46 protein-coding genes and 1 pseudogene (2 of these 47 cut by a window edge) are annotated in these 57,671 nt (G+C 71.0%); 17 read left to right on the forward strand and 30 right to left on the reverse strand.

The window, feature by feature from the left end; all coding sequences use genetic code 11:
- On the reverse strand, positions 1 to 1,743 hold the 5' portion of the coding sequence (locus ACIOGX_RS17820) for an IucA/IucC family protein (RefSeq protein WP_401914142.1). The gene continues 171 nt to the left of window position 1, outside the view; the window shows 1,743 of its 1,914 coding nt (coding positions 1-1,743); it begins with the start codon at positions 1,741 to 1,743; its stop codon lies beyond the left edge, outside the window.
- A 37-nt stretch (positions 1,744 to 1,780) separates the two neighbouring features.
- Complete coding sequence (locus ACIOGX_RS17825; RefSeq protein ID WP_356511891.1) at positions 1,781 to 3,139, reverse strand: diaminobutyrate--2-oxoglutarate transaminase family protein; 1,359 nt, start codon at positions 3,137 to 3,139, stop codon at positions 1,781 to 1,783.
- Between the two features lie 338 nt (positions 3,140 to 3,477).
- Between ACIOGX_RS17825 and ACIOGX_RS17830 the strand changes: the two genes are divergently transcribed.
- Positions 3,478 to 4,704, forward strand: a complete 1,227-nt coding sequence (locus tag ACIOGX_RS17830; RefSeq protein WP_401767409.1) for a trypsin-like serine peptidase — start codon at positions 3,478 to 3,480, stop codon at positions 4,702 to 4,704.
- Positions 4,705 to 4,945: 241 nt separating this feature from the next.
- Here ACIOGX_RS17830 and hflX read toward each other — a convergent pair whose 3' ends face one another.
- From hflX to miaA, 6 genes are all read right to left on the reverse strand, one after another.
- Positions 4,946 to 6,436, reverse strand: coding sequence for a GTPase HflX (hflX, locus tag ACIOGX_RS17835; RefSeq protein ID WP_356511895.1), 1,491 nt, complete (start codon positions 6,434 to 6,436; stop codon positions 4,946 to 4,948).
- 124 nt (positions 6,437 to 6,560) lie between these two features.
- Positions 6,561 to 8,120 carry a M1 family metallopeptidase gene (locus tag ACIOGX_RS17840; RefSeq protein ID WP_401914147.1) on the reverse strand — a complete coding sequence of 520 codons (1,560 nt, stop codon included), beginning with the start codon at positions 8,118 to 8,120 and terminating at the stop codon, positions 6,561 to 6,563.
- 152 nt (positions 8,121 to 8,272) lie between these two features.
- A complete protein-coding gene (locus tag ACIOGX_RS17845) occupies positions 8,273 to 10,423 on the reverse strand; it encodes a RelA/SpoT family protein (RefSeq protein ID WP_401914150.1) in 2,151 nt (716 codons plus the stop codon).
- A 118-nt stretch (positions 10,424 to 10,541) separates the two neighbouring features.
- Positions 10,542 to 11,513, reverse strand: a complete 972-nt coding sequence (gene dapF, locus ACIOGX_RS17850) for a diaminopimelate epimerase (RefSeq protein WP_401914153.1) — start codon at positions 11,511 to 11,513, stop codon at positions 10,542 to 10,544.
- A gap of 34 nt (positions 11,514 to 11,547) precedes the next feature.
- Entirely contained in the window at positions 11,548 to 11,985 is a 438-nt protein-coding gene (locus ACIOGX_RS17855; RefSeq protein ID WP_356511903.1) for a hypothetical protein, read from the reverse strand.
- 125 nt (positions 11,986 to 12,110) lie between these two features.
- Entirely contained in the window at positions 12,111 to 13,049 is a 939-nt protein-coding gene (gene miaA / locus ACIOGX_RS17860; RefSeq protein WP_356511904.1) for a tRNA (adenosine(37)-N6)-dimethylallyltransferase MiaA, read from the reverse strand.
- Positions 13,050 to 13,327: 278 nt separating this feature from the next.
- Here miaA and ACIOGX_RS17865 point away from each other — a divergent pair, with 278 nt between their 5' ends.
- Both ACIOGX_RS17865 and ACIOGX_RS17870 read left to right on the forward strand, forming a co-directional pair.
- A complete protein-coding gene (locus ACIOGX_RS17865; RefSeq protein ID WP_356511906.1) occupies positions 13,328 to 13,501 on the forward strand; it encodes a gliding motility protein in 174 nt (57 codons plus the stop codon).
- Positions 13,502 to 13,541: 40 nt separating this feature from the next.
- The gene (locus tag ACIOGX_RS17870; RefSeq protein ID WP_401914157.1) at positions 13,542 to 13,787 is read left to right on the forward strand and encodes an antitoxin; all 246 of its coding nucleotides are present in this window, start codon (positions 13,542 to 13,544) and stop codon (positions 13,785 to 13,787) included.
- A gap of 205 nt (positions 13,788 to 13,992) precedes the next feature.
- On the opposite strand, the gene ACIOGX_RS17875 is transcribed toward ACIOGX_RS17870, so the two are convergent.
- Together ACIOGX_RS17875 and miaB are read right to left on the reverse strand one after the other, a co-directional pair.
- Positions 13,993 to 14,727 (reverse strand): hypothetical protein, encoded by a 735-nt coding sequence (locus tag ACIOGX_RS17875; RefSeq protein ID WP_401914159.1) that lies wholly within the window; start codon positions 14,725 to 14,727, stop codon positions 13,993 to 13,995.
- Positions 14,728 to 14,801: 74 nt separating this feature from the next.
- The gene (gene miaB, locus ACIOGX_RS17880; protein ID WP_401914162.1) at positions 14,802 to 16,289 is read right to left on the reverse strand and encodes a tRNA (N6-isopentenyl adenosine(37)-C2)-methylthiotransferase MiaB; all 1,488 of its coding nucleotides are present in this window, start codon (positions 16,287 to 16,289) and stop codon (positions 14,802 to 14,804) included.
- A gap of 118 nt (positions 16,290 to 16,407) precedes the next feature.
- Between miaB and ACIOGX_RS17885 the strand changes: the two genes are divergently transcribed.
- On the forward strand, positions 16,408 to 17,409 hold the full coding sequence (locus ACIOGX_RS17885) for a TAXI family TRAP transporter solute-binding subunit (RefSeq protein WP_401914165.1): 1,002 nt from the start codon (positions 16,408 to 16,410) through the stop codon (positions 17,407 to 17,409).
- A 153-nt stretch (positions 17,410 to 17,562) separates the two neighbouring features.
- Here the strand turns inward: ACIOGX_RS17885 and ACIOGX_RS17890 are convergent, their stop codons facing one another.
- Together ACIOGX_RS17890 and ACIOGX_RS17895 are read right to left on the reverse strand one after the other, a co-directional pair.
- The gene (locus tag ACIOGX_RS17890) at positions 17,563 to 18,954 is read right to left on the reverse strand and encodes a sensor histidine kinase (protein WP_383967503.1); all 1,392 of its coding nucleotides are present in this window, start codon (positions 18,952 to 18,954) and stop codon (positions 17,563 to 17,565) included.
- A gap of 6 nt (positions 18,955 to 18,960) precedes the next feature.
- Complete coding sequence (locus ACIOGX_RS17895) at positions 18,961 to 19,674, reverse strand: response regulator transcription factor (protein WP_356511916.1); 714 nt, start codon at positions 19,672 to 19,674, stop codon at positions 18,961 to 18,963.
- A 296-nt stretch (positions 19,675 to 19,970) separates the two neighbouring features.
- Here ACIOGX_RS17895 and ACIOGX_RS17900 point away from each other — a divergent pair, with 296 nt between their 5' ends.
- From ACIOGX_RS17900 to ACIOGX_RS17935, 8 genes are all read left to right on the forward strand, one after another.
- Positions 19,971 to 20,756 (forward strand): amino acid ABC transporter ATP-binding protein, encoded by a 786-nt coding sequence (locus tag ACIOGX_RS17900; protein ID WP_129773642.1) that lies wholly within the window; start codon positions 19,971 to 19,973, stop codon positions 20,754 to 20,756.
- A 151-nt stretch (positions 20,757 to 20,907) separates the two neighbouring features.
- Complete coding sequence (locus ACIOGX_RS17905) at positions 20,908 to 21,741, forward strand: glutamate ABC transporter substrate-binding protein (RefSeq protein WP_129773643.1); 834 nt, start codon at positions 20,908 to 20,910, stop codon at positions 21,739 to 21,741.
- Positions 21,742 to 21,815: 74 nt separating this feature from the next.
- Positions 21,816 to 22,490, forward strand: coding sequence for an amino acid ABC transporter permease (locus ACIOGX_RS17910; RefSeq protein WP_356511920.1), 675 nt, complete (start codon positions 21,816 to 21,818; stop codon positions 22,488 to 22,490).
- Positions 22,487 to 23,392, forward strand: a complete 906-nt coding sequence (locus ACIOGX_RS17915; RefSeq protein ID WP_356511922.1) for an amino acid ABC transporter permease — start codon at positions 22,487 to 22,489, stop codon at positions 23,390 to 23,392. Before ACIOGX_RS17910 ends, ACIOGX_RS17915 begins: the two co-directional genes overlap by 4 nt.
- Before the next feature lie 153 nt (positions 23,393 to 23,545).
- On the forward strand, positions 23,546 to 25,138 hold the full coding sequence (locus ACIOGX_RS17920; protein ID WP_356511924.1) for an FAD-dependent monooxygenase: 1,593 nt from the start codon (positions 23,546 to 23,548) through the stop codon (positions 25,136 to 25,138).
- A 69-nt stretch (positions 25,139 to 25,207) separates the two neighbouring features.
- Positions 25,208 to 25,279, forward strand: coding sequence for a putative leader peptide (locus tag ACIOGX_RS17925; protein ID WP_310851512.1), 72 nt, complete (start codon positions 25,208 to 25,210; stop codon positions 25,277 to 25,279).
- Between the two features lie 75 nt (positions 25,280 to 25,354).
- Positions 25,355 to 25,954: a cysteine dioxygenase gene (locus ACIOGX_RS17930; RefSeq protein ID WP_356511925.1), complete on the forward strand. Its 600-nt coding sequence runs from the start codon at positions 25,355 to 25,357 to the stop codon at positions 25,952 to 25,954.
- 14 nt (positions 25,955 to 25,968) lie between these two features.
- The gene (locus tag ACIOGX_RS17935; protein WP_401914267.1) at positions 25,969 to 26,433 is read left to right on the forward strand and encodes a rhodanese-like domain-containing protein; all 465 of its coding nucleotides are present in this window, start codon (positions 25,969 to 25,971) and stop codon (positions 26,431 to 26,433) included.
- A gap of 187 nt (positions 26,434 to 26,620) precedes the next feature.
- Here the strand turns inward: ACIOGX_RS17935 and recX are convergent.
- The 3 genes and pseudogenes from recX to ACIOGX_RS17950 all read right to left on the reverse strand — a co-directional run.
- Positions 26,621 to 27,295, reverse strand: a pseudogene (gene recX / locus ACIOGX_RS17940) (recombination regulator RecX); the annotation flags it as partial.
- Positions 27,211 to 28,338: a recombinase RecA gene (recA, locus tag ACIOGX_RS17945; protein WP_401914170.1), complete on the reverse strand. Its 1,128-nt coding sequence runs from the start codon at positions 28,336 to 28,338 to the stop codon at positions 27,211 to 27,213. The gene recA and the pseudogene recX, both read right to left, overlap by 85 nt.
- Before the next feature lie 499 nt (positions 28,339 to 28,837).
- Positions 28,838 to 29,845 (reverse strand): NAD(P)/FAD-dependent oxidoreductase, encoded by a 1,008-nt coding sequence (locus ACIOGX_RS17950; protein ID WP_401914173.1) that lies wholly within the window; start codon positions 29,843 to 29,845, stop codon positions 28,838 to 28,840.
- A gap of 220 nt (positions 29,846 to 30,065) precedes the next feature.
- Between ACIOGX_RS17950 and ACIOGX_RS17955 the strand changes: the two genes are divergently transcribed.
- Together ACIOGX_RS17955 and ACIOGX_RS17960 are read left to right on the forward strand one after the other, a co-directional pair.
- Complete coding sequence (locus tag ACIOGX_RS17955; RefSeq protein ID WP_356511931.1) at positions 30,066 to 30,434, forward strand: VOC family protein; 369 nt, start codon at positions 30,066 to 30,068, stop codon at positions 30,432 to 30,434.
- Positions 30,435 to 30,835: 401 nt separating this feature from the next.
- Positions 30,836 to 32,626, forward strand: coding sequence for an FG-GAP repeat domain-containing protein (locus tag ACIOGX_RS17960; RefSeq protein ID WP_401914176.1), 1,791 nt, complete (start codon positions 30,836 to 30,838; stop codon positions 32,624 to 32,626).
- Between the two features lie 121 nt (positions 32,627 to 32,747).
- Here ACIOGX_RS17960 and ACIOGX_RS17965 read toward each other — a convergent pair whose 3' ends face one another.
- Positions 32,748 to 33,932, reverse strand: a complete 1,185-nt coding sequence (locus tag ACIOGX_RS17965; RefSeq protein ID WP_401914179.1) for an AI-2E family transporter — start codon at positions 33,930 to 33,932, stop codon at positions 32,748 to 32,750.
- A 325-nt stretch (positions 33,933 to 34,257) separates the two neighbouring features.
- Entirely contained in the window at positions 34,258 to 34,452 is a 195-nt protein-coding gene (locus ACIOGX_RS17970; RefSeq protein ID WP_356511936.1) for a DUF3046 domain-containing protein, read from the reverse strand.
- Positions 34,453 to 34,532: 80 nt separating this feature from the next.
- Between ACIOGX_RS17970 and ACIOGX_RS17975 the strand changes: the two genes are divergently transcribed.
- Positions 34,533 to 35,573 carry a hypothetical protein gene (locus ACIOGX_RS17975; protein WP_401914181.1) on the forward strand — a complete coding sequence of 347 codons (1,041 nt, stop codon included), beginning with the start codon at positions 34,533 to 34,535 and terminating at the stop codon, positions 35,571 to 35,573.
- A gap of 70 nt (positions 35,574 to 35,643) precedes the next feature.
- Here the strand turns inward: ACIOGX_RS17975 and ACIOGX_RS17980 are convergent, their stop codons facing one another.
- The 3 genes from ACIOGX_RS17980 to ACIOGX_RS17990 all read right to left on the reverse strand — a co-directional run bounded on the left by ACIOGX_RS17980 (position 35,644) and on the right by ACIOGX_RS17990 (position 37,657).
- Positions 35,644 to 35,952 (reverse strand): AzlD domain-containing protein, encoded by a 309-nt coding sequence (locus tag ACIOGX_RS17980; RefSeq protein WP_356511940.1) that lies wholly within the window; start codon positions 35,950 to 35,952, stop codon positions 35,644 to 35,646.
- A complete protein-coding gene (locus tag ACIOGX_RS17985; protein WP_356511984.1) occupies positions 35,949 to 36,620 on the reverse strand; it encodes an AzlC family ABC transporter permease in 672 nt (223 codons plus the stop codon). The genes ACIOGX_RS17980 and ACIOGX_RS17985 overlap by 4 nt, the downstream gene beginning before the upstream one ends.
- 203 nt (positions 36,621 to 36,823) lie before the next feature.
- Positions 36,824 to 37,657 (reverse strand): AraC family transcriptional regulator, encoded by an 834-nt coding sequence (locus ACIOGX_RS17990; protein ID WP_401914184.1) that lies wholly within the window; start codon positions 37,655 to 37,657, stop codon positions 36,824 to 36,826.
- Positions 37,658 to 37,738: 81 nt separating this feature from the next.
- Here ACIOGX_RS17990 and ACIOGX_RS17995 point away from each other — a divergent pair, with 81 nt between their 5' ends.
- Positions 37,739 to 42,385 carry an ATP-dependent helicase gene (locus ACIOGX_RS17995; RefSeq protein WP_356511944.1) on the forward strand — a complete coding sequence of 1,549 codons (4,647 nt, stop codon included), beginning with the start codon at positions 37,739 to 37,741 and terminating at the stop codon, positions 42,383 to 42,385.
- 18 nt (positions 42,386 to 42,403) lie between these two features.
- The gene (locus ACIOGX_RS18000) at positions 42,404 to 43,162 is read left to right on the forward strand and encodes an Fpg/Nei family DNA glycosylase (protein WP_401914187.1); all 759 of its coding nucleotides are present in this window, start codon (positions 42,404 to 42,406) and stop codon (positions 43,160 to 43,162) included.
- 143 nt (positions 43,163 to 43,305) lie between these two features.
- Here ACIOGX_RS18000 and ACIOGX_RS18005 read toward each other — a convergent pair whose 3' ends face one another.
- The 10 genes from ACIOGX_RS18005 to ACIOGX_RS18050 all read right to left on the reverse strand — a co-directional run.
- On the reverse strand, positions 43,306 to 43,494 hold the full coding sequence (locus tag ACIOGX_RS18005; RefSeq protein ID WP_129773659.1) for a hypothetical protein: 189 nt from the start codon (positions 43,492 to 43,494) through the stop codon (positions 43,306 to 43,308).
- Positions 43,495 to 43,660: 166 nt separating this feature from the next.
- Positions 43,661 to 44,131, reverse strand: coding sequence for a DNA starvation/stationary phase protection protein (locus ACIOGX_RS18010; protein WP_356511948.1), 471 nt, complete (start codon positions 44,129 to 44,131; stop codon positions 43,661 to 43,663).
- Positions 44,132 to 44,301: 170 nt separating this feature from the next.
- Entirely contained in the window at positions 44,302 to 44,685 is a 384-nt protein-coding gene (locus tag ACIOGX_RS18015; RefSeq protein ID WP_030350081.1) for a helix-turn-helix domain-containing protein, read from the reverse strand.
- A 109-nt stretch (positions 44,686 to 44,794) separates the two neighbouring features.
- Complete coding sequence (locus tag ACIOGX_RS18020; protein ID WP_401914270.1) at positions 44,795 to 45,316, reverse strand: CinA family protein; 522 nt, start codon at positions 45,314 to 45,316, stop codon at positions 44,795 to 44,797.
- 74 nt (positions 45,317 to 45,390) lie between these two features.
- Positions 45,391 to 46,083, reverse strand: a complete 693-nt coding sequence (pgsA, locus tag ACIOGX_RS18025; protein WP_129773661.1) for a CDP-diacylglycerol--glycerol-3-phosphate 3-phosphatidyltransferase — start codon at positions 46,081 to 46,083, stop codon at positions 45,391 to 45,393.
- A complete protein-coding gene (gene rimO, locus ACIOGX_RS18030; RefSeq protein ID WP_356511951.1) occupies positions 46,080 to 47,591 on the reverse strand; it encodes a 30S ribosomal protein S12 methylthiotransferase RimO in 1,512 nt (503 codons plus the stop codon). The genes pgsA and rimO overlap by 4 nt, the downstream gene beginning before the upstream one ends.
- Positions 47,592 to 47,640: 49 nt before the next feature.
- Entirely contained in the window at positions 47,641 to 48,411 is a 771-nt protein-coding gene (locus ACIOGX_RS18035) for a RodZ domain-containing protein (protein ID WP_356511988.1), read from the reverse strand.
- Positions 48,412 to 48,799: 388 nt separating this feature from the next.
- Positions 48,800 to 51,631 carry a DNA translocase FtsK gene (locus ACIOGX_RS18040; RefSeq protein ID WP_401767447.1) on the reverse strand — a complete coding sequence of 944 codons (2,832 nt, stop codon included), beginning with the start codon at positions 51,629 to 51,631 and terminating at the stop codon, positions 48,800 to 48,802.
- Between the two features lie 102 nt (positions 51,632 to 51,733).
- Positions 51,734 to 52,402, reverse strand: a complete 669-nt coding sequence (locus tag ACIOGX_RS18045) for a two-component system response regulator (protein ID WP_030350075.1) — start codon at positions 52,400 to 52,402, stop codon at positions 51,734 to 51,736.
- A 277-nt stretch (positions 52,403 to 52,679) separates the two neighbouring features.
- Positions 52,680 to 57,671 carry the 3' portion of a HAMP domain-containing protein gene (locus tag ACIOGX_RS18050; RefSeq protein WP_401914194.1) on the reverse strand. The gene runs 567 nt beyond the window's last position, so only the last 4,992 of its 5,559 coding nucleotides appear in the window; the start codon falls outside the window, past its right edge; its stop codon occupies positions 52,680 to 52,682.

Below are 57,671 nucleotides of genomic sequence, written 5' to 3' on the forward strand. Positions count from 1 at the left end.
GAACTGGCGGAAGGCGGCGATCAGTACGCGTTCGTCGGCCAGGCCCTGGGCGCCGAACGCGCCGATCAGACCGAAGACGTTGTTGATGCCGAGGTAGTAGGCGAAACGCTCGTCGGTGACATCGTCGGAGACGAAGGTGTCGCTGGCGGCGCCGATGCCGGGCAGCCGGCGTTCCAGTGAGCCACGGTGGGACTCGCGGAAGTAGTAGCCCTGGTTGTCGCGGTAACGCCCGCCGACGGGCCAGCCCTCGGTGTCGAGGAGGACCAGGGTGTTCTGCTGGTGTGCCTCCAGGGCGATGCCGGCCGTACCGTCCAGCCAGAGCACCGGGCGTACGACCTGGTCCAGGTAGCGCAGGAACCACTCGGCGGCCACGGCCCCGCCGGAACGGCCGGTGCGGGCGGCGAGCGTGGAGACGATCCCGGCCAGCCGCGACCGCATACCGGCACGCCCCGGGCAGGGGCGCGCGGCGGTGAGTCCGGCGATGCAGACGGCGTCGTCCGCCGAGGTGAACGGATTGTGGCGCAGCATGACGTCGAGTCCGGTCACGGCTTCGCCGTCCTCGGTGTCGACGGCGAGCCAGGCGGGGTCCCGGACGATGTCGAAACCGGGATGGGCGGCCTGCCACTCCTTGGCGAGTCCGCTGCGCAGCAGCCGCTGGACCTCGACACCGCGGTGCAGTTCCTTGCGGAGGTTCTCGCGGCGGGAGTTGGTGATGCGTACCCCGAGGGAGAGCTTGAGCATGGCGGGGGCGCCGGGCCGGTAGACGGTACGGATCGAGGAGGTGGGGTGCCAGGGTGCGCCGTGGGGGCCCAGGTCATGGAGGAGACCGGCGTCGAGGAGGCGGGCCACGGCGGGGCGGTGCCTCACCTCACGCGCCTGCCAGGGATGGAGCGGCAGGGCGACGGAGTGTTCGGGAAGAGTGACATCGCCGAGGAGGCGTGCCGTGAGCTTCTCGGCGGGCAGGACGCGGCCCTGCTCGGTCCAGGCGGAGTCGGTGGCGAGTACGGACCGGTCGACGGCCATCCAGTGCAGCGGGAACGAGCCGCGCGACTCCGGGGAGTAGAGCCGGGCCTCGGCCTCGGAGAGCCCTTCCCGGCTCTTGGGCGTGGGATGCAGGGGGTGGCCGAGGAGGAGCGACTGCTCGGCGGTGAGGAACAGGTCGGCGTCGGGAGCGGCTTCGGGGCGGCGGCGCCGCTCGGCGAGGAAGTCGGCCGTGTGGAGAAGGGAGTTGGCGACCCTGCCGACCAGCTCCCCGCCCTGGTAGCGGCCCGACTCCCGGCCGAGGAGGGCGGCGACGGTGACGGCCTCGGCGGCCGGGGCGTCCCGGGGGGCGCTCTCCAGGTACGGCATCCCGAAGCGGTGCCAGCCCGTCACCGACCAGTACCGGACGGGGACGAGCAGCGCGGTGCCGCTGGCGTGGAGGGGGATCCGGAGGACATGGTCCTCGGGGCGTGGCAGATCGTTCTCCCTGACCCAGCAGCGCAGCAGATTCTCGACGGCCGCCGCGTCGGCGGCCTTCAGCGGGTCGGGGTGGTCGAGCTGGTCGGCCACCGGGACTCCGGCGAACGTGTCGGCGCCGCCGGCGAGTTGGCCGTCGAAGCCGCCCGTCGGCTGCCGTGGCACCGTCGTCGGCTCGACGGTGCCGGAGGCGCGGGACGCGTCCTGCACCCGGTCGTGTTCTCCGGGGTGGACGGTGGGGCGGCCGGCGGCCTCGGGCACATCAGGTGCGGGGGTGGAGTTCACGGCGGGGGCTTCCTTGTGAGGGTGTCCGGGGGCAGTTCTAGGGGCCGGTTTCTTTCCGGCGGAGTGCGGCGCGCTCGGCGGCGGCCAGGGCGTCGGCGAAGCGGTCGAGGACCGCGACGGCCTGCTCGTCGGTGAGCGTGAGGGGCGGGAGCAGCCGTACGACGGCGGCCTGGCGTCCGCCCAGTTCCACGATGAGGCCGCGGCTCAGACACTCCCGCTGGACGGCTGTGGCGAGGGCCGGATCCGGCGGGGCCGGGTCACCGGCTTCCGGGACGACGAGTTCCACACCGATCATGAGACCACGGCCCCGCACGTCTCCGATACAGGAATGGCTGGCGGCCAGACCCTGGAGCTGCCCCAGCATGCGCGCGCCGAGGATCGCGGCGCGGTCGGCGAGGTGGTTCTCCCGTACGTAGGCGAGGGTGGCCGCGCCCGCCGCCATCGCGAGCTGGTTGCCGCGGAAGGTGCCCGCGTGGGCGCCGGGCGGCCAGCAGTCGAGATCCGAGTGGTAGACGATCACGGCCAGCGGAAGGGAACCGCCGATGGCCTTGGACATCACCATCACATCGGGGGTGATCCCGCTGTGCTCCACGGCCCAGAAGGTGCCGGTCCTGCCGACCCCGGTCTGCACCTCGTCGGCGATGAGCGGGATGGACCGGCCGGCGGTGATCTCGCGCATCCTGCGCAGCCAGCTGTCGGGGGCGGGGATCACCCCGCCCTCGCCCTGCACCGGTTCGAGGATCATTCCGGCGGGGGCGGGCAGGCCGCCCTTGGGGTCGTCGAGGAGGTTCTCGGTCCAGCGCGCGGCGAGTTCGGCACCGCGCTCCCCGCCGATGCCGAACGGGCAGCGGTACTCGTACGGATACGGCAGCCGGGTCACCCGTACGTCCTCGGCTCCCCCCGAGGCGGCGAGGGCTCCGGCCGTCATCCCGTGGTAGGCGCCGGTGAAGGCGAGGAGTCCGGTGCGGCCGGTGGCGGTACGGACGAGCTTGAGCGCGGCCTCGACGGCGTCGGTGCCCGCGGGGCCGCAGAACTGCACCCGGGCGTTCTCGGCGAACCGCGGTGGCAGGGTGGCGAACAGCTCTGTGGTGAAAGCGTCCTTGACGGGTGTGGCCAGATCGAGGACATGGAGCGGGGCCCCGGAGTCGAGGACCTTCCTGATCGCTTCGAGCACGACCGGATGGTTGTGTCCGAGGGCGAGTGTGCCCGCGCCGGAGAGGCAGTCCAGGTACCGCCGCCCGTCGGCGCCTTCGATGGTCAGTCCTCGCGCGCGCACGGGCACGATGGGCAGGGACCTCGCATAGGTGCGGGCCGCCGATTCCCGTAAGGACTGCCGCCGGAGAATGCCCTCATGGGCGACGGTCGGTGCCGCTGGAGGGGGTTCGGTCACGGCCACGGCTGTCGGTCCTCCCGTTGTCACACTTCATGTCACAGTCAGTCAGTTGCGGTTGTTCGTCGGTCGGTTGTCAGTCAGTACGGCGCTCACCCGCCGAATGTTCGACGGTGGACACCGACATGAGACGGGGCGCCGTCCCGTACGTACAAACGACGGGAAGTGCCAGGGATCACGGGCAGCCGAAAGATCCTTGGGACGCGGAACCGCTGCCCTGCCGCACGCCGTCCCCATCGGCACCGGCATAGTGGGGGGCCGTCGTCCCGGCTCCGGCACCGCGACCGGGGCGCGCCCTACGTTTCACCGTTCCGAATTGTCCGAAGTCCCAGGGGGATCACGCCATGCGACCCATTCGCGCCACGCTCGCCGCACGCCGTGGAAGGAGCCCACGGCGCAGAAACTCCCCCGTCCTCGCCTCGGCGGCGATGGCCGCGGCACTCGCGCTGACGGCCACGGCCTGCGGGCCGGAGGAGGACAACGCCACCGGTCAGGCGAGCGACGCCGCCACCGCCTCGTCCGACGGCAAGATCCAGATACCCGACGAGCTCAAGGACCGGCTCAAGGAGCGCGGGTTCGATATGGACAAGTGGAGGAACGGCGAGTGGAAGAACTGGGACAAGGACACCTGGCTGCGTGAGGCCAAGGACTACATCAACCCGATCATCGAGGGCCTCTGGGACCCGGACCGGATGCGGGACGCGGAGAAGCCGCCGGAGAAGGCCGTCGAGGAGCAGGACATCTCCGGCGACGCGGGCGTGACCGACCCGACTCCGGATCCGGTCACCGCGCAGGCCGTGAACGCGCCTTACCGCGAGAACGCCGCCGAGGCGGGCAAGTTGTTCTTCGACGGCCCCGAGGGGTCGATGGTCTGCTCCGCGACGGTGGTCGAGGACCCGGCCCACCCCGGCAAGTCCAACCTGGTGTGGACCGCGGGCCACTGCGTGCACGCGGGCAAGACCGGCGGCTGGTACCGCAACCTCGCCTTCGTCCCGTCGTACAACAACGACGGTCTGTCGACGGCCGATCTGGAGACGGCCCCCAAGGAGCGGATCGCTCCGGAGGGCGTGTGGTGGGCCGACTGGGCACAGACCTCCGAGCAGTGGATCTCGCAGGGCGCCTCGAGCGGCGGCCAGGGTGCTCCGTACGACTTCGCGGTCATCCATGTCACTCCGGAGAAGGGCGGCACCGGCAAGTCCCTGGAGGAGACGGTCGGTTCGGCACTGCCCGTGGAGTTCAACGCTCCGGCCACCCCGCAGATCGACGCCATGACGGCGACCGGCTATCCGGCGGCGCCGCCGTTCGACGGCCAGAAGCTCTTCCAGTGCCAGGACAAGCCGGGCCGGCTGTCGCTGACGGCCGACGACCCGACGATGTACCGGGTCGGCTGCACCATGACCGGTGGCTCGTCCGGTGGCGGCTGGGTCGCGAACGGCGCGGACGGCACGCCGGCCCTGGTGTCCAACACCTCCATCGGTCCGGTCACGGCGGGCTGGCTCGCCGGGCCGCGTCTCGGTGATGTCGCCAAGGGCGTCTACGACGGGGTCAGCGAGAAGTTCGCCGGTCGGTGACGCGCGGGCCCGCGGGCCCGTCCAGGGCCCCGCGGTGACAAGGCCATCGGGGCGATCGGTGCCATCGGCCCGGTCGCCCCGGGGCGGTCGCTCGGGGCGGTCGCTTCCGGCCGGTCGCCTCGGGCCGGTCGGCGGATCCGGGTCTCGGCGCGGGCGCCGAGGACATCTGCACGGCACGAAGGCCCGCCCCCTTCTCACGGAGGGGGCGGGCCTTCGTCCTGTTACGGGCCGCGGCCTGCGGTCAGCCGGCCACCGGCACATACGGAGCGAGCGCGGCGGCCAGCTCGTCATGGACACGCGCCTTGAGCACCGTGCCCTCCGGGGCGTGTTCCTCGGAAAGCACCTCGCCCTCGGCATGGACCCGGGAGACCAACGAGCCCTCGGTGTACGGGAGAAGCACCTCGACCTCGACCTCGGGCCGGGGCAGCTCCTCGTCGATGAGCGCGAGCAGCTCGCCGATCCCCTGGCCGGTACGCGCCGAGACGGCGATCGCGTACCGCTCCGCGCGCAGCAGCCGCTGAAGCACCAGCGGATCGGCCGCGTCGGCCTTGTTGATCACCACGATCTCGCGTACGTTCACCGCGCCCACATCGCGGATCACCTCACGCACGGCGGCCAGTTGCTCCTCCGGCGCGGGGTGCGAACCGTCCACCACATGCACGATCAGATCGGAGTCACCGACCTCTTCCATCGTGGAGCGGAACGCCTCGACGAGGTGGTGCGGCAGATGCCGGACGAATCCGACCGTGTCGGCCAGGGTGTAGATCCGGCCGCTCGGGGTCTCGGCCCGGCGCACGGTCGGGTCGAGGGTGGCGAACAGCGCGTTCTCCACCAGCACGCCCGCGCCGGTGAGCCGGTTGAGCAGTGAGGACTTGCCCGCGTTGGTGTATCCGGCGATCGCGACCGACGGCACCTTGTTGCGCCGCCGCTCCTGCCGCTTGATCTCGCGGCCGGTCTTCATGGCCGCGATCTCCCGGCGCATCTTCGCCATCTTCTCGCGGATACGCCGCCGGTCCGTCTCGATCTTGGTCTCACCGGGACCGCGGGTGGCCATGCCGCCACCACCGCCGCCACCCATCTGACGGGACAGCGACTGACCCCAGCCGCGCAGCCGCGGCAGCATGTACTGCATCTGTGCCAGCGCGACCTGGGCCTTGCCCTCACGGGACTTGGCGTGCTGGGCGAAGATGTCCAGGATCAGGGCCGTACGGTCGACGACCTTGACCTTGACGACGTCTTCGAGATGGATCAGCTGGCCGGGGCTCAGCTCACCGTCGCAGACAACGGTGTCGGCGCCGCTCTCCAGCACGATGTCCCGCAGCTCCTGGGCCTTGCCCGAGCCGATGTACGTGGCCGGATCGGGCTTGTCACGGCGCTGGATCACACCGTCGAGCACGAGCGCGCCCGCCGTCTCGGCGAGCGCCGCCAGCTCCGCGAGCGAGTTCTCGGCGTCCTGCACGGTCCCCGAGGTCCATACGCCGACCAGCACCACGCGCTCCAGGCGCAGCTGCCGGTACTCGACCTCGGTGACGTCTTCCAGCTCGGTGGAGAGGCCCACCACACGCCGTAGCGCCGCGCGCTCGGAGCGGTCGAACTGCTCGCCGTCCCGCTCTCCGTCGATCTCTTGGCTCCAGGCGACGTCCTCTTCCATCAGGGCATCGGCCCGAAGGCTTTCCGTGCGGGGGTCCGCGAAACGCTGTACGTCCTGGGAAGGGGAGGAAGAGGAGGTCATTGGATCCTTACGTCGAAGAGAAATCCGGTACGTCAGTCACAACGCGTGACGATGGGAAATGATTCCCGGCCGCGTCGCCGACCATTCGATGGTGACACGGTTCCGCCCGGCCGTCACTCGGGTTTCACGCTCTGTTCCCGTCCGACGTCCCAGCGCTGTCCGATGTCCCGGTGCCGTGGGGTGCCCCGGTGCCGTGAGGCGTCCGGTCCGGTGCGGCGTGCCGATTCCGCGGGGCGTTCTGGTTGCCGGCCGGTGCCTCGGAGCGCCAGTCGGGGTGGCCGGGCATCGGCGGAGTCTTCTGCCGGTACAGCCACGCCGTGAAGAACGCGGACAGATCACGCCCCGCGACGGACGACGCCAGCTCGGTGAAGTCCGCCGTCGTCGCCGTCCCGTCCCGGTGGATCCGTACCCAGTCCCGTTCCAGGCGCGCGAAGGCCTGCTCGCCGATCTCGTTCCGCAGCGCGTAGAGCACCAGCGCGCTTCCGTCGTACATCACCGGCCGGAACAGGCTGATCGGCTGCCCCTCGACCGGAGGCTTCGGGCTGGCCGGCGGGCCGCCCGCCGCCCGCCAGCCGTTGGACTGCCGGTACGCCTCCCGCATCCGGGTCTCCATCGACTCCCCGGCGTGCTCCTGCGCGTAGCGCATCTCGTACCAGGTGGCGTGTCCCTCGTTCAGCCAGAGGTCGGACCACCTGCGCGGGGAGACGCTGTCGCCGAACCACTGGTGTGCCAGCTCATGAACCATGACGGAGTCGACGTACCACTCCGGGTATCCGGGCTGGGTGAACAGGGAGCGCTCGAAGAGCGAGAGTGTCTGTGTCTCCAGCTCGAAGCCGGTGTCGGCGCCCACGACCAGGACGCCGTAGTTCTCGAAGGGGTACGGCCCGACCTGCCGCTCCATCCAGCCGATCTGGTCCGGTGTCTTCTTGAGCCAGGGCTCCAGCTTCTGGCGGTCCTTGGTCGGCACCACGTCCCGTACGGGCAGTCCGCCGGGCCCCTGGCGGCGCACCACGGTCGAGTCGCCGATGGAGACCTGGGCCAGTTCGGTGGCCATGGGGTGGTGGGTGCGGTAGGTCCAGGTGGTGATCGCGCCCGCGCGTGCCCTGCCCTCCAGCACGCCGTTGGCCACGGCGGTCAGCCGCTCGGGCGCGGTGATCCGGAAGGTGAAGTAGGCCTTGTCGGCGGGGTGGTCGTTGCCGGGGAAGACGCGGTGGGCGGCGTCGGCCTGGTTGGTCATCGCCAGTCCGTCGCCGGTCCGTACCCAGCCGCCGCGGTTGCCCGTGGGGTCGCTGGTGTGGCTGACGGTGATGCGCATCCGCGCGCCGTCCTCGACCGGCGTGGCGGGGGTGATCACCAGGTCCTCGCCGGCCGTGGCGAAGCGCGCCGCCGCGCCGTTCACCTGGACCGAGCGGACCTTTCCGTGGGTGAAGTCGAGGTTGATCCGTTCCAGCCGCTGGGTCGCCTGTGCGTCGATCTTGGTGATGGCGTCCAGCGGCTTGCGGTTGTCGCCGCCGTAGGTGAAGTCGAGGTCGTAGGCGACCACGTCGTAGCCGGGGTTGCCGAGCCGTGGGAAGAGCGGATCGCCGATGCCGAGCGGCTCGGGGGCGGGCAGGGTCGCGGCGACGAGGGAGACCGAGGCGGCGGCCAGCAGGGCGGCGCGCAGTCGGCGGTTGGTGAGGAGCATGCCCCACGGCTACCAGCGCCTCCCTGGCGCACCGCGGCGGCGCGCTCCGTACCCACCCGAAAGGGGCAGGTCAGAGCGCGGGCACGGGCCGGATGCCGATCGGCGCGCGGTTGACGAACACCGTCGCGGTCGACCGACGCCCGGCGGAGCGATCAGGCCGTCGCCGGATGCTGGGCGCGGCTGACGTCGTACACCCCCGGTACGTCGCGCATCGCCCGCATCAGACCCGGCAGCCCCGCCGCGTCCGGCAGCTCCAGCGTGTACGTGTGCCGTACGCGCTGTTCGCTGGGCGGTTCCACGGTGGCCGCGACGATCGCGGCGCCCGCCGTGGCGATGGCTTCCGTGAGATCGGCGAGCAGCCGCGGACGCCCGAAGGACTCGGCGTACAGCGTGACCCGGCACTCCGGCGCGTCTCCCCAGCTCACCGCGACGGGCGCGCGGTCGAGGGCCCGCATCCGTTCCACCGCCCGGCACTCCTGCCGGTGGACGGTGACGACGCCGCCGCGGATCGCGAAGCCGGTGACGGCGTCGGGTGGTACGGGCGTGCAGCAGCCCGCCAGCCGGACCGTCGCGCCCGGCAGGTCCACCACGGCGTTGGCGACGTCCCGCCGCCCCGTGCTGACGGCGAGGGCGGCGCGGGGCGTGGCGGCGGGGAGTCCCACCGTTTCCGGGTGCGCCGCGAGCCATCCCGTGATCGCGATCCGGGCGGCGGCGGTACGGGCGTGGCTCAGCCACTCCGGGGAGGGCCCCGAGACGGCGTCGCCGTCGAGCAGCAGCTGGACCGTGTCGCCGTCGTTCAGGACCGTGCTGAGCGTCGCCAGCCGGCCGTTGACGCGCGCCCCGATACAGCCGTGCGCGGCCTCGCCGTACTGCGCGTACGCGGCGTCCACGCAGGTCGCCCCGGCCGGGAGTCCGAGCATGCCGCCCGCGGCGCGGAAGACGGTGATCTCCCGGTCCTGGGCGAGGTCCGCGCGGAGCGTCGTCCAGAAGGTGTCCGGGTCGGGCGCCGCCTGCTGCCACTCCAGGAGCCGGGAGAGCCAGCCGGGCCTGGTCGGATCGGCGCGCTCGCCGTCCTGCGGCTCCCCGCCGGACTCCTGCGCCGTACCGGCCGGGGCAGCGGTCCCGGGGGCGGATCCCGGACCGTCCGACGCTCCCCCGCTCTCCACGGACGCGTACGGATTGCCGAGGGCGACGACCCCGGCCTCGGCGACCTTGTGCATCTGGTGCGTACGGATGAGGACTTCGGCGACCGCTCCGTCGGGCCCCGCCACCGCGGTGTGCAGCGACTGGTACAGGTTGAACTTGGGCGCGGCGATGAAGTCCTTGAACTCGGAGATGACCGGTGTGAAACAGGTGTGCAGCTCGCCCAGGACCGCGTAACAGTCGGCGTCCTCGCCGACGAGCACCAGCAGCCGGCCGAAGTCCGTGCCGCGCAGCTCGCCGCGTTTCAGCCCGGACCGGTGTACGGAGACGAAGTGCCGCGGCCGCACGAGGACTTCGGCGGCGATGTCCGCCTCGCGCAGCACCCTCCTGACGTCCTCGGAGATCGCCGCGAGAGCGTCCCCCGCGGTGGCGTTGTCGGCGATCAGGGCACGGGTGTGCGCGTACTCCTCGGGATGGAGGATCGCGAAGACCAGGTCCTCCAGCTCGGTCTTGAGGGCCTGCACACCGAGGCGTTCGGCGAGCGGGATGAGGACGTCCCGGGTGACCTTGGCGATGCGGGCCTGTTTCTCGGGGCGCATCACACCGAGGGTCCGCATGTTGTGCAGCCGGTCCGCGAGCTTGATCGACATCACTCGGACATCGTTGCCAGTGGCCACGAGCATCTTGCGGAAGGTCTCGGGCTCGGCGGCGGCGCCGTAGTCGACCTTCTCCAGTTTGGTGACCCCGTCGACCAGATAGCAGACCTCTTCACCGAACTCCGCACGCACCTGATCGAGCGTCACTTCGGTGTCCTCCACGGTGTCGTGGAGGAGAGAGGCCGTCAAGGTCGTGGTCTCGGCGCCCAGTTCGGCGAGGATCAGGGTCACGGCCAGCGGATGCGTGATGTACGGCTCGCCGCTCTTGCGGAACTGTCCGCGGTGCGAGGCCTCGGCGAGGACATACGCCTTGTGCAGCACGCCGAGGTCGGCGTCCGGATGGTGGGCGCGATGGGCGTCAGCGACATGGCCCATGGCGTCGGGCAGCCTGCCCCTGGAGGTGGGGCCGAGTAACGCGGCGCGGCCGATTCTGCGCAGGTCGATCCGGGGAAGGCCGCGTCTGCGACTGATCTGGGCACCAGGGTTGGTGGCCTCTGCACTCATGGGGCACCTCCGGCAGCTTCGACCGGCGGTGAAGAGCAAGGGCGCCCTCCGGGCCGGTGCTTGATGCTACCGAGCCCACCACGTGGACCAGTCCCGCTCCCGCCCGGCGTGAAACGGATCACCCATTCGAGCGAGCTTCAGGGCGAGTTGCGAAGGCCGTTTCGAGCCAGACCGGATCGACGTACCCCTCCGCGACGATGACGGCGGGTCCGGTCATCTCGATCTCGCCGTCCGGGTGCTCCGTGATGACGAGCCGTCCGCCGGGCAGATCCACGGTGTAGGTGACGGGGGCGCCGGTGACCGCGGGGTCGGTGCCGTCCCTGCGGGCCGCGGCGACGGCCACGGCGCAGGCGCCCGTACCGCACGAGCGGGTCTCGCCCGAGCCGCGCTCGTGGACCCGCATGGCGACATGGCGGGGACCGCGGTCGACGACGAATTCGACGTTCACCCCGTCCGGGTAGACGGACGCGGGGCTGACCGGCGGCTCGGAGAACAGATCCCCGGCGTGCGCCAGCTCCTCCACGAAGGCGACCGCGTGCGGATTGCCCATGTTGACGTTCCGCGCGGGCCACTCCCGGCCGCCCACGGCCACGGTCACCCCGTCGTCGGGGAGCACGGCACGCCCCATACGGACCGTGATGCCGCCGTCCTCGGCCCCTGTCGCGCTGTCCGTGCTCGTGGCGCTCGCGCCGCCCGTGGCGCTCTTGGCGAGATGCGCCCACTTCACGCCACCGCGCGTGGCCACCGCCAGATCGCCCGCCGTCACATGGCCGGCACGCTGGAGATAGCGGGCGAAGACCCGCACGCCGTTGCCGCACATCTCGGCGACGGACCCGTCGGCGTTGCGGTAGTCCATGAACCACTCCGCCTCACCGGCCATGGCGCGCGCCTCGGGGTGTGCGGCGGACCGTACGACATGCAGCAGCCCGTCGCCGCCGATGCCGGCCCGGCGGTCGCACAGGGCGGCGACGACGTGGGGAGGCAGGTCGATGGCGTTGTCCGGGTCGGGGACGATCACGAAGTCGTTCTCGGTCCCGTGTCCCTTGAGGAAGGCGACCGGCGCGGTCGGGGAAGTGCTCACGGGATCCATCGTACGAGCAGGGTCCGACATCACGACCGCGCGGTCAGCGCAGCCGGGCGACCCGCCAGACGGCGAGGGCGACGAGGGCCGCGGCCACGGAGACGTACAGGGCGATGACCCGCCAGTCGGGGCGCTCGCCGGAGGCGCGGGTCGGCAGGCCCGGCCAGGTGTGGCCGACCCTGCGGGCGGCCATCATGGCCCAGCCCGCCGCGCAGCAGCTGATCAGCAGCCCCAGCATGGCGACGACCGCGCCGCCGTCCCCGGTGCCGAAGGCGAGGGGGAAGGCGAACATCAGCGAGCCGATCGCGGCGAGCCCCACGATCGGGGCGAGCTGCCAGATCCGCAGCCGGCGCTGGGGACGCAGCTCGACCTCGACCTCCGGGGTCGTGGTCTCTTCCTCGGGCCCGTCCGGGCTCAGCCCGGGAGAGGCTTCCGGAATGTCCGGTGCCGTGGGTTCTCTGTCGCGAGGGCCGGCCTCCATCGCCACGCGCCCTCCCCAATCGGACTTCACTGGTCGATCGATGCCCGATGGTCGATCGATGCTCGATGATGGCACGCCCGGAGGTACCGCAAGGGCGCACGGAGCGTCCCGATGCCATCACGTGATCAGGCTGTGACCGCTCGTTCGACCAACGCCAGCGCCCGGCGCGGCAGTTCCTCCCTGTGCTCCGATCCGCCGCCCAGCCAGTGGACCCGCGCGTCGCGGCGGAACCAGGAGTCCTGGCGGCGCGCGAAGCGTTTGGTGGCGCGCACGGTCTCGGCGCGCGCCTCGTCGTCGGTGCACTCCCCCGCGAGCGCCGCGAGCACCTGCTGGTAGCCGAGCGCGCGCGAGGCGGTACGCCCTTCGCGCAGGCCCCGGCCCTCCAGGCCCCGTACCTCGTCCACCAGCCCCGCGTCCCACATCCGGTCCACGCGCTGCGTGATCCGCGCGTCCAGCTCGGGGCGGGCGACATCGACGCCGATCTGGACGGTGTCGTAGACCGAGTCATGGCCCGGCAGATTGGCGGTGAACGGCTTGCCGGTGATCTCGATCACCTCCAGCGCCCGGACGATACGGCGGCCGTTGCTGGGCAGGATCGCGCGGCCCGCCTGGGGATCGGCGGCGGACAGCCGGGCGTGCAGGGCGCCCGATCCGCGCAGGGTCAGCTCGCTCTCCAGCCGGGAGCGCACCTCGGGGTCGGTGCCGGGGAAGTCGAGGGCGTCGATGGCACCGCGTACGTACAGCCCGGAGCCGCCCACCAGGACGGGGGTACGGCCCGCGGCGAGCAGCCGGTCGATCTCCGCCCGCGCGCGCCGCTGGTACTCGGCGACGCTGGCGGTCTCGGTGACCTCCCAGATGTCCAGGAGGTGGTGCGGGATGCCGGCGCGCTCGTCCGCCGTCAGCTTGGCGGTCCCGATATCCATCCCCCGGTAGAGCTGCATGGAGTCGGCGTTGACGACCTCACCGTCGAGTTGCCGGGCGAGATGAACGCCCAGATCGGACTTGCCGGCCGCGGTGGGACCGACGACGGCGATGACCCGCGGTGGGGTAGCTGCGCTTCTCACCGCCCCAGTCTCGCAAACACACAGGCCGCTCCCCGAACGAGTTACGTGACGGCACACGGTCGGCTTCGTTGCCTGTTGCGAGGTTCCGGCCGCCGGTTTTCTGGCCGGTGCCCCTGGGCGGCGCAATGGGACGCTCCGGGCGGCGCGGAATTTCGCCCCCACGAGTAACGTATGGAGAAGATATGGGTGTTTTTTCACGGTTTCGCCGGAAGTCGGTAGCCGCGTCCAAGGCGTCAACCGCAGAGGCACCGGCCACCACTCCGACGGCCGATTCCGCCGTGGACAGCGCTGTCGTGGCGGCGGAGGCGGAATCCGGGGAGACCGGAGCGGCGACGGCCGAGCCTGCGGAGAGCGCCGGGCCCGAGACGACGGCGGAGGGCGTGGAGATCCCGAAGCAGCAGTCGGCGGAGGCCGCGGCGGACAATGAGGCCGGGAAGAGCACCCGCAAGTAGGCTGCAAGTAGGCTGTTGTCTCTCCGAGGGAAGGTGGCCCATGAGCTTCCTGGATTCATTGAAGGCCAAGATCGGCCCGGCCAAGAACAAGGTCGCTGACCTCGCGCAGCAGCACGGGGACAAGATCGAGCACGGGCTGGAGAAGGCCGCCCGCACGGTCGATCAGAAGACCAGGGGCAAGTACAGCGGCAAGATCGACAGCGGGACGGGCAAAGCCAAGGACGCCCTGGGCAAGCTCGCTCACAAGGATGACGGCACGACCCCGCCGCCACCGCCCGCTTCCTGATCCTCTCCTGTTCTGTCCTGATCCTCGGCACAGAATGGCCGGACAACACCGGCCGGGACGGCCGCGAGGCGCTTCACGGCGCTTCGCGGCCGTCGTCTTTCGTGCCCTCGTGGCGCTACGCCCTCCGGAGCGGGCCGGCTGTCGCCGCCCGTCGGCGCCGGGAGGGCACTACGACCGTCCCGGCGCCGGGAGGGCACTAACGGCCCTACGACCAGGCCGCGACGAGATACCCCACGCCATAGGGCGCGGCCTCGTACAGCAGCTCGCCGCCCAGGCCGGCCCCTTCGGCCGCGCCCGCGAGCACCTGCCAGGGCGCCCGGCCCGCCGCCTTGAGCGCGTACGCCAGCTCCGCGTCCAGCGCCTTCAGCGCCGCCACGTCCGCCGTACCCAGGGCCCTGGCGGCCTCCTCGTCGAATCCGGCCGCCCGTTCGTCCAGATAGCCCGGCGCCTTCAAGGAACGGCACGCGCTGGCGTCGCCCATCACCAGCAGCGCCAGCCGGCCGTCCCCCGCGGCGATCCCCCGGCCCGTCCGCAGGCAGCGCTCGGTGTCGAGAGGCTCCCCCACGCCCAGTCCGCTGACGGGAGCGGCCGTCCAGTGGGTGTGTTCGAGCAGCCAGGCCGCGACGGCCAGGGACACGGGCAGTTCACGGCCGGGGCTTTCACCGGCCCCGGCGTCCGCCGCGGCCGTGTCCGTGCCCAGGACGACATCGAGGTCCACGCCGAAGCCGCGGAAGGACCCGGTGGTCCCCGAAGGGTGCTCCCCACGGCGGTCCGGCTCGGCGGTCCCGATGACGATCAGCCGGTCCGGCCTGGCGGCCGCCAGCACCCCGAGGGCATCGGCACACGCGGCGCGCGCGGCATCGAGTTCGGGGGCGGCTCCGGCGGCCACGGCGGGTACGAGCAGGGGCGGGCCGGGACACACGGCGGCGGCTACGAGCATGATCCGCAGCCTAGACGAGCAGGGCCGGGGACCCGTCCGTCAGAAGTCCCGTCCGCCCGGAGGCCGGTGCCCCGTCACTCGACGGAACAGCCGCCCGTCACCGCCGGCAGCGGGGCCGGCACCCCGACCGTGGGCAGCCCCAGCAGCACGCCCGCGGGCTTCGCCGCCTCGGTCGCGTTCCGGCGGTCCCAGGCGTCTCCGGCGCGGGTACGGCGTACCTTCCGCGTCGGTCCCTCGGCGAGGAGATGGTGCGGCGCGGCGTAGGTGATCTCGACGGTGACCACATCGCCGGGACGCACCTCCTCGTCCGGCTTGGTGAAGTGCACGAGGCGGTTGTCGGGGGCGCGTCCGGAGAGCCGGTGCGTGGCGCCGTCCTTGCGCCCCTCGCCCTCCGCGACCATGACCTCCAGAGTCCGGCCGACCTGCGTCTTGTTCTCCTCCCAGGAGATCTCCTCCTGGAGGGCGGACAGCCGCATGTAGCGCTCCTGGACGACCGCCTTGGGGATCTGCCCCTCCATCTCGGCGGCCGGGGTCCCGGGGCGCTTGGAGTACTGGAAGGTGAACGCCTGCGCGAAGCGTGCCTCGCGTACGACCCGCAGGGTCTGCTCGAAGTCCTCCTCGGTCTCGCCCGGGAAGCCCACGATGATGTCGGTGGAGATGGCGGCGTGCGGGATGGCGGCGCGCACCTTGTCGATGATGCCGAGATACCGGTCCTGCCGGTACGAGCGGCGCATCGCCTTCAGGATGGTGTCCGAGCCGGACTGGAGCGGCATATGGAGCTGCGGCATCACGTTCGGCGTCTCGGCCATCGCGGCGATCACGTCGTCCGTGAAGTCGCGCGGGTGCGGTGAGGTGAAGCGGACCCGCTCCAGGCCCTCGATCGCGCCACAGGCCCGCAGCAGCTTGGAGAACGCCTCGCGGTCGCCGATGTCGGATCCGTACGCGTTGACGTTCTGGCCCAGCAGCGTGATCTCGGAGACGCCCTCGGCGACCAGCGCCTCGATCTCGGCCAGGATGTCGCCGGGGCGGCGGTCCTTCTCCTTGCCGCGCAGCGCGGGGACGATGCAGAAGGTGCAGGTGTTGTTGCAGCCGACGGAGATGGAGACCCACGCGGCGTAGGCGGACTCGCGGCGGGTCGGCAGCGTGGAGGGGAATGCCTCCAGCGACTCGGCGATCTCGACCTGGGCCTCTTCCTGGACCCGCGCGCGCTCCAGCAGCACCGGCAGCTTGCCGATGTTGTGCGTACCGAACACGACATCGACCCAGGGGGCGCGCGTCACGATCGTGTCGCGGTCCTTCTGCGCCAGGCAGCCGCCGACGGCGATCTGCATGCCCGGCCGCTTGGTCTTCATCGGCGCGAGGCGGCCGAGGTTGCCGTAGAGCTTGTTGTCGGCGTTCTCCCGCACCGCGCAGGTGTTGAAGACAACGACGTCCGCGTCCCCGTCGGAGCCTTCGGGCGCGCGGACGTATCCGGCTCCCTCCAGCAGGCCCGACAGCCGCTCGGAGTCGTGGACGTTCATCTGGCACCCGTAGGTGCGTACCTCGTAAGTCTTCGCGCTCATCTCGCCCACCAGGGTAAGGGGTCACGCGGTTCGGCTGTCCGGGGATTCCCCGCGGAGCCCGTGGCGAGCAGAAGACAAGGCCTGGCCATTACGGGGAGTGAGCTGACAGGATCGTGGCATGTTCGGCCCCATGTCCCGTGTCAGCCGCGGCCGCGCCCTCCGGGGCGCCGCCGCGCTGCTGGTGCTGCTCGGGCTGCTGCTGTGGTGGCTGCTGCCGATCGGGACCTCGTCGCCGACCGGCTCGGTCACGTTCAGCACGGGCGTGAAGACCGGGGTCTACCAGCGGTACGGAACGCTCCTGAAGCAGGATCTCGCCCGTGATCTGCCGGATGTGTCGATACAGCTCAGGACCAGCGAGGGCTCGCAGCAGAACATCGCGTGGGTGGCGGCAGGCGAGGCCGATTTCACCATCGCCACCGCCGACGCCGTCGCCAAGTACCAGAAGGACGGCAAGCCGGGCGCGGACCGGCTGCGCGGCTGCGCGCGGCTGTACGACGACTATGTGCAGCTGGTCGTCGCGAAGGACTCGGACATCCGCTCCACCGCCGGTCTGCGCGGCAAGAAGGTGGGCGTGGGGCAGGAGGGCTCGGGGGTCCGGCTGATAGCGGACCGCGTGCTGTCCGCGGCGGATCTCGATCCGCGGAAGGACATCGTCCCGTTCTCGGTCGGGATCGACACCATGCCGGGCCTGCTCGAACGGGGCGAGCTGGACGCCTTCTTCTGGTCGGGCGGGCTGCCCACCGGCGCGGTGCAGGACCTGTCGGAGCGCTTCGACATCCGGCTCGTGCCGCTGGAGTCCTCGCTGGTGGACAGGCTGCATGCCTCGGGCGAGGCGGCGTCCCGCTACTACCGCTCCGCGGTGATACCCGCCGACGCCTACGGCAAGGCGCAGGACGGCATGGCGGTACCGACGGTCGCGGTGGCGAATCTGCTGGTGACCACCGACCGGATGAGCGCCGGGCTGACGGAGGGCTTCACCCGCACGGTCATCGACAGCCGGGACCGGATAGGCGACGAGGTGCATCCGGCGCAGCTGGTGGATCTGCGGACGGCGATCTATACGGACCCGCTGCCGCTGCACGAGGGCGCCAAGCGGTACTACCGGTCGGAGAAGCCGTAGCCCGCAGGCCGCGCGAGCGCCTGATCAGGCCACCGGTCAGGCCGCAGGGGCAGGCCCCCCGGGCGCAGACTGTCGGGCAGACCACGCGTCAGGCCCGTCGGGGCAGACCACGCGTCAGGCCGTCGGGGCAGGCCGTCGGGTCAGGCCGTCGGGTCAGGCCGTCGGAGATGATCGCGGGACGCTGAGCGTGACCCGGAGTCCGCGCGGTTCACCGTGCTCGTAGTCGATCGAACCGCCGCCGGCCGCCAGCAGGGCATGTGCGATCGACAGGCCGAGGCCCGACCCCTTGATGTTCTGGTCGCGGTTGCTGCGCCAGAAACGGTCCCCGATCCTGGCGAGCTCGTCGTCCGTGAGACCCGGACCGCCGTCGTTGATGACGATCTTCGAGGTCGTGCCGTTGCGGGCCACCGTCACGGTGACCTCCTCGCCGGCCGGGGTGAACTTGAGCGCGTTGTCGATCACGGCGTCCAGGGCGCTGGAGAGCGCGATGGGGTCGGCCCAGGCGGTGACCGCGGCGCGGTGCTCGGTGAGCCCGACGCCCTTCTCCTCGGCGAGCGCCCGCCAGGCCGCGACCCGTTCGGCCGCCAGCTCGCCGATGTCGGTGAGCCGCAGATCCGCGGCGGTGTGCTCGGCCAGCGCCAGGTCCAGCAGATCGTCGAGGACCTGGGCGAGGCGCCTGCCCTCGGTCCGTACGGAGGCGATCTCCGCGTTCCCCTTGGGCAGTTCGAGGCCGAGCAGTTCGATGCGGAGCAGCAGGGCGGCGAGCGGATTGCGCAGCTGGTGCGAGGCGTCCGCGACGAAGGCGCGCTGCTGCTCCAGCACGTCCTCGACGTTGTCGGCCATCTCGTTGAAGGAGCTGGCCAGCCGGCGCAGCTCGGGCGGACCACCGGCCGCCGCGACCCGGGAGTTCATCCGGCCGGTGGCGATGTCGTGGGTGGCCGCGTCCAGTACCCGTACCGGCCGGAGCACCCAGCCGGTCAGCCGGATCGCGGCCCCGACGGCGAGCAGCATGGCCGCCGCCTCGCCCGCGGCGATGATCAGCCAGCCGCGGAGAACGCGCGAACGCATCTGGCCGGTCGGTGAGTCGGTCACCACCACGGCGACGACATCTCCGTCCCGTACGACCGGTGAGTCGACGATCAGCCGGCCGTTCTGCCAGGGCCAGACCTGCTCGGGGTCGCCGCTGCGCCGGCCGAGCAGCGCCTCCTCGAAGGACCGCCGGGCAGGGCCCTCCGCGGGGACGCTCCAGCCCTCCGGGGCGCGGGCCATGACGCCGTCGTCGCGGTAGAAGACGCCGGCCCTGACCCCGTACACCTCGTAGTACCTGGTCAGCTCAGCCTCCAGCATCGCGCGCCGTTCCTGGGCGCCCGGCCGGCTCTCGGAGACGAACTGGGCGAGGGCCGCGACCCGCGAGGTGTCGTCGATCCGGTCCACGACGACACGCTGCTGCTCGGCGGCGGCGAGACTCACGGCGAGCGGGAAGCCCAGGGCGAGGAGCACGCCCGCCATGAGGATGATGAGCAGCGGCAGTAGTCGGGTGCGCACGGGGCGTTACGGCCCCTGGTGTGTGCCGGGGACGACCAGGCGGTAGCCGACACCCCGGACGGTCTCGATCAGCGCCGGCATGCCGAGCTTGCCGCGCAGGGAGGCCACATGGACCTCCAGCGTGCGGCCCGTGCCTTCCCAACTGGTGCGCCAGACCTCGCTGATGATCTGTTCGCGGCCGAACACCACACCGGGGCGCTGGGCGAGCAGGGCCAGCAGATCGAACTCCTTGCGGGTCAGCTGGACGGCCGTACCGTCCACGCTCACGCGCCGCGTGGGCAGTTCGAGGCTGAGGCGCCCGAGCCGCTGGGCGCCCTCGGGGGCGGGGGCCGGCTCGTCCCCGCTCACGGTGCGCCGGCTGACGGCATGGATACGGGCGAGCAGTTCGCCGGTGTCGTACGGCTTGACCACGTAGTCGTCGGCGCCGAGGTTGAGGCCATGGATCCGGGAGCGGACATCGGCCCGCGCGGTCACCATGATCACCGGGGTCGAGGTGATCCTTCGGATCTTGCCGCAGACCTGGTAGCCGTCCTGGTCGGGCAGGCCGAGGTCGAGCAGGACGACCGAGAACGGCGCCTTGCCCGCGTTGGCCGCGGGCAGCACCGCCTGGAGCGCCTCCTCACCGCTGCGGGCATGTACGACCTGGAATCCATGCTTGGCGAGCACGGCCGACAGGGCGGCGGCCACATGGTCGTCGTCCTCCACGAGCAGCAGTCTCACGGGCCCCCTTCAGGTCACGGTTCGGGTCGCGACGCCGGTCGCCCCGATAGGTCGCGCTGTTCTATGCGCTCTTAGTACGTACCAGGCATCCACGCCGATCGCGCACGGTCAGTCAAGAGTCTTCCCGTTACACCAAGGTTTCCGTTACCCACCCGGTACTCCTCCCAGCGCCCTCTTCACACGGAGTGTCCGGTTGCGGCCGGATCGTTATGCTCAATTTCCGCTCAGATGTAATGACGCTGATCGCAGTGCGTGACTAAGGTCCTCCCAACCGAGGAGGACGGAGCAAAAAGCCGATGAGCGGAGTGTCAGTGACCAAGGGCGCCGAGGGCGCCGTGCCCGCGACGGGCGACCTGGTCGTACTGAGCAACGTGAACAAGCACTTCGGCGCGCTGCATGTGCTCCAGGACATCGACCTGACCATCGCCCGTGGCGAGGTCGTGGTCGTCATCGGGCCCTCCGGGTCCGGCAAGTCCACACTGTGCCGCACCATCAACCGCCTGGAGTCGATCGATTCGGGCGCGATCACGATCGACGGCAAGCCGCTGCCGGAGGAGGGCAGGGAGCTCGCCCGGCTGCGCGCCGATGTCGGCATGGTCTTCCAGTCGTTCAACCTCTTCGCACACAAGACGGTGCTGGAGAACGTCACGCTGGGCCAGATCAAGGTCCGCAAGACGAGCAAGGCGGACGCCGAGGAGAAGGCGCGCGCGCTGCTGGACCGCGTGGGCGTCGGCTCGCAGGCCGACAAGTACCCGGCCCAGCTCTCGGGCGGCCAGCAGCAGCGCGTCGCCATCGCGCGGGCGCTGGCGATGGGCCCGAAGGTGATGCTCTTCGACGAGCCCACCTCCGCGCTGGACCCCGAGATGATCAATGAAGTCCTCGAGGTCATGCAGCAGTTGGCGCGCGACGGAATGACGATGGTCGTCGTCACCCATGAGATGGGTTTCGCGCGCTCCGCGGCGAACCGGGTCGTCTTCATGGCGGACGGCCGGATCGTCGAGCAGGCCACGCCCGACGAGTTCTTCAGCAACCCGCGCAGCGACCGCGCCAAGGACTTCCTGTCGAAGATCCTGCATCACTGATCCCCGCTCTGGACACGGATCACTCATCGGGGCTCTCCGGCCCGGATCCTTTCGTCCGGATCGTTCACACGGCTCATCACGGCTCTGCTCACGGTTCTGCCGAGTGCGGCAGAACCGGTTCGTTCACGTCTCACCCGAGGGAAGTTCACGCATGAAGCTTCGCAAGGCAAGCGCCGCGGCGGCCGCCGTTGTCGTCCTCTCCCTGACCGCCACCGCCTGCGGCGGCGACAGCGCCGACAGCGGCAACGGCGGCGGTGACAAGATCACCATCGGTATCAAGTTCGACCAGCCGGGCCTCGGTCTGAAGAAGCCGGACGGCACGTTCGCGGGCTTCGACGTCGATGTCGCGACCTACGTCGCCAAGGAACTGGGCTACGACGCCAAGAACATCGAATGGAAAGAGGCGCCCAGCGCCGAGCGCGAGAACCTGATCTCCAACGGTGACGTGACGTTCGTCGCCGCCAGCTACACGATCAACGACGAGCGCAAGAAGAAGGTCGACTTCGCGGGACCGTACTTCCTCGCCCACCAGGACCTGCTGGTCCGCTCGGACGACAGCTCCATCACCAAGGCCGCCGACCTGAACTCCAAGAAGCTCTGTTCGGTGACCGGCTCCACCTCGGCGCAGAACGTCAAGAACGACTTCGCGCCGAAGGCCGACCTCCAGAACGTCGGCGGCTACTCCGAGTGCCTGACCGGCCTGGAGAACAAGGCCGTTGACGCCCTGACCACGGACGACTCCATCCTCGCGGGCTACGCCTCGCAGCAGGAGCACCAGGGCAAGTTCAAGCTCGCGGGCCTCAAGCTCAGCGACGAGCCCTACGGCATCGGCCTCAAGAAGGGCGACGCCGATCTTCAGAAGAAGATCAACGCCGCACTGACCAAGATGGAGTCGGACGGCTCCTGGGAGAAGGCCGTGAAGGCCAACTTCGGTCCGGCCAACTACAAGAACGAGCCTGCCCCGAAGATCACCGAAGGCAGCTGAGACAGCAGTGACGCGCCGCCGGCCGGTCCGGCGGCGCGTACCGACCAGCCAACCAGGGGAGAGCGCGGGGCATCGTGTTCGACTTTCTTGATTCCGGGCAGTACGACCTGCTCGGCGCCTTCTGGGTGACGGTGCAGCTCACCCTCTACTCCGCAGTTGGTTCTCTCCTATGGGGAACGCTGCTGGCCGGGATGCGTGTCAGTCCCGTGCCGCTGATGCGTGCCTTCGGTACCGCCTACGTCAACATGGTCCGTAACACCCCGCTGACGGTGGTCCTTGTCGCCTGTTCGCTGGGGCTCGGCCAGACCCTCCAGATCACGCTCGGCGGCGGGGACTTCGAGTCCATCGGCTTCCGGCTGGCCGTACTGGGACTGATCGCCTACACGAGCACCTTCGTCTGCGAGGCCCTGCGCTCCGGTATCAACACCGTGCCCGTGGGCCAGGCCGAAGCCGCTCGCGCCCTGGGTCTGAGCTTCTTCCAGGTGCTGCGGCTGATCGTGCTCCCCCAGGCGTTCCGCTCCGTCGTGGCGCCGCTGGCCAACGTGCTGATCGCGCTGACCAAGAACACGACGGTCGCCGCGGCGATAGGCGTCGCCGAGGCGTCGGCGCTGATGAAGACAATGATCGAGAACGAGACCAGCGCACTCTTCATGGTGTTCGCGGTGTTCGCCTTCGGGTTCGTCGTTCTCACCCTCCCGACCGGTCTGCTTCTGGGCTGGGTCAGCAAGCGAGTGGCGGTGAAGCGATGAGTGCCACGTCCGTTCTGTACGACGCTCCCGGTAAGCGTGCCAAGCGGCGCAACGTCCTCTACACGATCGTGTTCCTGGTCGTCTTCGCGCTCGCCGCCTGGTGGGTGCTCGTTCAGATGGCCGACAAGAACCAGCTGGCGTCCGAGAAGTGGAACCCGTTCGTCACGGACGCCAAGGTCTGGACGACCTATCTGCTGCCGGGGCTCGGTGAGACCCTCAAGTCGGCGGCGCTGTCCATCGTGATAGCCCTGCCGTTCGGCGCGCTGCTCGGGATCGGCCGGCTCTCGGACCACGCCTGGGTACGGGTACCGGTCGGCGCCGTCGTCGAGTTCTTCCGCTCCATCCCCGTCCTGCTGATGATGGTGTTCGCCGCCACGGCGTACGCGCAGTTCACCGACATCTCGTCCGACATCCGGCCGCTGTACGCCGTGGTGACGGGCCTGGTGCTCTACAACGCCTCGGTCATCGCCGAGATCGTCCGGGCCGGCATTCTCACGCTGCCCAACGGCCAGACCGACGCCGCGAAGGCGATCGGCATGCGCAAGGGCCAGACCATGGCGTACGTGCTCCTGCCCCAGGCCGTGACGGCGATGCTGCCGGCCCTGGTCAGCCAGCTCGTCGTCATCGTCAAGGACACGGCGCTGGGCGGCGCGCTCCTCGGCCTGTCCGAACTGCTCTCGCAGAACCGCACGATCACCGCGAACTACGGCGCCAACACCATCGCCACGCTCGTCGTCATCGCGCTGATCTACATCGTGCTGAACTTCCTCCTCACCACCTTCGCGGGCTGGCTGGAGAAGCGCCTGCGCCGGGGCAAGAAGAGCACGGGCGCGGTGCTCGGCACAGATGGGCCACAACAGGTCGGTGCCCCAGCCGGCCCCGGGGACGGCAGCGGCATCTGAGGCAGACGGGACTGGCGGGTCTGGGCGGCGTACGCGCCGCCCAGACTGTCGCTTGACGCGGGCACCCCCAGTGGGTTGCATACGTTCTGTGATCACGCATCGGGCTCCTACCGCCCCTGACCGTATGACCGCACGGGCCGGAGGGGTCGCGCCGTGGACCCGGTGATCGTCGCCGGCGCGGGCCCCGTCGGTCTCGCGCTCTCTCTGGCCCTCGCCGCGCAGGGCGTTCCCTCCGTCGTCCTGGACGAGGGGACCGGCACGGACGATCCGCGTCCGGCCCGTACCGCCATACTGCGGCCCGACACCGCGGCCCTGGTGGCCCGGCTCGGCTGCACCACCCTCGGTGACGAGGGCGCGCGCTGGACCGGCTGGCGTCTGATGCGGCGCAAGCAGCTGATGCGGGAGCTGCCACTCGGCGAGGACGGCGCCCCCACCCCCCTGCACATCCCTCAGCACGCCCTTGCGCGCGGGCTGCGGAGCGCCATCGCGGGCCAGGAGCTGGTGCGCGTGGTCACCGGCGACCGGCTCGACTCGCTGGAGCAGGACGCCCGCGGCGTCACCGTGCACACCCGCGGCCCCGGGGCGACCTGGTGGCGCGGCAGCCATCTGGTCGGATGCGACGGCGCCAGGTCCACGGTCCGCAAGCTGCTCGGTATCCGCTTTCCCGGGCGTACGGCGGTGGAGCGCCACGCGGTCGCCGCGCTCCGCGCGGAGCTGCCCTGGCCCGGCGAGGCGCTGCTCCACCGGCAGCCGCCCTGGCGGGGCAGCGGCGAGGAGGTGTCCGCCAGGCCGCTCGCGGACGGTGTGTGGCGGGTCGACTGGCTGCTGCCCTCCCGGGGCGAACTGGTCACGCCCGACGCGCTGGTGACGCGTTTACGGGACACCCTGGCCGGCTGGTGCGGCGAGACTCCGCCGTACGACCTGCTCGACACGGGCGTCTACACCCTGCATCACCGGCTGGCCAGGCGCTGGCGCGCCGGACGGGCCTTTCTCGCCGGGGACGCCGCCCATCTGCTGGGCGCGGTGGGCACCCAGGGGCTCGACGAAGGGCTGCGGGACGTCAGCAACCTCTCCTGGAAGATCGCCGAGGACTGGCACCACGGGGCGTCGGAGACCCTGCTGGACAGCTACCAGGCGGAGCGGCGCACGGCCGTCGCCGCCCGGCTGCGCGCGGCCGACCAGTCGCTGCCGATACTGCGGGGCGGCGGCGGGCTGCGTACGTACATGCCGGGCGCCACGCGCGGACACGACACCCTGCTCGCCGACGGGCATCTGGGGCACGGGCCATTGGGGGCACCGCCCGCCTATCCGCACTCCCCCCTCGCACCACCGCACGCCGAGGCGCGGACGGCTGTCGGTACGCCTCCCGGCGCGCCCGTCGAGGACGTACGGGTGACCGCGCCGGACGGTACGACCGTACGGCTCGGGGACCGGCTCGGCCGGGGCCTGCACCTGGTGATACTGGTCGCGCCCGGCACCGGGGTGTGGGACCGGCGGCACTGGCTGACGGCGGGGGTGATGCCGCGGCTGGCGGCGGCGGTGACCGCCCTGCCGGTACGTGCCGAGCTGCTGGTCACCGAGGCGTACCCGGGAGCCTCCGCGCACACCGTGCTGCTGGTGCGGCCGGACGGGCATCTGGTGGCGGCGTTCGGCGGGGTGCGCCCCGCCGATCTCTACGCGGCGGCGGACGCGGCGCGCGGAGGCAGTCCTTCCACCCCGACGGAGGTTCCCGCGGACGCCCCCTGACCACACTGCGAACATCGATTGACCGTCGCGGGCTCGCATGGTGTACTCCGGAACGTGACTGACACCGATGTGCGCCTGTGGCGGAGAGTCCATATGGACTTGCTCCGCTATGCGGGCTGCGTGTGTCGCCCGTCCTGTTGATTCGCCCCTCTCTCCACACGCTCGTCGCGCGGCGCCGTGACGGCACCTCTTCGCGAACATCCCAGGACGGTCACCATGTCTCTACCCGTACGTACCTCCACATCCGGCACCGGCGCCGCCGATACCGGTCGTGCCGCTGATGCCACGGGCGCTGTCGACGCCGGCGTGAAGCCCCCGGCCGCCGGGCCCACCCCCGCCGAGCTGCTCGACTTCGTCCGCAGGAGCGCGGCCGACGCCGAGCTGGTGTCCTCGCTCCCGCTGGATCCTGAGGGGCGTACCTGGATCCGGCTCAACGGTCCCGCGGGCAGCGAGGCGTGGCTGATCGGCTGGCCGCCCGGCACGGGCACCGGCTGGCACGACCACGGCGGCTCGCACGGCGCGTTCGCCACGGCGGCGGGCACGCTCAAGGAGGACTCGCTCGCGGCCCGGCTGCCCACCGAGGGGTGGAAGACCCTGGAACTGGCCGAGGACGTCGACCGCGAGCGCCAGTTGACGGCCGGCGAGGGCCGGGCGTTCGGCAGGCACCATGTGCACGAGGTACGCAACGAGTCCGGGGCCGAGCACGCCGTCTCCGTACACGCCTACTATCCGCCGCTGCCGCTGATGCGTCGCTACAGCCGCACGGGCGCCGTGCTCCGCCTTGAGCAGGTCGAGCGCCCCGAGGAGTGGCAGTGACGGACCACCGGACCGTGTCCGAGCAGCCCGTGACCGGGCAGGCCGTGACCGAGCGCGTGGAGGCCGAGCGCGTGGGGATCGATGAGCTGCTGGAACGGGTCCGTGCGGACCTGGACCGAATAGGGCCGGGGGAAGCGGCCGAGGCCGCCACGAACGGCGCACTGCTGGTGGACATCCGGTACGCGGCGCTGCGCGAGCGCGACGGGCTGATCCCGGGCGCGCTGGTCGTCGAGCGCAATGAGCTGGAGTGGCGGCTCGACCCGCAGGGCAGCCATCGCGCACGCGAGGCCACGAGCCACGATCTGCGCGTGGTGGTGATCTGCAACGAGGGGTACGCGTCGAGCCTCGCGGCGGTGTCCCTGCGGCAGCTGGGACTGCACCGCGCGACCGACCTCGTCGGGGGATTCCAGGCGTGGAAGGCCGAGGGCCTCCCGGTTGTCGCGGCCGGGCACGGCGCGAAGGCCGGGGACACGGCCTAGAGGACCGGGACACGGCGCAGAGCGGGCGGAGCGGGACTCCGGGCCTGCTCCTCGCCCGGCCACCGTCGCGTCGACCACCGGACGGAGACGACCGGACGGATCCGAAGCGCTACCGGCCCGGGAGCGCGGTCGCGACCAGCACGAGCAGGGCAGCCCTCCCCATGCCGGGCAGGTCCTGTGGCTGTGGCTAGGAGAAGCCCTCGTCCAGCCCCTCGGTGTCCTCCCCCTCCTCCTCCAGCGCCTGCCGGACCACCCGGAGCGCCATGCCTTCCGGATAGCCCTTGCGGGCCAGCATGCCCGCGAGCCTGCGCAGCCTTCTGTCGCGTTCCATACCGCGCGTGGCGCGGAGTTTGCGGGCGACCAGCTCGCGGGCGGTCGCCTCCTCCTGGTCGGAGTCCAGCTGCCCGACCGCCTCGTCGATCAGGGTGGCGTCCACCCCTTTCGTACGCAGCTCACGGGCGAGCGCACGCCGGGCCAGGCCCCGGCCGTGGTGCCGTGACTCCACCCAGGCGTCCGCGAACGCCGCGTCGTCGATCAGTCCCACGTCCTCGAAGCGGGAGAGCACCTCCTGCGCCACGTCCTCGGGGATCTCCCGCTTGGCCAGCGCGTCCGCCAGCTGCTTGCGGGTCCGGGGCGTCCCGGTGAGCAGGCGCAGGCAGATCGCCCGCGCCCGCTCCGCCGGATCCTGGGGCGACAGCTCCTGCCCGGCCCTCGACGGGTCGGAGCTGTCGCCCGGCCTTTCCGTCCGCCGCCTCTTCGCATAAGGCACAGGACGGACTAACTCTTGGCCGTGGCCGCCTTGGCCGACTTGGCCTTGGTGGCAGGAGCGGGCACGGACTTGGCCGGGTCCTCGGCGGGAGCCGGAGCGCCGGCCGGGGTCGCCGCGGACTCGGCCGTCGCCGCGTCCGGCCGCACACCGACGCCCAGCTTCTCCAGGATCTTCTTCTCGATCTCATTGGCGAGATCGGGGTTGTCCTTGAGGAAGTTGCGCGCGTTCTCCTTGCCCTGGCCGAGCTGGTCGCCCTCGTACGTGTACCAGGCGCCGGCCTTCCGTACGAAGCCGTGCTCCACGCCCATGTCGATCAGGCCGCCCTCGCGGCTGATGCCCTGGCCGTAGAGGATGTCGAACTCCGCCTGCTTGAAGGGCGGCGCGACCTTGTTCTTGACGACCTTGACGCGGGTGCGGTTGCCGACGGCGTCGGTGCCGTCCTTCAGGGTCTCGATACGACGGATGTCGAGACGCACCGAGGCGTAGAACTTGAGCGCGCGGCCACCCGTCGTGGTCTCCGGCGAGCCGAACATCACGCCGATCTTCTCGCGGAGCTGGTTGATGAAGATCGCGGTGGTCTTGGACTGGTTGAGCGCGCTCGTGATCTTCCGGAGCGCCTGGCTCATCAGTCGCGCCTGGAGACCGACGTGCGAGTCGCCCATCTCGCCCTCGATCTCCGCGCGCGGCACCAGGGCGGCGACGGAGTCGATGACGATGAGGTCGAGCGCGCCGGAGCGGACCAGCATGTCCACGATCTCGAGCGCCTGCTCGCCGTTGTCCGGCTGGGACAGGATCAGATTGTCGATGTCGACGCCGAGCTTCTTCGCGTACTCGGGATCGAGGGCGTGCTCGGCGTCCACGAAGGCCACCGCACCGCCGGCCTTCTGCGCGTTCGCCACCGCGTGCAGCGTGAGGGTCGTCTTTCCCGAGGACTCGGGCCCGTAGACCTCCACCACACGGCCGCGCGGCAGGCCGCCGACGCCGAGCGCGACGTCGAGCGCGGTCGACCCGGTGGGGATGACCTCGATGGGTTCGTTCGGCCGCTCGCCGAGGCGCATCACCGCGCCCTTCCCGAATTGCCGTTCAATTTGTGCGAGAGCGGCGTCGAGCGCCTTCTCGCGGTCGGTTCCTGCCATGGGTTCCACCCGATTTGCTTGAGTCGATCGCTTCACGTCAAAGACGCTATCCCCTGCCACTGACAACGCGTCCCGACGACCACCTGGCCTGTGGAAAACTCCGCCGGCCAACCTCTCCGGACGCCCCCACCGCACCACACCGCCGGCCGGGCCCCGGGAAGCACCGGCAGTCACCCATGAGAATGGATGTTCGATTTTACTGTCAAGCGCACCACGCGGCACCCCCGCAGGTCCGCAGTTCGGCTTGCCGCCGGGCAGGCCGCGGTCCCCGTTCTGGCCCATCAGCATCAGGACCAGGCTGCCCATGCGGCCGACCCGCGCGCCCGGCCCGCAGGAAGTTCTCAAAGCCCTCCGTGCACACTTCGGGGTGACCGCCGCGGTCCGCGGCGTCCGGCGCCTCGGCGGGCGCCTCCACATGCGTGAGCGGGACCACGACCTCAACGTCAAGCGGCCCTGCTCCGAGAGCCGCAGCGGGGCAGGCTTCAACGGGGCCGTGCCATCAGAAGCGATCCGGGCGGCAACCCGACAGAGCCGGCTCGACGGTGCCGTCGACCAACTCCCGCGCGACCAGGCGGCCCACGGCCGCGGCGAGCGTGACCGCCGAGTGCATCACCGCCAAGTAGAGGCCGGGGACCTCGGCGACCGGGCCGACGATCGGCTCACCGTCGGCCGGCATCGGGCGCGCTCCGAGACGGGTGCTGAGCAGTTCGACGCTCCCGGCGCCATGGAAAGTGGACCGGACGGCGGCAAGTGTCCGTTCGGGCGAGTCCGCGGCGGCGATCAGCCGGTCCGCGGCGACCTGCCGAAGATCGAAGTCCTCGGTGTTGACCACGGTGCGGACCAGACCGGCCGGGGCGCGGAGCCGGAACAGCGGCGACGGCGACGGTTCGACCGGGACGCGCACGCCGAGCGGCGCGCCCAGCGCGGCCGTGGCGACTCCGGCCGCCAGCACCACCGTCGCACCGGAGAGGGATCCCGCCGCCGTCTCGACCCCGGTGATCCGGCCCGCTGTATCCCGGCGGACCGCGGTAACCGGCGTGTCCAGATGTACCCGGGCTCCATGGGTGCGAGCGGCCGTGACCAGCCGCTCGGTCACGCCCACCGAGTCAACGGCGCCGTCACCCGGCGCCCAGACAGCCCACTCCGGTGGCTGCCGAAGGGCGGGCTCGAGCATCGCCGCGGTGGCCGCGTCCACGATCGTCTGCCCGGGTCCGGCGTCCGGCGCACTGCCCTCCCTGGTCCAGCTCAGCGAGCCGGACCAGGTAACCGGGAGTCCCGGCAACTCGGCCCCGAGTCGGTGGTACTCCGCCGTCGCGGTGGCCCGCAGCCCGGCGGCCGGGCCTTGAAGCACGCCGGACGCCCCGACCCAGGCGAACGAGTCCGCCGTCACGCCGGCGCCTGGCCGCCCGGTGTCGACCAATGTCACCGCGGCGCCCGCGCGGGCGGCGTGATAGGCCACCGACGCGCCGACAATGCCGGCGCCGACGACGACCAAGTCCCCACTCACCGTTGAGCTCAACACGTTCACGACCCTAGCCTCCGCCCGCGCGGCCTGGTGGGCCGGACGCCCACTGACCGACGACCACTGACCGACAACCACTGACCGACGAGTACCGGCCGACGACCACCGGCCGCCGCGAACCCCGCCCCGCGGGCGGACGGCGATACTTCATGGTCACGGCCTAGGGTGTGGATCGCGAAAGTCCACCGATCGGCCCGGAGGTGCCATGTCCCCGCGGATGGCGTTGCGCGCGATCACGCTCGACTGCTCCGATCCGCCGGCTCTGGCGGCGTTCTATCAGCGGGCCACCGGCCTCGAACCGCACCCGAGTTCCGACGCCGACTTCGCTGGTCTCACCTGTGAGAACGGGCTCTTCATCGGTTTTCAACGGGTGGACGACTACCGGGCTCCCCGCTGGCCCGATCAGACGGTTCCTCAGCAGTCTCACCTCGACTTCGCGGTCGATGACCTGGACGAGGCCGAGGCCCGGCTGCTGGAGCTGGGCGCGGGCAAGCCGGATCACCAGCCGAATGAGGACAGGTGGCGGGTCCTCACCGATCCGGCCGGGCATCCCTTCTGCCTGGTCAGAGGCTGACTGTTCCAGTTCGTCCGCCGGCCGGGGATCCGCGTCAGGCCCGTCGGCACCTGCCGTGGAACGATGCCAGGTCGCCGTGCCGCTCCACGCCCGTCGAGTCGACGGGGCCGGCGCCTCCGAGGCGGCGGGCGTTAACAAAAAATCCACCGAGACTTCACAACTGACTTGCCGACAGAACCCATGGCCGGATACACCTACCTCACGACCTGGGGAGGGCGTCATCGCTGTGGGGGGCAGTTCCATCACCGTGGGGGCAGTTCCCGTCGTGCCATGGGCCGACGGGACTCCGACGACGATTCCAGTGGTACGGCACCACCTGACGCCCCGCGACCCGCGCACCGCCGTGCCCGGCGTGTGCCGCCGCTGATCCCCGGGCTCCTGTACACCTCACTGGAGGCAGCATGTCCAACCACGCAAGACCCGGGGCCGAGTGGCCCCGCAGGATCGCCCGCTCGGCCGTGCTCGGCTGCGCAGGGCTGCTGGTGAGCGGTTCGCTGATGGTCACCACGGCCTCGGCGGCCGATGCGCCGGGCACCGGACCGCACGGCGCCGTCACCCTTCCTGTTCCGCCGTCCACCCGGCCCACCTTCAGCGTCCCGGGCCGCGACGCCGCGGACGCCGCCAAGGGCCAGGACCGCCGTCTCGCCGCCGGCCGGGCCGCGGCGGACACCCCCGCGCAGCGCGGCGACATGGACGGCGACGGCTTCGGCGATCTGGTGTACCGCACCGACTACGGCGAGATCTGGGCCGACTGGGGCTCCGACGGCGCGGCCGTGATCTCCGCGGACGACTCCCAGGTCAAGGACCTCATGCTGCCCGGCGACCTCACCGGCGACGGCAAGGCCGACCTGCTCACCGTGACGCCCACCGGATCCCTGCGGCTGCACAGCGGGGCGAACTCCACCCTCTACGGCGGCATGACCGCGTACACCACGCTCAGCACCGGCTGGCAGGCGTACGACAAGCTGGTCGTCCCCGGCGATCTGACCGGTGACGGCACGCCGGACCTGCTGGCCCGCAAGTCCTCGGGACTGTTCCTCTTCCCCGGCACCGGCAAGGGCTTCAAGGCCGGGATCCAGGTGGGCGGCGCAGGCTGGAGCCAGTTCGACCAGCTGGTCGGCGTGGACGACGTCGACGGCGACGGCCTGGCCGATCTCCTCGCGCGCAACGCCACCGGGCTGTATGTCTACCCCGGCAACGGCAGCGGTACCGGCTACCCGTTCAAGGACAGGATCCAGATCGGCGGCGCCGGCTGGAACCAGTACAACCAGCTGGTCGGCGGTACGGACTACACCGGCAACGGCACCCCGGACCTGGTGACCCGCGCGTACGACGGCACCCTCTACCTCTACGAGGGCAACGGCGCCGGCGCGTTCGCCGCCCGGGAGCAGGTCGGCACGGGCTGGGGTCTGGTGACCCAGTACGCGGGCGCGGGCAACCGGCCGCACTTCGGCAAGGCCGGCGTCTTCGCCCGTACCTCCGGCGGCACGCTCTACTACTACGGCACCACCGGCTCCGGCCGCCTCACCGCGAAGTACCTGATCGGCGACGGCTGGGACCGCTCGCTGGTACGGCTGACCCACGCGGTGTCACTGCGCGCGAACGGCAGCTCGGACCTGATCGAGCACAGCACGTACGACGGCCATCTGTACAACGCCGGTGCCTACGCCTCGTCCGACCCCGAGATCGCGGGCGGCTCCACGTCGTACAACCTGGTCATCGGCCCCGGGGATCTCGACGGCGACGGCAAGAGCGATCTGCTCGCCCGCAGCTCCACCGCCCTCTACTTCTACGCGGGCAGCGGTACGGGCATGTCGGTGAAGGGCCGCGTCCAGATCGGCGGCAGCGGCTGGTCGCAGTTCAACAAGATCGTCGGCGCGGGTGACCTCACCGGCGACGGCCGCGCCGATCTTCTCGCGCGCAGCTCCAGCGGCCTGTACCTGTACGCGGGTACCGGCAAGGCGAGTTCGCCGTTCGGCGCGAAGGCGCAGGTCGGCGGTGCGGGCTGGAGCCAGTACAAGAACATCGCGGCTCCCGGCGACCTCAACGGCGACGGCGTCGCCGACCTGCTGGCCTCGAACTCGGCCGGCGAGCTGTACTTCTACGCGGGCACCGGCAAGGCGTCCGCGCCCCTGAAGGCCCGGGTGAAGATCGGCAGCGGCGGCTGGAACCAGTACGCCGACCTGCTCTGATCCGGCCGCCAGGTCCTGTCCGACACATCGCGTCCAGGCCGCCCCGGCCGGTGCACCCGCACCGGCCGGGGCACCTGCGGGAACGGTCCACCGTTCACCCCGGGGGGGCCGCCCGGCCCTCCTACGGCCGCGCCCGCTGCTCGTCGTCCGTCTCCGTGTCCGCGTCGGCACGCGCGCCCGTGCCCGTGCGTATGTCCGCGTCCGTACGCAGTACGCGGCGTATCTGGCGCAGGAGCGGCACGCTGTCGCGCGTCCTGCGGCCGTGCACGCGCGGATCGTCCATCACGTCGTACCGCTTCACATACGCCCCGAGGAACGCCTGGAGCGTGGCGACCGCGGGGATAGCGATCAGGGCGCCGACAGCGCCCAGCAGCGCCGTACCCGCGACGACCGACCCGAAGGCCACGGCCGGGTGGATGTCGACGGTCCTGGCGGTCAGTTTGGGCTGGAGCATGTAGTTCTCGAACTGCTGGTAGAACACCACGAAGCCGAGCACCCAGAGCGCGTACCAGGGGTCCACGGTGAAGGCGATCAGCATCGGCAGAGCGCCCGCCAGATAGGTGCCGATCGTCGGGATGAACTGGGAGACGAGCCCCACCCAGATCGCCAGCGCCGGTGCGTACGGCACCCGCAGGATCTCCAGCAGTACGTAATGCGCGGCGCCGGAGATGAGGGCCATCAGCCCGCGTGAGTAGAGATAGCCGCCGGTCTTGACGACGGCTATCTCCCAGGCGCGCAGGACTTCGGACTGACGGGCCGGCGGGAGTACGGAGCAGAGCGCGCGCCGCAGCCGGGGCCCGTCGGCCGCGAAGTAGAACGAGAACAGGAAGATCGTCAGCAGCCGGAACAGGCCGCCCAGCACGGTGGTGGAGATGTCGAGGACGCCCGTCGCGCTGTTCTGCACATAGCGCTGGAGCCAGTCGGAGTGCAGCAGGCTGTCCTGGACGGCGACCCGGGACAGCTCCGTGTGGAAGGTGTCGTTGGTCCAGTTGATCACCGAGTCGAGGTACTCGGGGAAGGACTCGACCATTTCGATGATCTGGCTCGCCAGCATGGAGCCGAGCATCACCACAAAGCCGGCACTGGCGATCAGGACCGCGAAGAAGACCAGGAAAGTGGCGAGTCCACGCCGCATCCCCCGGTCCGCCATCCGGCTCACGGCGGGCTCGACCGCCAGCGCCAGGAAGAACGCGATCAGCATATTGATCAGCAGCCCGATGAGCTGGTGGAACGCCCAGCTGCCGAGCTGGAAGCAGGCGATGAGCGCCAGCGCGAGGACCATGGCGCGCGGCAGCCAGCGGGGCATCTGACGCCGCCGCTCGTCCCTGTCCGTGTCCGCGGCGGACGCCGACGCGCCCGGGGGGCTCGTGGAGGAGCCCGCGGGAGCCGTCAGTGGAGAAGCCGCGGAAGGAGCCGCCGAAGGCGCGGCAGCGGACGCCTCGGGAGGCGTGTCCGGTGCGGGATCCGGCGGAGGGATCGGCGGTGGGAGGTCCGGTGCGGAGTTGTCGGTCGGTGCCACTGAGCAAGTGTCGCCTACCGCGGTGACAACCGGACCCGCGGTCGGACGAAATCACATCGCCCCCGCCGGCTCCGTGCCGCCCCGCCCCCGGGGACTGTCTCGGCCGGGCGCGTCAGCGCTTCTCGGGCGGAATGCCCATGGCCACGCAGACCCCGCGCCAGACGTCCTTCGCCTCCCAGCCGGCTGCCAGCGCCTCGTGCACCGTGCGACCGTCCAGTTCCGCCATCACATGATCACGGGCGAAGGAGTCGGCGTAGGCCGCCCCGAAGTGGTCCGCCATGCGCTCCCAGAAAATCGTCAACCGCATGCCACCAGTATCGCGCCCCTGAGAGTGCAGCCCCGCCGTCCCCCCGTGCCAGGAACCGTTTCCGCCCTACGGTTCGGAGCATGGCCGGCACCACAGCATCCTCCGAGTCTTCCGCGTCCTCCGTGTCTTCCCAGTCTTGCCCCGCGTCTTTCCCGTCCTCCCCGTCCTCCGCGCCTCCCTCGTCGCCCGTCTCCCGGGCCGAGCGCTTCGTCTGGCTCACCGCCCGGGTGCTCGAACAGCGACGGTTCGCCTATCACTTCCTGGACGGAGGGACCGGTCGGGGCGACGGCGCCGAGGCCGTGGAGACGGCCCTCACCGCGTATCGCGAGGAGGACGGCGGATACGGTCACGGCCTCGAACCCGATCTGCGCGGCCCCGTGAGCCAGCCGTTGCATACGGCGCACGCGCTGCGCGTGCTCGACTCCATCGGCCGCTGCGAGGGACCGCGGATCGAGCGGATCTGCCGCTATCTCACGGCGGTGTCCACGGCCGAGGGAGCCCTGCCCGCCGTCCACCCCTCCCAGCGCGGCTATCCGTACGCGCCGTTCCTCCCGGTCGTCGACGATCCGCCGGGCGAACTCCTGGCGACGGGCCCGGTGGTCGGGCTGCTGCACCGCAACGAGGTCTGGCACGCCTGGCTCTTCCGCGCCACCGACTTCTGCTGGGCGGCCGTCGAGGGGCTGGAGGATGCGCATCCGTACGAGATCGAGGCGGCGGTCGCCTTCCTGGACGGTGTCCCCGACCGGCCACGGGCCGAGGCCGCGGCGGACCGCCTCGGCCGGCTCGTACGGGCGCGCGGGCTGGCGGTGGTCGATCCGGCACGCCGGGCGGGGTACCCCGTACCACCGGGGTACGCGCGGGGCGAGCACCCACCCCCGCACCGCCTCCCGCGCCACTTCCCGCACGATTACGCGCGCGTGCCCGGGTCGCTGGCCCGTGCGTGGTTCACGGACGAGGAGATGGAACGGTCGCTCGACCACCTGGCCGGCCTTCAGCGGGAGGACGGCGGCTGGCCGGCCGGCCGACGCGCATGGGCACCGGGTTCGGCGCTGGAGTCACGGCCGATCGTGACCATCGAGGCGCTGCGGACACTGCGCGCCCATGGCCGCGCCATCGGCTGATGCCGTCAGGACCTGACACGCTTCCGCCGGAAAGCGGGAAAAAAACCTGGCCGCCGAGCCTCCCGCCCCCTCAGCCGCCGAGGGCCCGTACCCCCGCCGTGACGGCCACCGCCGCGGCGACGACCACCAGGAACGGGGCGCGCAGCACCAGCGCCAGAGCCGCCGCGGCGACCCCCGCGCCCCTGGCGTCCAGTACGAGTGCGCCGTGCGCGCTGAAGGTCTGCTGAGCGGTCAGCGCGGCGAGCAGGGCCACGGGCAGCAGGGCCGACAACCGCTGGACGAGAGGGCGTTCCAGCGCGCCCGCCGGCACGAGCAGGCCCAGAAGTTTGACGAGGTAGCAGCCGACGGCGGTCGCGCCGATCGCGATCCAGATGGTCAACGGTCCGTTCCCTTCCGACGTGCGCCGAGCCTGCGGCCTTCGAGCCAGAGGACGGCGGGTGCGGCCAGCGCCGCGACGAGCACCGGGACACCGGCGGGCAGCACGGGCAGGAAGCCGAGCCCCAGGACGACGGCGATCCCCGCGACCGCCCGCTCGGTGGCCGTACGGAGCATCGGCGCGAGCAGGGCGAGGAAGACGGCGGGTCCTGCCGCGTCGAGTCCCCAGGCGTCGGTGTCGCCGAGCGCTTCGGCGCCCAGCGCCCCGCCCAGGGTGGTGAGGTTCCACAGGACATAGAGCGTGAGTCCGGTGACGGTGAAGCCGATGCGGGCGCTGCGCCGGGTGGGCTGGGCGAGTGCGACGGCGGCGGTCTCGTCGATCACCCACTGGGCGGCGAACGGGCGTACCGGCCCGGGGAGCCTCAGCAACTGAGAGAGCCTGAGTCCGTAGAAGGCGTTGCGTACGCCGAGGAAGAACGCGCCGGCGGCGGCGGTGAGCGGATTGCCGCCCGCCGCGAGGGCGCCGACCAGCGCGAACTGGGAGGCGCCGGTGAAGACCAGCAGGCTGAGCGCGCAGGTCTGGAGGACGGTGAGCCCCGCGCCCGCCGAGGTGACGCCGAAGGCGAAGCCGGAGAGCCCGACGGCGACGCCGACGCCCAGGGCGTCACGCACGACGGCCGAGTCGGACTTGGGTTCGGGGGCGGGAGTAGGGGCGGGATCGGGGGCGGAGGGCTCCTGGGCGCTCCGGGAGGGACCGTACGCCGGTATGTCCGCGGACGCGGACGCTATCTGTTCTGCCACGTCAGGGACGTTACGCGGGGTGTGCGGGCCGGGTCTTGTACGTTCTTGCGCACCGCGCCCCGTCCGGAGCCCGCTCAGCCCTCCGCGGCGGCCGTCCGCTCCCTGCGGTACGCGCCGGGCGGCACCCCGACCATCCGGGTGAAGTGGCGGTTCAGGTGGGGCTGGTCGGTGAACCCGACGGCCACGGCCGCCTCGGCCGGGGTCGTACCGCCGTCCAGCAGGCGCCGGGCCCGGCGCACCCGCGCGTCCGTCAGCCAGCTGTGCGGCGGCAGCCCGTAGGCGTTCCTGAAGGCCCGCAGCAGCGCGAAGGGGCTGGTGCCGAGGTCCGCCGCGAGCCGTTCCAGGGACGGCGGGTCCGCCATCCGCTCCTCCAGCACGGCACGTGCGCGTGCCGCGTTCCGTGCCCCGGCGCCGCGTGCCCGGCGCTGCCGCAGCGGCCCGCCGTTCAGCCGCAGGAGCCGTGTCACCGCAACCCTCAGCAGGGTGTCCGCGGCGAGTGCGTTGCCCTCGTCGGAGGCGCGCAGCACCTGGTGGACGAGGCGCGTGGTGTACGGATCGTCCACGACGGGGGCGACGAAACCGGGGGTGCCGCGGATCGTGGTGGTCTCCGCCGCGATGGAGGCGATGACGTCGACGGCCGGGTAGACGGCCCCGTACCGCCAGCCCTCGGGGCCCTGGGCGTGGCCGGTGTGCGGGGTGTCGGGGTTGATCAGCGCGAGCGAGCCGGGGCCGGCGTACTGATCGCGCCCTCCGTGGTGGAAGACGTCGACCCCGTCCGTGATCGCGGCGATGACGAAGCTCTCGTGGGCGTGCCGCAGAAACGTCTTGTCTATGTAGCGCGCCCGCAGCAGATCGACGTCCGGCAGCTCGGAATAGCGCCAGTGCCGTGCCTGCTCCCGCGGTGCCATGGTTCCATTCTGCGCCGTCGGTCCCCCGGGCGATTGCCCAGGTCCGGGCGATTGTCAGTGGCGGGGTGCACGATGGGGGGCATGGCACGCTCCGCGCTCGACTCCTTCTCCCCCGCGACCCGCGGCTGGTTCACGGGGGCTTTCTCCGCGCCCACCGCGGCGCAGGAGGGGGCCTGGCGTGCCATCCAGGAGGGCTCGGACGTGCTGGTCGTGGCCCCGACCGGTTCGGGCAAGACACTGGCCGCCTTTCTCGCCGCCCTGGACCAGCTGGCTTCGCAGCCGCCGCCCGCCGAGGCGAGGAAGCGCTGCCGGGTGCTGTACGTATCGCCGCTCAAGGCGCTCGCCGTCGACGTGGAGCGCAATCTGCGCAGCCCGCTCACGGGAATCCGGCAGGAGTCCGTGCGGCGCGGGCTGCCGGAGCCGGAGGTCCGGGTCGGGATCCGCTCCGGTGACACCCCGGCCGCCGAGCGCCGATCGATCGCCACGAAGCCGCCGGACATCCTCATCACCACCCCCGAGTCGCTCTTCCTGATGCTCACGTCCTCGGCCCGGGACGCGCTCGCCGGGATCGAGACGGTGATCCTGGACGAGGTGCACGCCGTCGCCGGGACGAAGCGGGGCGCCCATCTCGCCCTGTCCCTGGAGCGGCTCGACGAGCTGCTGCCGCGCCCCGCCCGACGCATCGGTCTGTCGGCGACGGTGCGTCCGGTGGAGGAGGTCGCCCGCTATCTGTCGCCGCAGCGCCGGGTGGAGATCGTCCAGCCGCGCTCCGGCAAGGAGTTCGATCTCTCGGTGGTCGTGCCGGTCGAGGATCTGGGCGAACTGGGCGGCTCCCCGGCCTCGGAGGCGGACGGCGGGGAGAAGCCGTCGATCTGGCCGCATGTGGAGGAGCGGATCGCCGATCTCGTCCAGGCGCACCGCTCCACGATCGTCTTCGCCAATTCCCGTCGCCTGGCGGAGCGGTTGTGCAACCGGCTGAACGAGATCGCGTACGAACGGGCCATGGGCACGGTTCCGGACGGGCCCGGCTCCGCCCCGACGATGCCCGAGGACCACTCCCCGGCCGAGCTGATGGGGCAGTCGGGCGCGGCCAGGGGAGCGCCCGCCCTGCTGGCCCGCGCGCACCACGGCTCGGTCTCCAAGGAGCAGCGCGCCCAGGTGGAGGAGGACCTCAAGGCGGGCCGGCTGCCCGCCGTCGTGGCCACCTCCAGTCTGGAGCTGGGCATCGACATGGGCGCGGTGGATCTGGTGATCCAGGTCGAGTCGCCGCCCTCCGTCGCCTCGGGCCTCCAGCGGGTCGGCCGCGCGGGACACCAGGTGGGCGCGGTCTCCACGGGCGTCGTCTTTCCCAAGTACCGCGGCGATCTCGTCCAGGCCGCCGTGGTCACCGAGCGGATGCGCACCGGCGCCATCGAGGCCCTGCGCATCCCCGCGAATCCCCTCGATGTGCTGGCCCAGCAGCTGGTCGCCATGGTCGCGCTGGACACCCGACAGGCCGACGATCTGCTCGCCCTGACCCGCCGCGCCGCGCCGTTCGCGTCGCTGCCCGAATCGGCGTTCACCGCGGTGCTGGACATGCTCGCCGGGCGCTATCCCTCCGACGCCTTCGCGGAGCTGCGTCCGCGCGTGGTGTGGGACCGCGTGGCCGGTACGGTCACGGGCCGGCCGGGCGCGCAGCGGCTCGCCGTCACCTCCGGGGGCACGATCCCCGACCGGGGGCTGTTCGGTGTCTTCCTCGCCGGGGCCGACCCGAAGAAGGGCGGCGGCAGGGTCGGGGAGCTGGACGAGGAGATGGTGTACGAGTCCCGGGTGGGCGATGTCTTCACCCTGGGCACGACCTCCTGGCGGATCGAGGACATCACCCGTGACCGGGTCCTGGTCACCCCGGCGCCCGGCACCCCTGGGCGGCTGCCGTTCTGGAAGGGCGACCAGCTGGGCCGTCCGCTGGAGCTGGGCCGTGCGGTGGGCGCGTTCCTGCGCGAGGTGGGCGCCCTCTCGGAGGAGGATGCCCGACTGCGGCTGCTGACCGCGGGGCTCGACGCCTGGGCCGCCGGCAATGTGCTGTCGTATCTGGACGAGCAGCGCCGCGCCTGCGGACATGTCCCCGACGACCGGACGATCCTCGTCGAGCGGTTCCGCGATGAGCTGGGCGACTGGCGCGTGGTGATCCACTCCCCGTTCGGCGCCCAGGTGCACGCGCCGTGGGCGCTGGCCCTCGGCGCCCGCCTCTCCGAGCGGTACGGCATGGACGCGCAGGTCATGCATGCCGACGACGGCATCGTGCTGCGGCTCCCCGACGCCGATCTGATGGGCCTGGACCTCCTCGATGACGAGCCGGACCGTCTCAGTACGGCCTTCGACAGCGAACAGGCGCCCGTCGGAGCCGCGGACGTCGCCTTCGACGGCGGCGAGATCCGTGGGATCGTCACCGACCAGGTGGGCGGCTCCGCGCTGTTCGCCTCCCGGTTCCGGGAGTGCGCCGCGCGGGCGCTGCTGCTCCCCCGCCGGAGCCCGGGTAAACGCACCCCGCTGTGGCAGCAACGCCAGCGCGCCTCCCAGCTCCTCCAGGTGGCGAGCGAGTTCGGCTCGTTCCCGATCGTGCTGGAGGCGGTCCGTGAGTGCCTCCAGGATGTCTTCGACGTGCCGGGCCTCACGGAACTCATGGGGGACATCGAGTCCCGGCGGGTCCGGCTGATCGAGGTCACCACCCCCGAGCCCTCCCCCTTCGCCCGGTCGCTGCTCTTCGGCTATGTCGCGCAGTTCCTGTACGAGGGCGACTCCCCCCTCGCGGAGCGGCGGGCCGCCGCGCTGTCCCTGGACTCCCGGCTGCTGGCCGAACTGCTGGGCCAGGCCGAGCTGCGGGAGCTGCTCGACCCGGAGGTCCTCACCGAGCTGGAACGGGAGCTCCAGTGGCTCACCGAGGACCGCCGCGTCAAGGACCTGGAAGGCGTCGCCGATCTGCTGCGGGTCCTCGGCCCGCTCACGGACGCGGAGTTGGCCGAGCGCGGCGCGCGGCCGTCCTGGGCGGAGGATCTCGCCGCCGCCCGCCGCGCCATCCGGGTCAGGATCGGCGGAGCCGACCACTGGGCGGCGATCGAGGACGCGGGGAGGCTGCGGGACGCCCTGGGCACGGCGCTGCCGGTCGGTGTCCCCGAGGCGTTCACGGAGCCGGTGAAGGACCCCCTGGGTGATCTCCTCGCCCGTTTCGCCCGGACGCACGGCCCGTTCACCTCGAACGCGGCGGCCGAGCGCTTCGGCCTCGGACCGGCCGTCACCGACGGCGCGCTCCAGCGTCTCGCCGCGAGCTCCCGGGTCGTACAGGGCGAGTTCCATCCGTCCGGCATCGGCCAGGAGTGGTGCGACGCCACGGTCCTGCGCCGGCTGCGCCGCCGCTCGCTGGCGGCGCTGCGCCAGGAGCTGGAGCCGGTGGCACCGGCCGCGCTCGCGGCCTTCCTGCCGCAGTGGCAGCATCTGAACGGCAACAGCCTGCGCGGTATCGACGGACTCGCCCGTGCCGTGGAGCAGGTGCAGGGCGCTCCCGTTCCCGCGTCGGCGCTGGAGAAGCTGATCCTGCCGTCCCGGGTCTCCGGCTACACGCCCGCGCTCCTGGACGAACTGACCACCACGGGCGAGGTCCTGTGGGCCGGAGCGGGCGCCCTGCCCGGCAAGGACGGCTGGGTCTCGCTCTATCTCGCCGATGCCGCACCGCTGTTGCTCCCGGCCCCGCACCCCCTGGAGCTGACCGCCCTCCACGAATCGGTGCTGGCCACGCTCTCGGGCGGCTATGGACTGTTCTTCCGGCAGATCACCGACCAGGTCCGGGCCACCACGCACCCGGACGCGACCGATCCTCAACTGGCCGACGCCGTATGGGATCTGGCCTGGTCGGGCCGGCTCACCAACGACACTCTGGCGCCGCTGCGCTCCCTGCTCGGCTCGGGCCGTACCGCGGGCTCCACGGCGCACCGCGCCCGGCGCCCGGTGCCCCGGGGGCGGTACGGCACGCTCACGGCCGCGGCCCGCCCCGCCTCCCGCACGGGCCCGCCGACCGTCAGTGGCCGCTGGTCGCTGCTGCCCGCCCAGGAGCCCGAGCCCACGCATCGCGCGCACGCGCTGGCCCGTACGCTCCTCGACCGCCATGGGGTGGTGACCCGGGGCGCGGTCGCGGCCGAGGGGGTCGCGGGCGGCTTCTCGGCGGTGTACCGCGTCCTGTCCGCCTTCGAGGACAGCGGCCAGGCCCGCCGCGGCTATGTCGTGGAGGGCCTGGGCGCGGCCCAGTTCGCGATGGACGGCGCCGTCGACCGGCTGCGCGCGGCGGCGACGGCCCGTGACCGCGCCGACGCGCACCCCTCGCCCCGTGCCGTGGTGCTGGCCGCCGCCGACCCCGCCAACGCCTATGGGGCCGCGCTTCCCTGGCCGGATCCCCCGGACGGCGCCGGCCACAAACCGGGCCGCAAGGCCGGTTCTCTCGTCGTTCTCGTCGACGGCGAGCTGACCCTCTATATGGAGCGCGGCGGCAAGACACTGCTGGCCTGGCCCACCGACCCGGAGGACCCCTCGCTCCGGGCCGCCGCGGAGGCCCTGGCGAGCGCGGCCCGCGCGGGTGCGCTCGGTACGGTCACGGTGGAGCGTACGAACGGCGCCCCCGCCCTGACGTCCCCCCTCGGGCGCGCCCTGGAGTCCGCGGGCTTCCATGCCACTCCCCGGGGCCTGCGGCTTCGGGCCTGAGCGTGCGAGCCTGAGGCCATGCCCGAGGGAGACACCGTCTGGCAGGCCGCCCAGCGCCTGCACACCGCGCTCGCGGGGCACCGGCTGATCCGCTCGGACCTGCGGGTGCCCCGGTTCGCGACGGCCGATCTCACCGGCCGGACCGTCCTCGATGTCACCCCGCGCGGCAAGCATCTGCTCACCCGGATCGAGGGCGGCCTCACCCTCCACTCGCATCTGCGCATGGACGGCTCCTGGAAGGTCTACGCCCCGGGTGAGCGCTGGAGCGGCGGTGCGGCGCACCAGATCCGGGCCATCCTCGGCACCACCGACCGCACGGCCGTGGGCTACCGCCTCCCCGTGCTCGAACTGCTGCGTACCAGCGACGAGGAGCGGGTGGTGGGGCATCTCGGCCCCGATCTGCTCGGTCCGGACTGGGACGCCGCCACGGCCCTGCGCAATCTGCTGTCCGCCCCCGGGCGCCCGGTCGGGGAGGCGCTGCTCGATCAGCGCAACCTCGCCGGAGTCGGCAATATCTTCAAGTCCGAGACCTGCTTCCTCGTTCGCGCCAGCCCCTGGCTCCCGGTCGGCGAACTCCCTTCGCCCGAGCGGCTGGTGACCGCGGCGAAGAAGCTGCTCGAAGCGAACCGGAACCGTCCGGGCGGCTCCCGTCGGCTGTATGTCTACGGCCGCGCGGACCGCCCCTGTCCCCGCTGCGGCACCTCGATCCGTACGGCCGAACAGGACGGCCGGCCCACGTACTGGTGCCCGCTCTGCCAGCCGGACCCGGCCAGTTGACGCACGGACAGACGCACGGACGCACAGTTACACGCACAGTTACACGCACATACACGCACGAGACGACGCGGTTGACGCAGTTGAGGGGGTTGACGTGCGAGTTGATGCACGCGGGGCCCGTCGCCGTGTCAGCCGACGACGCGTCACAACCGGGGACGACGCTGTCGCGCCGAGGCGACATGCACCGGCAGCAGGCTCAGCCCCCAGCCGCCCGCCGCCACCACGCCCTCCACCAGTCCGGCGTTCTCGGGCACCAGCACGATGCGCAGGACGGCCCACCACCACACCCCGCCCAGAGCGAGCGCGGGAAGAAGGATCCACCGCCTGGCCATGGCTCCCTCCTCCGGCCGACCCTAGTAAGGAACGATCAGCCGCCGGGAGAGCGCATCGGATGCACTCCCCGGCGTGCGCATGCGGCACCGGTCGCGCCCCTGCCGCAACGACAACGCGGCAGGGGCGCGGCCGGCCCCTCGCCCTTCGACCGGGGCTCCGGCCCGGTCAGGCGCTCTCCGCCTGGAACATCCAGGCGTGCTTCTCAAGGTCGGCGGTCACCTGGATCAGTATGTCCTGCGTCACAGGGTCCGGTTTGTCCGTCACCTCGACGCGCTCACGCATCCGCTCGATGACCGCGCCGAGCGCGTCCACCAGGGTCCGTATCGCGTCCACGTCCGTGATCCAGCCGTTGGGCACCGTACGGATCGCACTGGTGGCCGCCACCGTCGCGGCCCGCCCGTCCGGTGTCACCCCCAGCGCGGAGGCCCGCTCGGCGACGGTGTCCGAGTGCTTCCGGGCGGTGGCGACGACCTCGTCGAGTTGCAGGTGTACGGAGCGGAAGCGCGGCCCGACGATGTTCCAGTGGACCTGCTTGGCGACGAGCGCAAGATCCACCAGGTCCACGAGGGCGCCTTGCAGTGCCTCGCCGACCAGCTTCAGGTCTTCCTCGGGCAGGGGACTCTTCACGACAGACATGCATGTCCTCCCATTCCGCTCACGGTTCTTCGTTCACAGTTCGGTACGCACGCACTTTCCACCATGACACAACCGCCACAAAACGGGCATACGGGAAAGACAGAAGCCCCGGCCGCGGCATCACTGCCGACCGGGGCTCAGGTCAAAGCTTCCACGCTTGATCAGATCGATCAGGCGGCGACGACGTCCACCGCCTCCGCGGGCGCCTTGATTGTCACCCGTTCCGTCGGCACTCCAGCCACCGACGTCACAGAGACGGAATTGAGCATTGGACGTACTGCCGCGGGCACCGGCTCGTTCGCCGCCGCCGACGCGGCCAGCTCGGCCAACGACAGCTCGTCGCTCACTTCACGCATGAGCTCTGACATCCGTACGTCAAGCGCGTCGCAGATCGCCGAGAGCAGCTCGGAGGAAGCCTCCTTCTGCCCCCGTTCCACCTCGGAGAGATAACCGAGCGAGACCCGGGCGGACGAGGAGACTTCGCGCAGAGTACGGCCCTGGCGCTGGCGCTGCCGACGCAGCACGTCACCAAGCAGGCGACGGAGCAGAATCATCGGTGGCTCCCTCCTCGGACCGCGTAGCCGCATCCTTCACGCCCCACCGTACCGCCTAGTGCCGCGGCCGTGCGGGGAGCGATGTCGTGTTCACTCAGGGCTGCAAACATCAAGTCCCCCCGTTCTGTTCCGTATCCTGTGCCCGCCCGTTCCCGGAGAGTTCGCTGAGGAGCAGTCCGAGCACGCTCCGTACACTCTCTTTACGGATGTCCGCCCGGCCGCCGTTCAACCGCGGAGCGGCCACTTTCCCCACGCCTTCCGGTCCCACCACCGCCACGTAGACGGTGCCGACGGGCTGCCCGTCCTGCGGATCGGGGCCCGCGACCCCGGTGGTCGCCACTCCCCAGCCCGCCCCGAGCGCGCGGCGTACGCCTGCCGCCATCTGGAGCGCGACCTCGGGGTCCACGGCGCCGCGCTCCTCCAGAAGGGTCGCGTCGACGCCCAGAACATCCCGTTTGAGGTCCGTCGCGTAGGCCGTGACGGACCCGCGGAAGGTCCGGGAGGCACCGGGGACCGCCGTCAGCTCCGCGGCCACCAGACCGCCGGTGAGGGATTCCGCGACGGCCAGCGTCCCGCCGCGCTCCGCCAGGATCTCCAGCACCCGCGCCGCCCGGTCGGCCGCTGAGCGCACGTAGGCACCGCCGTCCGCCACCGCCGGGGCACCGGACACCGCCCCGGCTCCCGCCGCCGCGGCCTCCGCGGCACTCACCGCGCGGACTCCGCCGCCGCGCGCTCCGCCGCGAGCCCCTGGCGCCGCAGGACGACCGCCTGCCGCACGTAGTCCAGTCCCGTGAGCACGGTCAGCGCGACGGCCACGGCCATCACCCAGAACCGCAGCGTGGCCAGCGGCCCGGTCAGCGCGAGTACGTACATGCCGACGGCCACCCCCTGCGCCAGCGTCTTCATCTTCCCGCCGCGGCTGGCCGGGATGACCCCGTGCCTGATCACCCAGAACCGCATCAGCGTGATGCCCAGTTCACGGAAAAGGATGACGCCCGTCACCCACCACGGCAGATCGCCGAGCGCGGAGAGACAGATCAGCGCCGCGCCCATGATCGCCTTGTCCGCTATCGGATCGGCGATCTTCCCGAAGTCGGTGACCAGGTTGTACGCCCGCGCCAGATGCCCGTCGAAGACATCCGTGATCATGGCGACGGCGAAGGCGGCCCAGGCCCAGGCGCGCCAGGCGGGGTCGAAACCGCCGTCCTGCAACAGCAGCAGGACGAAGGCCGGGACGAGCACCAGCCGCATCATGGTGAGGATGTTGGCGATGTTCCACAGACTGGCCTGATTGACCGCGGCGGCCCCCAGCTTGCCGCCCGGTACCTGCTTCGAGCCGTTGCCACCGGACACCGGTGTCGCGCCGCCGCCCGCCGCGGACGCCGGGACTCCGGTCATCTGGCAGCCTCCTCGCCCGGGATCCCGGAGCGGTCCCCCGGAAGATCGTGGTAGTCGGCCACCAGATCCACACCCTCGGTACCGACCACCTTGGCCTCGACCATAAGGCCGGGGCGCAGGCCCTCGCCGGAGGTGAAGATCACCTGGCCGTCCGTCTCGGGCGCCTGGTGCGCCGCACGGCCGACCGCCGCCTCCCCGCCCTCCGGGTCGATCGATTCGACGAGCACTTCCAGGCTCTCGCCGAGCCGCTCCTCGGCGCGCTGGGAGGTCAGTTCCTCGGCCAGCCGGGAGAGGTGGTCCAGCCGCTCCGCGATGACGTCGCCGTCCAGCTTGTCGGCGTATGTCGCGGCCTCCGTGCCGTCCTCGTCGGAGTAGCCGAAGACGCCGATGGCGTCGAGCCGCGCGCCGGTCAGGAAGCGCTCCAGCTCGGCGAAGTCCGCCTCGCTCTCCCCGGGGAAGCCCACGATGAAGTTGGAGCGCACACCGGCCTGCGGCGCCTTGCCCCGGATGGTCTCCAGCAGCTCCAGGAAGCGGTCGGTGTCCCCGAAGCGGCGCATCGCCCGCAGCACACCCGGCGCGGAGTGCTGGAAGGACAGATCGAAGTACGGCGCGACCTTGGGCGTCGAGGTCAGGACGTCGATCAGCCCCGGCCGCATCTCGGCGGGCTGGAGGTAGCTGACCCGCACCCGTTCGATCCCGTCGACGGCCGCCAGCTCCGGCAGCAGCGTCTCCAGCAGCCGGATGTCACCGAGGTCCTTGCCGTACGAGGTGTTGTTCTCGGAGACGAGCATGACCTCCTTGACGCCCTGCTCGGCCAGCCAGCGCGTCTCGCCCAGCACATCGGAGGGGCGCCGGGAGATGAAGGAGCCGCGGAACGAGGGAATGGCGCAGAAGGAGCAGCGCCGGTCGCAGCCGGAGGCGAGCTTCACGGAGGCGACGGGGCTGCGGTCGAGCCGCCGTCGCAGGGGCGCGCGCGGCCCGGAGGCCGGAGCGACCCCTTCGGGCAGGTCCTCGGGGGCCGGCGCCACCTCGGCCGGGGACTGCGCGTGGCCGGGCAGCGCCACCTCGGCGCCCTGGCGCTCGACGGGGCTGAGCGGCAGCAGCTTGCGCCGGTCGCGGGGCGTGTGCGAGGCGTGGATGCCGCCGTTGAGGATGGTCTGCAGCCGGTCGGAGATATCGGCGTAGTCGTCGAATCCGAGTACGCCGTCGGCCTCGGGGAGGGCTTCCGCCAGCTCCTTCCCGTACCGCTCGGCCATGCAGCCGACGGCGACGACGGCCTGGGTTCTGCCCTGATCCTTGAGATCGTTGGCTTCCAGCAGGGCGTCGACGGAATCCTTCTTCGCGGCTTCGACGAATCCGCAGGTGTTGACGACGGCGACATCCGCCCCCGAGGCGTCCTCGACGAGCTCCCAGCCATCCGCTGCCAAGCGGCCTGCGAGCTCCTCCGAGTCCACCTCGTTACGGGCGCAGCCAAGAGTGACAAGGGCGACGGTACGGCGTTCGGGCATGGGCTCAAGACTACTTTGTCCTGGCCCCGCCCCCGCCGTGCAGGGTTGCTCAGCCGGCCTCGGGGTCGCCCTGGGTGTACGAGAGTCGCTCAACCTGGCCCGGCTCGAACTCGTCCTCGACCTTCTTGCCGTTCACGTAGAGCTCGATCGCGCCCGCGTTTCCGAGGATCAGATCGATCTGCTCGTCGTCCTGGAAGGTCTTGGAATCGCCCTTCTTCAGCGTTCCGTCGAACAGCAGCTTGCCGTTGGACGATTTGGCGGAGATCCAGCTCTTGTCGTCTATGGCCGACAGCTTCACCGTGACCTTGTCGAGCGGGGCCGCGGCGATGGCGCTGTCGGAGGGGTCGGGCTTGGGGTCGGCCGACTTCGTGGGGCTCGGCTTGGCGTTCTTCGCGGGCTTCGTCCCCTCGGCGACCTGCTTGGTCTTGGGGTCGTCGTCCCCGCCGAACGCGGTGAAGCCGACGAAGCCGACCACGGCCACGATCGCCGCGACCATGGCCGCGGTCCAGTTGGGCCGGGGGCGCTCCGGCCGGATCCGCTCGGCCTCGAACATCGGCGCCGCTGGCGTGGGCACCGGCCGCCCGCCGTGCTCGGAGTCGAACTGCTCGATCAGCGGCGCCGGATCGAGCCCGACCGCGCGAGCGATCATCCGGATGTGCCCGCGGGCGTAGACATCGCCGCCGCAGCGCGAGAAGTCGTCCTCCTCGATCGCGTGCACGATGGGGATGCGCACCCGGGTGGAGCCGCTGACCTCGTCGACCGTCAGATCGGCGGCGATACGGGCCCGCAGCAGCACCTGGCCGATCGAAGGCCGTTCCACCGCAGGGGAGTTGGCGTCGGAGTCGGCGCCGTCGGAGAGGTTTTCCTCGGCGCGGTCGGCGACTTGATCGTCGGGAACGTTGCCGTCCGAGGGGTCTGGGGAGTCTGGGGACTTGCCGTCGGGAGATTTGCCGATGGACACGGGGGCGCCTTTCGAGCGTGTAGCCACCTGCTGGACGTTCAGTCTAGGGGTGGTACGAAAGGGTGGGGCAACCGGGCGGAAGCATTTTGTACGCCATCAGAATGGCCGGACGGCGTGGTGGAGGAGCATGGCGCTCCTCCTCTCTCCAACTTGACGTATGCGCACGGGAAACGGTTGCCCTCGATATGCCTCGGGGTTTCCGTTTCTCTGCGACGGAGACCCCTCTCCCGCGAAGGAGACCGCTCTCCTAGGAGAGAGACTCCCCGCGGATCACCGCGAGCACTCCATCGAGTTCGTCCGCCTTGACCAGGACATCGCGAGCCTTGGAGCCCTCGCTGGGGCCGACGATGTTCCTCGATTCCATCAGGTCCATCAGCCGGCCTGCCTTGGCGAAACCGACCCGCAGCTTCCGCTGGAGCATCGAGGTCGAACCGAATTGTGTGGAGACCACCAGTTCGGCGGCCTGGCAGAGAAGGTCGAGATCGTCGCCGATGTCCTCGTCGATCTCTTTCTTCTTCGCCGTCCCGACCACGACGTCATCCCGGAAGACGGGTGCCATCTGATCCTTGCAGTGCTGGACGATCGCCGCGACCTCGTCCTCGGTGACGAAGGCGCCCTGCATACGGGTCGGCTTGTTCGCCCCCATCGGGAGGAAGAGGCCGTCGCCCTTGCCGATCAGCTTCTCCGCGCCCGGCTGGTCGAGGATGACCCGGCTGTCCGCCAGGGAGGAGGTCGCGAACGCCAGCCGCGAGGGCACGTTCGCCTTGATCAGGCCGGTGACGACATCGACCGAGGGACGCTGGGTGGCCAGCACCAGATGGATTCCGGCGGCGCGGGCCAACTGGGTGATACGGACGATGGAGTCCTCGACGTCACGCGGCGCGACCATCATCAGGTCCGCCAGCTCGTCCACGATCACCAGCAGGTACGGATACGGCGAGAGCTCGCGCTCGCTGCCCTCCGGCGCCTTGACCTTGCCGTCGCGCACGGCCTTGTTGAAGTCGTCGATATGGCGGTAGCCGTACGCCGCGAGATCGTCGTAGCGCAGATCCATCTCCCGTACGACCCACTGGAGCGCCTCGGCGGCCCGCTTGGGGTTGGTGATGATCGGCGTGATCAGGTGCGGGATGCCCTCGTACGCGGTCAGCTCGACCCGCTTGGGGTCGACGAGGACCATCCGGACGTCCTCCGGGGTCGCCCGGACCATCACCGACGTGATCAGACAGTTGATGCAGGACGACTTTCCGGAGCCGGTCGCGCCCGCGACCAGTACGTGCGGCATCTTCGCGAGGTTGGCCATCACATAGCCGCCCTCGACGTCCTTGCCGAGCGCGACCAGCATCGGATGGTCGTCCTCCGCGGCGTCCGCGAGCCGCAGGACGTCACCGAGGTTGACCATCTCCCGGTCGGTGTTCGGGATCTCGATGCCGACCGCGGACTTGCCGGGGATCGGGGAGATGATCCGTACGTCGGGGCTGGCCACGGCGTACGCGATGTTCTTGGTGAGCGCGGTGATCCGCTCGACCTTCACGGCCGGGCCCAGCTCCACCTCGTACCGCGTGACCGTCGGGCCCCGGGTGAAGCCGGTGACGGCCGCGTCGACCTTGAACTCCATGAAGACATTGCTGAGCGAGGCGACGACGGCGTCGTTGGCGGCGCTGCGCGTCTTGCCGGGCCCGCCGCGCTCCAGCAGGTCGAGCGACGGCAGCGAGTAGGTGATGTCCCCGCGGAGCTGGAGCTGTTCGGCGCGCGGCGGCAGCGGCTTGTCCCGCTCGGGCGGCGGCTTGGTCAGATCCGCGACACCGGCCGTGCCCGCGGGCGCTCTCTCGGCCTCGCGCGCCGTCGGTACGGGTGCGGAACGCTCGGCCACGTCCTCGATCGGCTCTTCCGGGGGGTCCTGCCGCTCCCCGGGCCGCTGTCCCGGCTTCCGCCCGCGGTCCACGGACACGCTCTGGGTGAGGTCCGCGACGATCGGCGAGGGCGGCATCCCGTTGAGTACGGCACCGTCCAGCGCCGCCGCGGCGGCAGCTGCCACATCCACGGCGTCCATGGGACGGTCCATGGACGGCTGTACGGAGGCCCTGCGCGGCCGGCGCCGCTTGGACAGCGCCTCCACCTCGGCCCGGTCGGGGTCGTACTCCGCGGGGCCCCCGCCCCGGCGCACGGCCGGACGGCGTCCGCCGGAGGGCAGCGCCTCGCGCCACTGGTCGTCGTACCGCTCGTCGTCGTCGAACCGCTCGTCGTCGAACCGCTCCGGCTCATGGCCGGGCCGGACGATCCCGAGTTTCGTGCCGAGCAGCCGCAGCCGTTGCGGGATGGCGGCGACGGGGGTGGCGGTGACGACGAGCAGACCGAAGAGGGTGAGCAGCAGAAGCAGCGGTACGGCGAGGACCTCGCCCGTGGTGAAGATCAGCGGTGTGGAGGCGGCCCAGCCGATCAGCCCGCCGGCGTCCTGTATCGCTTCGGTGCCCGCGCCGCGCCCCGGGGCGCCACAGGCGATGTGGACCAGCCCGAGCACCCCGATCACAAGCGCCGACAGCCCGATGACGATCCGTCCGTTGGCCTCGGGCTTCTCGGGGTAGAGGATCAGCCGTACGGCGATCGCGCCCAGCAGTATCGGCACCAGGAGATCGAGCCGGCCGAAGGCTCCGGTGATGAGCATCTCGACCAGGTCGCCCACGGGACCGCGCAGATTCGACCAGGTACCCGCCGCGACGATGAGGGCGAGGCCGAGCAGCAACAGGGCCAGCCCGTCCTTGCGATGGGCGGGATCGAGCCCCTTCGCGCCACGCCCTATGCCGCGGAACATCGCGCCGACGCCGTGCGCCGCTCCGAGCCAGACGGCGCGGACGAGCCGGTACACACCGCCGGTGGGGCTCGGTGCGGCTTTGGGTACCGGCTTGGCGGCAGCCTTCTTCGCGGGAGCCTTCTTGACCGGTGCCTTCTTGCCGGGCGCGGACTTCTTCGCCGCCGTCTTCTTGGCGGGCGCCGCCTTCGCGGCACCGGTCGTACGGCCGGCCCGCGGCTTTGCGGTGCCCGCCGTGCCCTGGGAACCCTTGCCGGACGTACGTGAGGCCATGATGGTGAGGTTACCGGTGTGAACGGCCGGGGACACGTGTGCCCACCGCTTCACCCGTCCGTGTCGCCCGCGCCTCGACGGGAAACTGACGCCGCCACTCGGTCAGTTCGGCGAGGGAAGGGGCGGTGAACCGCTTCCCGTCCCCGGCTCCAGCGCGTCGAGCGCCCGCCGCAGACCGGTGAGTTTGCGCTCCAGATGGGCGGCGGTGGCGACGGCGGAGGCGTCCGCCGAATCGTCGTCCAGCTGTTTGGAGAGCGCCTCGGCCTGCTCCTCAACTGCCGCGAGCCGCGCGGACAATTCGGCCAGCAGCCCGGCCGGCTCTCTGACCTCGCCGGCTCCGGCCAGCTGGAGTCTGAGCAGCTCCGCCTGCTCCTTCAGCTGGCAGTTCTTCATGTACAGCTCGACGAAGACCGAGACCTTGGCGCGCAGCACCCAGGGGTCGAACGGCTTCGAGATGTAGTCCACCGCACCCGCCGCGTATCCCCGGAAGGTGTGATGCGGGCCATGGTTGATGGCTGTCAGGAAGATGATCGGGATATCGCGGGTGCGCTCCCGCCGCTTGATGTGCGCGGCGGTCTCGAAACCGTCCATCCCCGGCATCTGGACATCCAGCAGAATGACCGCGAAGTCGTCCGTCAGCAGCGCTTTGAGCGCTTCCTCCCCTGACGATGCCCGCACCAGCGTCTGATCGAGCGCGGAGAGGATTGCCTCCAGCGCCAGCAGATTCTCCGGCCGGTCATCGACCAGGAGGATCTTGGCCTTCTGCACCATGGCCGCCCGCCCTCCTCGCCCCGGCATGGGGCGCCCCCTGCTCTCGGAGCTCGGCGAAACACCGGGCGCCGTCCCAGGGGACGACTCCCTTACGCCGTCCGTCCTTGTGCCGGTCATGGTAGCCGCACCCCGCCTGTCGCCACACCCTGTCACCGTTATGTCACTGTGCTCGAAGCGGAAACGCGGCGCGAGACCAGAAGGTTCCCCGAAACACAGCGCCTCACACGCCGTCGGGCATAGTCCGTCAGCACATCTCCCGGATTCGTACACCCACCGATCACTTGTCGCGCATCCATTGCTCCATCACCGACAGCAGATGATCGGGGTCGACCGGCTTGGTGACATAGTCGGACGCTCCGGAGTCGATGGCCTTCTCCCGGTCGCCCTTCATCGCCTTCGCGGTGAGCGCGATGATCGGCAGCCCGGCGAACTGCGGCATCCTGCGGATCGCCGTCGTCGTCGCGTAACCGTCCATCTCCGGCATCATGATGTCCATCAGAACGACTGTCACATCGTCGTGCTGCTCCAGGACTTCGATGCCCTCACGCCCGTTCTCCGCGTACAGCACCGACAGTCCGTGCTGCTCCAGCACGCTGGTCAGGGCGAAGACATTGCGGATGTCGTCGTCGACGATCAGTACCTTCTCGCTGTCGAACGAGAAGGTACGAGTCTCCCGCGGCGCCTCCTGACGGTCCGCGCCGGCCACACCCGACCCCCAGGACTCCAGCCCCTGCGACCCGGCCGACGGGCCGTCCGGGACAGCCGGAGCCCCGCCCTGGGGCCGGGAGCCCTGAGGCCGGGAGCCCTGCGCCCCGGCGCCCGCGCTCTTGCGGCGGCGCCGGAACAGGGCGGCGGGACCCGGCAGTTCCGCGGGCGCGGCAGGCGCCGCCGGCGGCGCCTGCCCCTGTCCCGGCGCCTCCGCCGCACCCTCGTCCGCCGGGCGTCCCTGCGGGTGGCCGCCCACGGAGGTCAGCTGCTGCATCCCCGCGGGGGTCAGCTGCGGATATCCCTGCGGAGGCAGCTCGCTGGGGTGGAGCGGCAGATAGAGCGTGAAGGTCGAGCCGCGCCCCGGCTCGCTCGCGGCGTGGATCTCACCGCCCAGCAGCCGGGCGATCTCCCGGCTGATGGACAGCCCGAGCCCCGTACCGCCGTACTTCCGGCTGGTCGTACCGTCCGCCTGCTTGAACGCCTCGAAGATGACCCGCATCTTGCCCGCCGCGATCCCGATCCCGGTGTCGGTGACCGAGAACGCGATCAGATCGCCGTCCGCGTCCCGCAGCGACCCCGCTTCGAGAAGCTGTTCCCTGATGGCGTCGGGCACATCCGTACCGGCCGGCCGGATCACCAGCTCCACCGCCCCGCTGTCGGTGAACTTCACCGCGTTGGACAGCAGATTGCGCAGCACCTGGAGCAGCCGCTGTTCGTCCGTGTGCAGCGTCGCGGGCAGCTCGGGCGAGACCCGTACGGAGAAGTCGAGCCCCTTCTCCGCCGTGAGCGGCCGGAAGGTCGCCTCCACATAGTCGACGAGCTGGACCAGCGCGATACGGGTCGGGCTGACGTCCATCTTGCCCGCCTCGACCTTCGACAGATCGAGGATGTCGTTGATCAGCTGGAGCAGATCCGACCCCGCGCCGTGGATCGTCTCCGCGAACTCCACCTGCTTCGGCGAGAGGTTCGACTCGGCGTTGTCCGCGAGCAGCTTGGCGAGGATGAGCAGCGAGTTGAGCGGCGTACGCAGCTCGTGCGACATGTTCGCCAGGAACTCCGACTTGTAGCGCATCGAGACGGCGAGCTGCTCGGCCCGCTCCTCCAGCACCTGCCTGGCCTCTTCGATCTCGGTGTTCTTCACCTCGATGTCGCGGTTCTGCTGCGCCAGCAGTTCGGCCTTCTCCTCCAGCTCCTCGTTGGACTCCTGGAGTGCCTTCTGCCGGTTCTCCAGCTCGGCGGAGCGCTCGCGCAGCTGCTCGGTCAGCTCCTGCGACTGCTTCAGCAGCACCTCCGTCTTGGAGTTGACGCTGATGGTGTTGACGCTCGTCGCGATCATCTCGGCGATCTGGTTCAGGAAGTCCCGCTGGATATGGGTGAACGGCTGGAACGACGCCAGCTCGATCACGCCGAGGACCTTCCCCTCGAAGAGCACCGGCAGCACGATCACATGCGCGGGCGCGGCCTCCCCGAGCCCGGACGAGATCTTCAGATAGCCCGGCGGCACATTGACCTGGATGGTGCGCTTCTCCTCGGCGGCCGTCCCGATGAGCGTCTCGCCCGGCCGGAAGGACGTCGGCATCGACCCCGCCGAGTAGCCGTAGCTGCCGCGCATGCACAGCTCGTACGCGGCGTCCTTGCCGTCCGTACCGACCTGCGGCACCGTGCCGGTCTGCATCGCCAGGAAGAACGCGCCGTGCTGCGCCGAGACCACCGGCGTCAGCTCGCTCATGATCAGCGAGGCCACGTCGTCGAGATCGCGGCGGCCCTGCATCAGACCGGAGATACGGGCGAGGTTGCCCTTCAGCCAGTCCTGTTCCTCATTGGCGAGGGTGGTGTCCCGCAGGTTGGCGATCATCGTATTGATGTTGTCCTGGAGGACCTGGATCTCGCCCGCCGCGTCGACGTCGATCTTCAGATTGAGATCGCCGCGGGTCACCGCGGTGGCCACGGCGGCGATCGCCCGCACCTGACGGGTCAGGTTCCCGGCCATCTCGTTCACCGATTCGGTGAGGTCGCGCCAGGTGCCGTCGACGTCCCGCACCCGGGCCTGGCCGCCCAGCTGCCCGTCCGTACCCACCTCGCGGGCCACCCGGGTCACCTGATCGGCGAACGAGGAGAGCTGGTCGACCATCGTATTGATGGTGTTCTTCAGCTCCAGGATCTCACCGCGGGCATCGATGTCGATCTTCTTGGTGAGATCGCCCTTGGCGATGGCGGTGGTGACCGTCGCGATCTGCCGCACCTGACCGGTCAGATTGGACGCCATCGAGTTCACGGACTCGGTGAGGTCCTTCCAGGTACCGGACACGCCCGGAACCCTGGCCTGCCCGCCCAGTTCGCCCTCGGTGCCCACCTCGCGGGCGACACGCGTCACCTCGTCCGCGAACGAGGACAACGTCGTCACCATCGTGTTGACGGTGTCGGCGAGTTCGGCGACCTCGCCGCGCGCCTCGACCGTCACCTTCTTCGTCAGATCACCATTGGCGACCGCGGAGGAGACCCGCGAGATGTTGCGCACCTGACTGGTGAGGTTGTTGGCCATGGTGTTGACGTTGTCGCTGAGGTCCTTCCAGATTCCGGTGACACCCCGGACCCTGGCCTGACCGCCGAGGATGCCCTCCGTACCCACCTCACGGGCGACACGCGTCACCTCGTCGGCGAAGTTCAGCAGCTGGTCGACCATCGTGTTGACGGTCGTGACCAGATCGAGGATCTCGCCCCTGGCATCGACGGTGATCTTCTTCGACAGATCGCCCTTGGCGACCGCCGTGGTGACCTCGGCGATGTTGCGGACCTGCGAAGTCAGGTTGTTCGCCATGAAGTTGACGGACTGGGTGAGGTCCTTCCAGGTGCCGGAGACGCCCTGGACCTCGGCCTGGCCGCCGAGGATCCCCTCGGTGCCCACCTCACGGGCCACCCTGGTGACCTGCTCGGCGAAGTTGGACAGCTGGTCCACCATGGTGTTGAGGGTGTTCTTCAGTTCCAGGATCTCGCCGCGCGCGTCCACGTCGATCTTCTGCGACAGGTCGCCCCGTGCCACCGCCGTCGCCACGCCCGCGATATTCCTGACCTGCGCCGTGAGGTTCCCCGCCATGCCGTTCACGGAGTCGGTCAGATCCCGCCAGACACCGGCGACGCCCGGCACCTGCGCCTGACCGCCCAGCCGGCCGTCCGTACCGACCTCACGCGCGACCCGGGTCACCTGGTCCGCGAAGGCCGAGAGCTGGTCGACCATCGTGTTGATCGTGTTCTTCAGCTCCAGGATCTCGCCCCGGGCGTCCACGTCGATCTTCTGCGACAGGTCACCGCGCGCCACGGCCGTGGTCACCTGCGCGATCTGGCGTACCTGATCGGTGAGGTTCCCGGCCATGAAGTTGACGGAGTCGGTGAGTTCCTTCCACGTACCGCTGACGCCGTCCACCCGCGCCTGGCCGCCGAGCCGGCCCTCCGTACCCACGTCCCGCGCCATGACCGTGACCTGGTCGGCGAACGAGGACAGCTGCGCCACCATCGTGTTGACGGTGTTCTTGAGCTCCAGCATCTCGCCGGCCACGTTCACGGTGACCTTCTGGGTCAGATCGCCATTGGCGACCGCCGTGGTCACCTGTGCGATGTCCCGCACCTGGCCGGTCAGGTTACGGAAGGCCGTGTTCACCGAATCGGTGAGGTCCTTCCACGTCCCGGCCGCTCCCGGCACCTCGGCCTGGCCGCCGAGCCGGCCCTCGACGCCGACCTCCCGGGCGACCCGCGTCACCTCGGAACCGAACGACTTCAGCTGGCCCACCATCGTGTTGACGGTGTTCTTCAGCTCCAGCATCTCGCCCGCGACATCGACGGTGACCTTCTGCGACAGATCGCCGTTCGCGACCGCCGTCGTCACCTGCGCGATGTCCCGCACCTGCGAGGTCAGATTGCGGAAGACGCTGTTGACCGAGTCCGTGAGGTCCTTCCAGGTCCCGGCCGCGCCGGGGACCTGCGCCTGGCCGCCGAGCAGCCCCTCCGCGCCGACCTCGCTCGCCACCCGGGTCACTTCGTCCGCGAAGGTACGGAGCGTCTCCGTCATCTGGTTGATCGTCTCGGCGAGCTGAGCCACCTCGCCGCGCGCGCTGACCGTGACCTTCTGCGACAGGTCGCCGTTGGCGACGGCCGTGGTGACCTCCGCGATGCCCCGCACCTGGTTGGTCAGGTTCCCGGCCATCGTGTTCACCGAATCGGTGAGGTCCTTCCACACCCCGGCCACCCCGGGCACGGTCGCCTGACCGCCCAGCTCGCCCTCCGTACCCACTTCCCTGGCCACACGCGTGACCTCGGAGGAGAAGGACGACAGCTGGTCCACCATGGTGTTGACGGTGTTCTTCAGCTGGAGCATCTCGCCGGCCACATGAACCGTGACCTTGCGCGACAGATCACCCTTGGCGACCGCCGTCGTAACGAGAGCAATGTCACGTACCTGAGCGGTCAATCGATACGCCATCGTGTTGACGGAGTCCGTGAGGTCCTTCCACGACCCGGACATACCTCGCACTTTGGCCTGGCCGCCGAGCTTGCCCTCGGTACCGAC

The sequence above is a fragment of the Streptomyces sp. NPDC088147 genome (assembly GCF_044741565.1).
Taxonomy (GTDB): domain Bacteria; phylum Actinomycetota; class Actinomycetes; order Streptomycetales; family Streptomycetaceae; genus Streptomyces.

What these genes read in the sequence shown, in the direction of transcription:
- ACIOGX_RS17995 (WP_356511944.1), top strand. Translation starts at nt 37,739, where the DNA reads ATGGCACGCTCCGCGCTCGACTCCTTCTCCCCCGCGACCCGCGGCTGG.
- ACIOGX_RS17845 (WP_401914150.1), bottom strand. Translation starts at nt 10,423, where the DNA reads ATGAGTGCAGAGGCCACCAACCCTGGTGCCCAGATCAGTCGCAGACGC.
- dapF (WP_401914153.1), bottom strand. Translation starts at nt 11,513, where the DNA reads ATGGATCCCGTGAGCACTTCCCCGACCGCGCCGGTCGCCTTCCTCAAG.
- rimO (WP_356511951.1), bottom strand. Translation starts at nt 47,591, where the DNA reads ATGCCCGAACGCCGTACCGTCGCCCTTGTCACTCTTGGCTGCGCCCGT.
- ACIOGX_RS17960 (WP_401914176.1), top strand. Translation starts at nt 30,836, where the DNA reads ATGTCCAACCACGCAAGACCCGGGGCCGAGTGGCCCCGCAGGATCGCC.
- ACIOGX_RS17930 (WP_356511925.1), top strand. Translation starts at nt 25,355, where the DNA reads ATGTCTCTACCCGTACGTACCTCCACATCCGGCACCGGCGCCGCCGAT.
- ACIOGX_RS18010 (WP_356511948.1), bottom strand. Translation starts at nt 44,131, where the DNA reads ATGTCTGTCGTGAAGAGTCCCCTGCCCGAGGAAGACCTGAAGCTGGTC.
- ACIOGX_RS17915 (WP_356511922.1), top strand. Translation starts at nt 22,487, where the DNA reads ATGAGTGCCACGTCCGTTCTGTACGACGCTCCCGGTAAGCGTGCCAAG.
- ACIOGX_RS18015 (WP_030350081.1), bottom strand. Translation starts at nt 44,685, where the DNA reads ATGATTCTGCTCCGTCGCCTGCTTGGTGACGTGCTGCGTCGGCAGCGC.
- recA (WP_401914170.1), bottom strand. Translation starts at nt 28,338, where the DNA reads ATGGCAGGAACCGACCGCGAGAAGGCGCTCGACGCCGCTCTCGCACAA.
- ACIOGX_RS18045 (WP_030350075.1), bottom strand. Translation starts at nt 52,402, where the DNA reads ATGGTGCAGAAGGCCAAGATCCTCCTGGTCGATGACCGGCCGGAGAAT.
- ACIOGX_RS17905 (WP_129773643.1), top strand. Translation starts at nt 20,908, where the DNA reads ATGAAGCTTCGCAAGGCAAGCGCCGCGGCGGCCGCCGTTGTCGTCCTC.
- miaB (WP_401914162.1), bottom strand. Translation starts at nt 16,289, where the DNA reads ATGAGCGCGAAGACTTACGAGGTACGCACCTACGGGTGCCAGATGAAC.
- ACIOGX_RS17885 (WP_401914165.1), top strand. Translation starts at nt 16,408, where the DNA reads ATGTTCGGCCCCATGTCCCGTGTCAGCCGCGGCCGCGCCCTCCGGGGC.
- hflX (WP_356511895.1), bottom strand. Translation starts at nt 6,436, where the DNA reads ATGACCTCCTCTTCCTCCCCTTCCCAGGACGTACAGCGTTTCGCGGAC.
- ACIOGX_RS17840 (WP_401914147.1), bottom strand. Translation starts at nt 8,120, where the DNA reads ATGCTCCTCACCAACCGCCGACTGCGCGCCGCCCTGCTGGCCGCCGCC.
- ACIOGX_RS18040 (WP_401767447.1), bottom strand. Translation starts at nt 51,631, where the DNA reads ATGGCCTCACGTACGTCCGGCAAGGGTTCCCAGGGCACGGCGGGCACC.
- ACIOGX_RS17875 (WP_401914159.1), bottom strand. Translation starts at nt 14,727, where the DNA reads ATGCTCGTAGCCGCCGCCGTGTGTCCCGGCCCGCCCCTGCTCGTACCC.
- ACIOGX_RS17955 (WP_356511931.1), top strand. Translation starts at nt 30,066, where the DNA reads ATGTCCCCGCGGATGGCGTTGCGCGCGATCACGCTCGACTGCTCCGAT.
- ACIOGX_RS17855 (WP_356511903.1), bottom strand. Translation starts at nt 11,985, where the DNA reads ATGGAGGCCGGCCCTCGCGACAGAGAACCCACGGCACCGGACATTCCG.
- ACIOGX_RS18005 (WP_129773659.1), bottom strand. Translation starts at nt 43,494, where the DNA reads ATGGCCAGGCGGTGGATCCTTCTTCCCGCGCTCGCTCTGGGCGGGGTG.
- ACIOGX_RS17990 (WP_401914184.1), bottom strand. Translation starts at nt 37,657, where the DNA reads ATGGCACCGCGGGAGCAGGCACGGCACTGGCGCTATTCCGAGCTGCCG.
- pgsA (WP_129773661.1), bottom strand. Translation starts at nt 46,083, where the DNA reads ATGACCGGAGTCCCGGCGTCCGCGGCGGGCGGCGGCGCGACACCGGTG.
- ACIOGX_RS17975 (WP_401914181.1), top strand. Translation starts at nt 34,533, where the DNA reads ATGGCCGGCACCACAGCATCCTCCGAGTCTTCCGCGTCCTCCGTGTCT.
- ACIOGX_RS18000 (WP_401914187.1), top strand. Translation starts at nt 42,404, where the DNA reads ATGCCCGAGGGAGACACCGTCTGGCAGGCCGCCCAGCGCCTGCACACC.
- ACIOGX_RS17900 (WP_129773642.1), top strand. Translation starts at nt 19,971, where the DNA reads ATGAGCGGAGTGTCAGTGACCAAGGGCGCCGAGGGCGCCGTGCCCGCG.
- ACIOGX_RS17965 (WP_401914179.1), bottom strand. Translation starts at nt 33,932, where the DNA reads ATGCCCCGCTGGCTGCCGCGCGCCATGGTCCTCGCGCTGGCGCTCATC.
- ACIOGX_RS17830 (WP_401767409.1), top strand. Translation starts at nt 3,478, where the DNA reads ATGCGACCCATTCGCGCCACGCTCGCCGCACGCCGTGGAAGGAGCCCA.
- ACIOGX_RS17970 (WP_356511936.1), bottom strand. Translation starts at nt 34,452, where the DNA reads ATGCGGTTGACGATTTTCTGGGAGCGCATGGCGGACCACTTCGGGGCG.
- ACIOGX_RS17870 (WP_401914157.1), top strand. Translation starts at nt 13,542, where the DNA reads ATGAGCTTCCTGGATTCATTGAAGGCCAAGATCGGCCCGGCCAAGAAC.